Annotated in this window: 51 protein-coding genes (2 of these 51 running past the window's edge); 24 read left to right on the top strand and 27 right to left on the bottom strand. The window is 72.5% G+C overall.

The window, feature by feature from the left end; all coding sequences use genetic code 11:
• From LG395_RS17760 to LG395_RS17745, 4 genes are all read right to left on the bottom strand, one after another.
• Window positions 1-64, bottom strand: the 5' portion of a protein-coding gene (locus LG395_RS17760; protein ID WP_225810397.1) for a DUF5949 family protein. 449 nt of this gene lie to the left of the window's left edge; 64 of the gene's 513 nt are visible here — the first part of the coding sequence; the start codon lies at window positions 62-64; its stop codon lies beyond the left edge, outside the window.
• Between the two features lie 159 nt (window positions 65-223).
• Complete coding sequence (locus LG395_RS17755) at window positions 224-511, bottom strand: hypothetical protein (RefSeq protein WP_171156141.1); 288 nt, start codon at window positions 509-511, stop codon at window positions 224-226.
• 133 nt (window positions 512-644) lie between these two features.
• Window positions 645-1,583, bottom strand: a complete 939-nt coding sequence (locus tag LG395_RS17750) for a hypothetical protein (RefSeq protein WP_225810396.1) — start codon at window positions 1,581-1,583, stop codon at window positions 645-647.
• Window positions 1,584-1,755: 172 nt separating this feature from the next.
• On the bottom strand, window positions 1,756-1,995 hold the full coding sequence (locus tag LG395_RS17745) for a chaplin (RefSeq protein WP_171156139.1): 240 nt from the start codon (window positions 1,993-1,995) through the stop codon (window positions 1,756-1,758).
• A gap of 213 nt (window positions 1,996-2,208) precedes the next feature.
• On the opposite strand from LG395_RS17745, the gene LG395_RS17740 reads away from it, so the two are divergent.
• The 9 genes from LG395_RS17740 to LG395_RS17700 all read left to right on the top strand — a co-directional run bounded on the left by LG395_RS17740 (window position 2,209) and on the right by LG395_RS17700 (window position 13,138).
• A complete protein-coding gene (locus LG395_RS17740; protein ID WP_225810395.1) occupies window positions 2,209-3,303 on the top strand; it encodes a DUF3344 domain-containing protein in 1,095 nt (364 codons plus the stop codon).
• A 54-nt stretch (window positions 3,304-3,357) separates the two neighbouring features.
• Entirely contained in the window at window positions 3,358-4,626 is a 1,269-nt protein-coding gene (locus LG395_RS17735; protein ID WP_225810394.1) for a glycosyltransferase, read from the top strand.
• Complete coding sequence (locus LG395_RS17730; RefSeq protein WP_225810393.1) at window positions 4,623-6,044, top strand: exopolysaccharide biosynthesis polyprenyl glycosylphosphotransferase; 1,422 nt, start codon at window positions 4,623-4,625, stop codon at window positions 6,042-6,044. The genes LG395_RS17735 and LG395_RS17730 overlap by 4 nt, the downstream gene beginning before the upstream one ends.
• Before the next feature lie 3 nt (window positions 6,045-6,047).
• Window positions 6,048-7,409, top strand: a complete 1,362-nt coding sequence (locus LG395_RS17725; RefSeq protein WP_225810392.1) for an O-antigen ligase family protein — start codon at window positions 6,048-6,050, stop codon at window positions 7,407-7,409.
• Window positions 7,410-7,749: 340 nt separating this feature from the next.
• Complete coding sequence (gene murJ, locus LG395_RS17720) at window positions 7,750-9,459, top strand: murein biosynthesis integral membrane protein MurJ (RefSeq protein ID WP_225810434.1); 1,710 nt, start codon at window positions 7,750-7,752, stop codon at window positions 9,457-9,459.
• Window positions 9,443-10,204 carry a polysaccharide deacetylase family protein gene (locus tag LG395_RS17715; RefSeq protein ID WP_225810391.1) on the top strand — a complete coding sequence of 254 codons (762 nt, stop codon included), beginning with the start codon at window positions 9,443-9,445 and terminating at the stop codon, window positions 10,202-10,204. The genes murJ and LG395_RS17715 overlap by 17 nt, the downstream gene beginning before the upstream one ends.
• Entirely contained in the window at window positions 10,201-11,358 is a 1,158-nt protein-coding gene (locus LG395_RS17710; RefSeq protein ID WP_171156123.1) for a glycosyltransferase, read from the top strand. Before LG395_RS17715 ends, LG395_RS17710 begins: the two co-directional genes overlap by 4 nt.
• Entirely contained in the window at window positions 11,355-12,002 is a 648-nt protein-coding gene (locus tag LG395_RS17705; protein ID WP_171156121.1) for a YveK family protein, read from the top strand. The genes LG395_RS17710 and LG395_RS17705 overlap by 4 nt, the downstream gene beginning before the upstream one ends.
• On the top strand, window positions 11,999-13,138 hold the full coding sequence (locus LG395_RS17700; protein ID WP_225810390.1) for a GNAT family N-acetyltransferase: 1,140 nt from the start codon (window positions 11,999-12,001) through the stop codon (window positions 13,136-13,138). The genes LG395_RS17705 and LG395_RS17700 overlap by 4 nt, the downstream gene beginning before the upstream one ends.
• A gap of 14 nt (window positions 13,139-13,152) precedes the next feature.
• Here the strand turns inward: LG395_RS17700 and LG395_RS17695 are convergent, their stop codons facing one another.
• The 3 genes from LG395_RS17695 to LG395_RS17685 all read right to left on the bottom strand — a co-directional run bounded on the left by LG395_RS17695 (window position 13,153) and on the right by LG395_RS17685 (window position 16,104).
• Window positions 13,153-14,430, bottom strand: a complete 1,278-nt coding sequence (locus tag LG395_RS17695; protein ID WP_225810389.1) for a glycoside hydrolase family 26 protein — start codon at window positions 14,428-14,430, stop codon at window positions 13,153-13,155.
• Between the two features lie 797 nt (window positions 14,431-15,227).
• Window positions 15,228-15,470, bottom strand: coding sequence for a chaplin (locus LG395_RS17690; RefSeq protein ID WP_225810388.1), 243 nt, complete (start codon window positions 15,468-15,470; stop codon window positions 15,228-15,230).
• Between the two features lie 235 nt (window positions 15,471-15,705).
• Window positions 15,706-16,104: a rodlin gene (locus LG395_RS17685; RefSeq protein ID WP_171156114.1), complete on the bottom strand. Its 399-nt coding sequence runs from the start codon at window positions 16,102-16,104 to the stop codon at window positions 15,706-15,708.
• Window positions 16,105-16,349: 245 nt separating this feature from the next.
• On the opposite strand from LG395_RS17685, the gene LG395_RS17680 reads away from it, so the two are divergent.
• Window positions 16,350-16,748 carry a rodlin gene (locus LG395_RS17680; RefSeq protein ID WP_171156112.1) on the top strand — a complete coding sequence of 133 codons (399 nt, stop codon included), beginning with the start codon at window positions 16,350-16,352 and terminating at the stop codon, window positions 16,746-16,748.
• A 72-nt stretch (window positions 16,749-16,820) separates the two neighbouring features.
• On the opposite strand, the gene LG395_RS17675 is transcribed toward LG395_RS17680, so the two are convergent.
• The 5 genes from LG395_RS17675 to LG395_RS17655 form a co-directional block, all read right to left on the bottom strand.
• Entirely contained in the window at window positions 16,821-18,743 is a 1,923-nt protein-coding gene (locus LG395_RS17675; protein WP_225810387.1) for an AMP-dependent synthetase/ligase, read from the bottom strand.
• Window positions 18,744-18,849: 106 nt separating this feature from the next.
• On the bottom strand, window positions 18,850-20,340 hold the full coding sequence (locus tag LG395_RS17670; protein WP_225810386.1) for a vWA domain-containing protein: 1,491 nt from the start codon (window positions 20,338-20,340) through the stop codon (window positions 18,850-18,852).
• A gap of 158 nt (window positions 20,341-20,498) precedes the next feature.
• Window positions 20,499-21,353 (bottom strand): ABC transporter permease, encoded by an 855-nt coding sequence (locus LG395_RS17665; RefSeq protein ID WP_225810385.1) that lies wholly within the window; start codon window positions 21,351-21,353, stop codon window positions 20,499-20,501.
• Window positions 21,350-24,001 (bottom strand): CocE/NonD family hydrolase, encoded by a 2,652-nt coding sequence (locus LG395_RS17660; protein WP_225810384.1) that lies wholly within the window; start codon window positions 23,999-24,001, stop codon window positions 21,350-21,352. The genes LG395_RS17665 and LG395_RS17660 overlap by 4 nt, the downstream gene beginning before the upstream one ends.
• A 146-nt stretch (window positions 24,002-24,147) precedes the next feature.
• Window positions 24,148-25,539, bottom strand: coding sequence for an APC family permease (locus tag LG395_RS17655; RefSeq protein ID WP_225810383.1), 1,392 nt, complete (start codon window positions 25,537-25,539; stop codon window positions 24,148-24,150).
• Window positions 25,540-25,969: 430 nt separating this feature from the next.
• Here LG395_RS17655 and LG395_RS17650 point away from each other — a divergent pair, with 430 nt between their 5' ends.
• Complete coding sequence (locus LG395_RS17650; RefSeq protein ID WP_225810382.1) at window positions 25,970-26,800, top strand: SCO4651 family lipoprotein; 831 nt, start codon at window positions 25,970-25,972, stop codon at window positions 26,798-26,800.
• A 52-nt stretch (window positions 26,801-26,852) separates the two neighbouring features.
• On the opposite strand, the gene mmsA is transcribed toward LG395_RS17650, so the two are convergent.
• From mmsA to iolC, 5 genes are all read right to left on the bottom strand, one after another.
• The gene (mmsA, locus tag LG395_RS17645; protein ID WP_225810381.1) at window positions 26,853-28,355 is read right to left on the bottom strand and encodes a CoA-acylating methylmalonate-semialdehyde dehydrogenase; all 1,503 of its coding nucleotides are present in this window, start codon (window positions 28,353-28,355) and stop codon (window positions 26,853-26,855) included.
• A 16-nt stretch (window positions 28,356-28,371) separates the two neighbouring features.
• Window positions 28,372-30,249 carry a 3D-(3,5/4)-trihydroxycyclohexane-1,2-dione acylhydrolase (decyclizing) gene (iolD, locus tag LG395_RS17640; protein ID WP_225810380.1) on the bottom strand — a complete coding sequence of 626 codons (1,878 nt, stop codon included), beginning with the start codon at window positions 30,247-30,249 and terminating at the stop codon, window positions 28,372-28,374.
• Complete coding sequence (iolB, locus tag LG395_RS17635; protein WP_171156096.1) at window positions 30,246-31,070, bottom strand: 5-deoxy-glucuronate isomerase; 825 nt, start codon at window positions 31,068-31,070, stop codon at window positions 30,246-30,248. Before iolB ends, iolD begins: the two co-directional genes overlap by 4 nt.
• A gap of 7 nt (window positions 31,071-31,077) precedes the next feature.
• Window positions 31,078-31,956: a Cgl0159 family (beta/alpha)8-fold protein gene (locus tag LG395_RS17630; RefSeq protein WP_171156095.1), complete on the bottom strand. Its 879-nt coding sequence runs from the start codon at window positions 31,954-31,956 to the stop codon at window positions 31,078-31,080.
• Between the two features lie 149 nt (window positions 31,957-32,105).
• A complete protein-coding gene (gene iolC, locus LG395_RS17625; protein ID WP_225810379.1) occupies window positions 32,106-33,056 on the bottom strand; it encodes a 5-dehydro-2-deoxygluconokinase in 951 nt (316 codons plus the stop codon).
• A gap of 321 nt (window positions 33,057-33,377) precedes the next feature.
• On the opposite strand from iolC, the gene LG395_RS17620 reads away from it, so the two are divergent.
• Window positions 33,378-33,578, top strand: a complete 201-nt coding sequence (locus tag LG395_RS17620; RefSeq protein ID WP_171156091.1) for a helix-turn-helix transcriptional regulator — start codon at window positions 33,378-33,380, stop codon at window positions 33,576-33,578.
• A gap of 69 nt (window positions 33,579-33,647) precedes the next feature.
• Here the strand turns inward: LG395_RS17620 and LG395_RS17615 are convergent, their stop codons facing one another.
• Window positions 33,648-34,691, bottom strand: a complete 1,044-nt coding sequence (locus tag LG395_RS17615; protein WP_225810378.1) for a zinc-dependent alcohol dehydrogenase family protein — start codon at window positions 34,689-34,691, stop codon at window positions 33,648-33,650.
• A gap of 295 nt (window positions 34,692-34,986) precedes the next feature.
• Here LG395_RS17615 and LG395_RS17610 point away from each other — a divergent pair, with 295 nt between their 5' ends.
• From LG395_RS17610 to LG395_RS17590, 5 genes are all read left to right on the top strand, one after another.
• A complete protein-coding gene (locus tag LG395_RS17610) occupies window positions 34,987-36,399 on the top strand; it encodes a condensation domain-containing protein (protein WP_225810377.1) in 1,413 nt (470 codons plus the stop codon).
• Between the two features lie 255 nt (window positions 36,400-36,654).
• Window positions 36,655-36,897 (top strand): hypothetical protein, encoded by a 243-nt coding sequence (locus tag LG395_RS17605; RefSeq protein WP_171156085.1) that lies wholly within the window; start codon window positions 36,655-36,657, stop codon window positions 36,895-36,897.
• Window positions 36,898-37,001: 104 nt separating this feature from the next.
• On the top strand, window positions 37,002-37,343 hold the full coding sequence (locus tag LG395_RS17600) for a hypothetical protein (RefSeq protein ID WP_171156083.1): 342 nt from the start codon (window positions 37,002-37,004) through the stop codon (window positions 37,341-37,343).
• A 208-nt stretch (window positions 37,344-37,551) separates the two neighbouring features.
• On the top strand, window positions 37,552-37,767 hold the full coding sequence (locus LG395_RS17595; RefSeq protein WP_171156081.1) for a hypothetical protein: 216 nt from the start codon (window positions 37,552-37,554) through the stop codon (window positions 37,765-37,767).
• A 320-nt stretch (window positions 37,768-38,087) separates the two neighbouring features.
• Complete coding sequence (locus LG395_RS17590) at window positions 38,088-38,432, top strand: hypothetical protein (protein ID WP_225810376.1); 345 nt, start codon at window positions 38,088-38,090, stop codon at window positions 38,430-38,432.
• Window positions 38,433-38,590: 158 nt separating this feature from the next.
• Here LG395_RS17590 and LG395_RS17585 read toward each other — a convergent pair whose 3' ends face one another.
• The 3 genes from LG395_RS17585 to LG395_RS17575 all read right to left on the bottom strand — a co-directional run bounded on the left by LG395_RS17585 (window position 38,591) and on the right by LG395_RS17575 (window position 39,966).
• A complete protein-coding gene (locus tag LG395_RS17585) occupies window positions 38,591-38,878 on the bottom strand; it encodes a hypothetical protein (RefSeq protein WP_171156077.1) in 288 nt (95 codons plus the stop codon).
• Between the two features lie 155 nt (window positions 38,879-39,033).
• Window positions 39,034-39,327, bottom strand: a complete 294-nt coding sequence (locus LG395_RS17580) for a hypothetical protein (RefSeq protein ID WP_225810375.1) — start codon at window positions 39,325-39,327, stop codon at window positions 39,034-39,036.
• Window positions 39,328-39,480: 153 nt separating this feature from the next.
• Entirely contained in the window at window positions 39,481-39,966 is a 486-nt protein-coding gene (locus LG395_RS17575) for a hypothetical protein (protein ID WP_225810374.1), read from the bottom strand.
• 451 nt (window positions 39,967-40,417) lie between these two features.
• On the opposite strand from LG395_RS17575, the gene LG395_RS17570 reads away from it, so the two are divergent.
• The gene (locus tag LG395_RS17570) at window positions 40,418-41,266 is read left to right on the top strand and encodes a hypothetical protein (RefSeq protein WP_225810373.1); all 849 of its coding nucleotides are present in this window, start codon (window positions 40,418-40,420) and stop codon (window positions 41,264-41,266) included.
• A 64-nt stretch (window positions 41,267-41,330) separates the two neighbouring features.
• A complete protein-coding gene (locus tag LG395_RS17565; protein ID WP_171156070.1) occupies window positions 41,331-41,606 on the top strand; it encodes a hypothetical protein in 276 nt (91 codons plus the stop codon).
• Between the two features lie 435 nt (window positions 41,607-42,041).
• Here LG395_RS17565 and LG395_RS41460 read toward each other — a convergent pair whose 3' ends face one another.
• A complete protein-coding gene (locus LG395_RS41460) occupies window positions 42,042-42,791 on the bottom strand; it encodes a chaplin (RefSeq protein ID WP_171156068.1) in 750 nt (249 codons plus the stop codon).
• 236 nt (window positions 42,792-43,027) lie between these two features.
• Here LG395_RS41460 and LG395_RS17555 point away from each other — a divergent pair, with 236 nt between their 5' ends.
• Together LG395_RS17555 and LG395_RS17550 are read left to right on the top strand one after the other, a co-directional pair.
• The gene (locus LG395_RS17555) at window positions 43,028-43,267 is read left to right on the top strand and encodes a heavy-metal-associated domain-containing protein (RefSeq protein ID WP_171156066.1); all 240 of its coding nucleotides are present in this window, start codon (window positions 43,028-43,030) and stop codon (window positions 43,265-43,267) included.
• Between the two features lie 87 nt (window positions 43,268-43,354).
• Complete coding sequence (locus LG395_RS17550; protein WP_225810372.1) at window positions 43,355-45,646, top strand: heavy metal translocating P-type ATPase; 2,292 nt, start codon at window positions 43,355-43,357, stop codon at window positions 45,644-45,646.
• Between the two features lie 743 nt (window positions 45,647-46,389).
• On the opposite strand, the gene LG395_RS17545 is transcribed toward LG395_RS17550, so the two are convergent.
• The 5 genes from LG395_RS17545 to LG395_RS17525 form a co-directional block, all read right to left on the bottom strand.
• On the bottom strand, window positions 46,390-47,679 hold the full coding sequence (locus tag LG395_RS17545; RefSeq protein ID WP_171156062.1) for a citrate synthase: 1,290 nt from the start codon (window positions 47,677-47,679) through the stop codon (window positions 46,390-46,392).
• 282 nt (window positions 47,680-47,961) lie between these two features.
• A complete protein-coding gene (gene recD2 / locus LG395_RS17540; protein WP_225810371.1) occupies window positions 47,962-50,217 on the bottom strand; it encodes an SF1B family DNA helicase RecD2 in 2,256 nt (751 codons plus the stop codon).
• Window positions 50,218-50,308: 91 nt separating this feature from the next.
• Window positions 50,309-50,689 (bottom strand): VOC family protein, encoded by a 381-nt coding sequence (locus LG395_RS17535; protein WP_171156058.1) that lies wholly within the window; start codon window positions 50,687-50,689, stop codon window positions 50,309-50,311.
• A 509-nt stretch (window positions 50,690-51,198) separates the two neighbouring features.
• Window positions 51,199-51,906: a DUF2637 domain-containing protein gene (locus tag LG395_RS17530; protein ID WP_171156057.1), complete on the bottom strand. Its 708-nt coding sequence runs from the start codon at window positions 51,904-51,906 to the stop codon at window positions 51,199-51,201.
• 84 nt (window positions 51,907-51,990) lie between these two features.
• The gene (locus tag LG395_RS17525) at window positions 51,991-52,203 is read right to left on the bottom strand and encodes a hypothetical protein (RefSeq protein WP_171156055.1); all 213 of its coding nucleotides are present in this window, start codon (window positions 52,201-52,203) and stop codon (window positions 51,991-51,993) included.
• 411 nt (window positions 52,204-52,614) lie between these two features.
• Here LG395_RS17525 and LG395_RS17520 point away from each other — a divergent pair, with 411 nt between their 5' ends.
• The 3 genes in view from LG395_RS17520 to LG395_RS17510 are tightly spaced (each overlapping or abutting the next) and all read left to right on the top strand, a layout consistent with a single transcriptional unit that may run on beyond the window.
• Window positions 52,615-53,673, top strand: coding sequence for a LacI family DNA-binding transcriptional regulator (locus LG395_RS17520; protein ID WP_225810370.1), 1,059 nt, complete (start codon window positions 52,615-52,617; stop codon window positions 53,671-53,673).
• A complete protein-coding gene (locus tag LG395_RS17515) occupies window positions 53,670-55,226 on the top strand; it encodes a sugar ABC transporter ATP-binding protein (RefSeq protein WP_171156051.1) in 1,557 nt (518 codons plus the stop codon). The genes LG395_RS17520 and LG395_RS17515 overlap by 4 nt, the downstream gene beginning before the upstream one ends.
• Window positions 55,216-56,113 carry the 5' portion of an ABC transporter permease/substrate-binding protein gene (locus LG395_RS17510; RefSeq protein ID WP_171156049.1) on the top strand. It continues 1,052 nt past the right edge of the window, so only the first 898 of its 1,950 coding nucleotides appear in the window; the start codon lies at window positions 55,216-55,218; its stop codon lies off the right edge, out of view. The genes LG395_RS17515 and LG395_RS17510 overlap by 11 nt, the downstream gene beginning before the upstream one ends.

The raw sequence follows: 56,113 nt of genomic DNA, 5'->3' as shown, positions 1-56,113 counted from the left end.
GCGTACCGAGGTCGGTGGCGCGCAAGGGGCGGAAGGGGAGGATTCCGCTGGGTGCTGAGGTCACCGCGCGACCCTATCGACGGGCCGTCGCGTGCCTGGCGGTTCGTCACCCTTCCGGAGCAGCGTCCCGGGCCACTCCACTCGATGGGGGGATGCGGACCCGTCACACACCGAGGGCCGGCTCCGCGTGGCTGCGGGACCGGCCCGGACGGGACGGACGGCGTCAGCGCTTCAGGGGCAGGCCACCGAGCAGCGGACGGTGGTTGACGGTTGTGGTGACGTCCTTCAGCCGGCTCAGCACGGACCCCTTCTTCTCCGTGTCGAGCGCGTTCGACTGGTGCTGTAGCGGCATCAGGTCCTGCACGGTGGGCGGCTGCTGCGTGAGCTGGTCGAGCGCGCCGTTGACGCTCATGGGCGGCAGGTGGTGGGCGTCGTAGGCGAACGCGGGTGCGGCGACGCCGGCAAGGGCCACGGAACCCGCGACTACGGCGGCGGCCTTCAGGGATTTCATCGTGTTCCTTTCTTCGGCAACTCACGTCACCCAGGGGTCTTTGACGCCGTGCCTAACGATGCCCGGCCGGGCCGGAAACTCCATGTGGAGAAGACATATGAAATTGCCGTGCGGCCGCCCGGGATCACCCGCCTCAGCCGGTCGCCGACGGGCTCGGCTCCGCGGGGAGGCTGGGCAGCGAGGGCAGCGATTCGATGCTGGGAGCGGCCGTGTCCTCGTCGAGGAGGGCCGGCCCCACCAGGTCGGTCAGAGAGGTCACCACGTCGGTGGCGGACGACAGGAGCTGGTCCAGCTGCCCGGTGACCGCCTTCACCAGGTTGTCGATCGCGGTCTCCAGCTCGGCCAGCGCGTCATCGGTCAGGTCACGGGACGAGGGCGGGTTGACGAAGTTCACGTGCCGCTCGGCCGCCCGCGCGGTGAGGGCCGCCGGGGCGGCGGAGGCCGCGGGGGCGGACGCTGACGCGGCGGCGGTGGGGCGCGCGGACTCGGCGGAGGCCGTCGGGGACGCCGGAGCGGTCGGCGTGGCGGAGGCGGTCGGAGACGAGGGGGCCGTGGCCGTCGCGGGCTTCGCGGAGGCCGTGGCCGTCGCGGGCGCCGTGGCCGTCGCGGGCGCCGAAGGAGCCCCGGGCTTCGCGGTGGTCGCCGAAGAGGCGGGGGCCGTAGGCTTCGCCGCGGCCGCCGGCTTCGCCGATGCGGCGGGGGCCGAGGATGCCGTCGGCGTCGCCTGGGCGGGCGCCGTCGGGGCGGCGGGCTTCGGGTCGGTGGCGGCCTTGAGGACGGCTTGCTTCGCCGCCTCCCCCAGCCGTCCGGCCTCGGCGGCGGGAAGGCTGCCCTTCTCCAGCGACCGGCTGAGGAGGTCGACGACCGGGGCGAGTTCGGGACGGGCGGCGCCGAGGGCCCTCGCCCGCGCGAGCAGCTTCTCCTTCTGCGCTGCCTGGACAGGCGCCCGGGAGGCGGCACGGTCGTGCCCCCGGGACGGGTCGGCGGCGAGTGCGGCCGGGCCGGTGATGCCGACCAGGACGGACGCGCACAGGGCGGCGGACGCGAGACGCCGGACGGGCAGATCACGCATGGGTGTTCCTCTCGGTGAACGGTGGGGACCTATGACCACCGTCAGTTCACCGATCAACCTGCGCAACCGCTCGCGCACGCCTCGTGATCCATTCGGAGGAGCACGAAACCGGCCGGCCGCCCCGCGACGTGCACGCGAGGCGGACGGCCGGCCGAAGGGCTGCGTCCCGACGTCAGTCGTTGACGCAGGCGTTGCCGAACGCGGGGTTCAGCAGGGCGATGACGTCGACGGTGTTGCCGCACACATTGACCGGGACGTGGATCGGAACCTGGACGACGTTGCCCGACAGCACGCCCGGCGACTTGGCGGCGACGGCGCCCGCGCCGGCGTCGGCGGAGGCAGCGCCGGCACCGCCGGCGACGGCCGCGACGGCGGCGGAGGTCAGGACCAGGCCCTTCGCGATACGCGACATGGAGAGGTGCTCCTTGGGATCGACACAACATCCGAGCGGATGCCCGGCGCAGTGTCAACGCGCGGCGCTGCCAGGGGTTGTGCCGCCAATGGGGTGACATGAGGACGGAATGCCTTCACCTTTCCAACACACTTGCCTGTCTTGTCCTTATTTGTACGTATATCGACTAGAGTTGCGGATCTCCTCAGTCCGTGCGAAAGGGCACCGCCGGCCATGCGCAATCTCCTCGGTCCGCTGCTGCGTACAACGGCGGGCGCCCTCGCCTGCACCACTCTCGGCGTCCTGCCGGTCCTGGCGGCCCCCGCCGCGGCCCGGGCCGGCGCGCGGCCCTCCCCCGAGGCCGCACCGGTCTTCGCCCTGCGCCATCACGCCGTGCAGCGCGGCGGCTTCGTCCGCGCGGCCAACGCCTCCGTCGGCTGCCGCGCGCCCAAGGCATCCGCATGCCGGGCCGTGCGGACGGGAGGCACCGGGGCGAACGCCGACGCCGACATGGTCTACGTCGACGTCGACGACGACCCCCGCACCTACGACTCCTCCCGGGCCGAGGTCCGTGTCCCCGAGGGCGGCCGGGTGACGTACGCCCGGCTGTACTGGGGCGGCAATCCGCGCGCGGGCGAGCGGAAGCCACCGCACGACAACGGGCGGGTACTCGTCGCCGGACCGGGCGGCACGTACAAGGAGGTCCTCGCCGACACGGTCGAGGGCCACCGGGTGGCAGACGGCGCGAACGCCTTCCAGGCCTCCGCCGACGTCACCCGGCTGGTACGGCAGAGCGGCTCGGGACTGTACACCGTCGCGCAGGTCAACATCGCCACGGGCAGGCCGGCGGCCGGGGCGTGGGGCGGCTGGACCCTGGTGGTGGCGTACGAGAACCCGGCGGAGCCGCTGCGCGAGCTGGCTCTCTGGGACGGGCTCGAGTCGCTGGACACCCCGGTCGAGGTCCGGCTGGCCGGGACGCGCGTACCGGCCGGGGCGGGTGGACGCGTCGGTCTGGTGGCGTACGCCGGCGACCGGGGCAGTGTGGGCGAGACGTTCACGCTCTCCGTGGGGCCCCGGCGTACGCCCGTCGCACTGCACGACTCCGTCAATCCCCAGGACGACGTACTCAACTCCACGATCAGCGAACCGGGTGACGTACCCGTCCGGCGGATCCCGGACTACGCCGACACGCTCGGCTACGACTCCGACATGTTCGATCTGGGCCGGGCTCTGCGGCGCGGCGGTGACCAGCCCGGCTTCCGGCTCGTTTCCCACGCGGACGCGGCATGGGCCGGCGCGCTCTTCGCCGCCGTGGACGCCCGTAAGTAGCAGGCGCGTTCACGACCGCCGTCCCAAGCGCCCCACGAGCGAGGTAACCCGCGAATGCACCATCCAGCACCCGACCTTCCGCCCCGGGTCCTGCACCTCGCGCAACCCGTCGACGGCGGTGTCGCCCGAGTCGTGCTCGACCTCGCGCGGGCCCAGCTCGCGGCGGGCCTGCACGTCACGGCCGCCTGCCCGGGCGGCGCACTCGCCGCGGGCCTGCGCGAACTGGGCGCCGACGTCCGGCAGTGGCAGGCGGGCCGGTCCCCGGGTCCCGCTCTGCCGGGCGAGGTACGCCGGCTCGCACGCCTGATCGACGAGGTGCGGCCCGACCTGGTGCACGCGCACAGCGCCAAGGCGGGACTGGCCGCGCGGCTCGCCGTCCGCGGGCGCGTCCCGACCGTGTTCCAGCCGCACGCCTGGTCCTTCGAGGCCGTCGGCGGCATCACCGCCGCGCTCGCCCTGCACTGGGAGCGGTGGGGGGCGCGCTGGGCGCACCGGGTGGTGTGCGTGAGCGAGGCGGAGCGTGCGACAGGTCTGCGCGCCGGGGTGCGCGCGGCGTACACGGTCATCCCCAACGGCGTCGACACCACCCGCTTCTCACCGGCCCCTGCCTGCGGCACCGTGCCCGACCGCCCGGCGACCACCTCCCCCGCATCGCCGGCCGCCTCCGACGAGGAGCCCCCACAGGGGCCACCCGCCCCCGGCGACGAGAGCCGTCCCCTCGTGGTGTGCGTGGGCCGCCTCTGTCACCAGAAGGGTCAGGACGTACTGCTGCGGGCCTGGAAAGAGGTCCTCGGTGTGCTGCCCCGGGCGAGACTCGTGCTCGTCGGTGACGGCCCCGACCGCGAGGCCCTGCGGTGCCAGGCACCCCCCTCCGTGCGCTTCGCCGGTGCCGTCGACGACCCCGTGCCCTGGTACCGGGCCGCCGACCTGGTGGTGCTGCCCTCACGCTGGGAGGGCATGGCACTCGCCCCGCTGGAGGCACTGGGCTGCGGAACACCCGTCGTACTCACCGACGTCGACGGCGCGCGCGAGAGCCTGCCGCCCACGTTCGCCGGGCGCTGCGTGGTACCGCCGGAGGACCCCACGGCGCTGGCCGCAGCGGTCACCGCGCTGCTGTCCGATCCACCGCTGCGCGCGGCGCTCGGCGACCAGGGCCGTCGGCACGTCCTGTCCACGCACGACGTGCGGCGCACCGCCGAACGGTTCGCGGCCCTCTACCGCACCCTCCTCGACCCCGCCGACACCGGCTGCGACGCCCCGGCGGCGGCCGGCGCAGCAGCCGAGCTCGTACCCTCCGAGTACAGGAAGTCCATCCACTCGTGACTGCGGAAAGCACCGTACCCTCCCCCGGCGCGCAACCATGGGACCACGGATTCTCGCCCGTCTCCGTCCTGCCGGCCCGCCCGGAAGGCGGCTTCCGGTTCGCGCTGCGGCGCCCGCCCGAACGGCCCGCCTCGCCGGTGCCGCTGCTCGCCGCGGACGTGTTCGCCGCGCTGGTGGGCGGCATCGCGCTGGACGAGGCCACCCGCCGGCCGCTGCCGGTCGCCGTGCTGGTGTCCGGCACGCTGCTGCTGCGCCCGCACTCCGCACGGCCGGTGCACGGCGTGCTCGACGAACTGCCCGTGGTGTGCGGGCGGATCGCGGTGGTCTGGCTGGGCCTGGCCGCCCTGCTCGCCGCGTACGCCCCGGGGCGCGTCCTCACCGTCTCCACGCTGCTGCTGGGCTGCGCGCTGCACGCGGCGGCGGCAGGCGCGGGCCGGGGCGCGGTGCACTGGCGTCGCCGGGTCGCGCTGCGCCGCCGCCCGCGTCCCGCGCTGGTGATCGGGCCCGTGGGGACCGCCCGGCGGGTGGCCGCGGCGCTGCTCAGGCAGCCGGGCTGCGGGGTGCGCCCGGTGGGCGTCGTCGCGGAACACCCGGACGACGCCGGCGGGCTGCCGGTGCTCACCACCGGCGAGGAGGTGAAGCGGGCACTCATCCAGAACGGGGTGCGGGTCGCCCTCACCGTCCACCCGGCCGTGCGCACCGAGAGGAGGCCGCTGCTGCGGGCGCTGGCCGAGTCCGGCTGCACGCTGTGGGAGGTGGACGCGGACGGCCCGGCGTACGGGACGCGCGATCAGCTCTCCGGGTTCGCCGTGCGCCGCCTGGACCTCGGCGCGCGGCGGCGGACGAGCGTGGCCAAGCGGCTGCTGGACATCGCGGTGTCCGGGGCGCTGCTGGTGCTGGTCAGCCCGCTGCTGCTGGTGTGCGCGGTGGTGCTGCGGCTCACCGACGGACCCGGGGTCGTGTTCCGGCAGGAGCGCATCGGCAAGGACGGACGGCCCTTCACCCTGCTGAAGTTCCGCACCCACCGCCCGGCCGACGAGCACGAGGCGGCCACCCGGTGGAGCGTGGCCGGTGAACGGGAGATGAGCCCTTTCTGCCGGTTCCTGCGGCAGACCTCGTTGGACGAGCTGCTCCAGCTGTGGAACGTCCTGCGGGGGGACATGAGCCTGGTCGGCCCGCGCCCCGAGCGCCCCTATTTCGTCGCGGAGTTCAGCCAGAGCTACCCCGGATACGCCTCGCGCCACCGCATGCAGACCGGGATCACCGGACTCGCCCAGGTCAACGGGTTGCGGGGCGACACCTCGATCGAGGACCGGGCCCGCTTCGACAACGCCTACATCGACAACTGGTCGCTGTGGCAGGACGTCTGCATCCTGCTGCGCACCGCCGCCGCGCTCGTACGGCCGACGGGAAGCTGACCGATGACCCTCACCCCGCCCATCCACCGCCTCGCGCGGCCTTCCCCGGTCCTGCCGGTGCTGGCCGTGGTCGCGCTGCTCGCGCTGCCGGTCGCCCCCGGCGACGAGGGCGGTGCGGGCCCCGCCGACGCGTTGTCCGCGCTGGTCGTCCTCTTCTGCGCGGTACGGCTGCTGCGGGCACGCCGCCGCCCGCTCACCCGCGACGCCGCGCTGGTCCTCGGGCTGCCGGTGGCCGGCCTGGCACTGGCCGCGCTGCACGCGGTCGCGCCGGGCGCCGGGATCACCGGGCTCGGCCGGTACCTCCAGGTCTTCGTCCTGGTTCCGGCCGCCGTCGTGCTCCTCGTCCGCGGCCGGGCCGACTTCCGGCTGCTGGCCTGGTCGGTGGTGGCCCTCGCGGGGTGGCAGGGGACGGTGGGCGTGCACCAGTACGTCACCGGCACCGGTGCTTCCTACCAGGGCCAGGACATCCGCGCGGTCGGCACCTTCGGGGCGACGGACGTGATGGGCATGGCGACGGTGGTGTCGTTCGGGCTGGTGTGCGCTGTGGGCCTGGCGCTCGGCCGGCCCACGGAGCGGGGGCGGGCGTTCGCCGCATGCTGCGCGCTCGCCCTCGCGGTTCCGCTCGCCCTGTCCTTCAGCCGGGGCGCCTGGATCGCGACCGCGGTCACCGTCATCGTCCAGCTGGTCCTGGCCGGGCTGCGGCGGGCGCTGAAGGCGGGGGCGGCCGTGCTGGCCGCGGGTGTGGTGCTGGTGGGCGGCTTCGGGGTGGGCACGGCGATGCTCCAGGAGCGGTTCGACAGCATCACCCAGGTCACCGACGCGCCCGACCAGTCGGTCACCGACCGGTACACGATGTGGGCCGCGGCCGTCGACATGTGGCGTGAACGCCCGCTGACCGGCGTCGGTCTGAAGGGCTTCCCCGAGCACCGCGACGGGCACGCCTCACTCGCGCTGTCCTCGGGCAGCGACATCGCGGGCGCGGGTGCCTCCTTCCGCCGGCAGCCGCTGCTGTCACCGCACAACATGTACCTGCTGGTCCTCGCCGAACAGGGTGTGACGGGACTGCTGTGCCTCGCGGGCTCCTGGCTCGCCCTGCTGGTGTGCGCGCTGCGCGGCCTGTGGCGGGCCCGCGCAACCGGCGGCCGGGGCCTGGACTGCGCGCTGGTCGCCTGCGGGCTCCTGGTGTGGCAGCTCGTGGACTTCGCGTACGCCGACATCGGCGGCCCGTCGACCGTGCTGACCGCGGTGTGCTTCGGTCTGGTCGCCTGGTGGGCGCTGGTGGGCGCGGAGCGGTCCGCTCGCGGTGACGTCACCGCCGTACCCGCCGCGCGGGAGAGGGTGACGGGGGAGGCGGCCCTGCGATGACGGTCACCCGCCCGGGCCGGAGGCGACGGCTGACACCCCGCCGGAGGCCCCCGCTGCCCCGCCTGACCCGAAGGCCGACGAGATGACGCGCCCCGGAACCGGTGACGCGCCGGGGCCGCGGCCCGGTACGGCGTACGGGCCGGCGGTGGACGCGAGAATCCGCTCCGGTACGGCAGCACACCGGCCGGCGGTGGACGCCGGAACCGGCGCCGGCGGCGTCGCTCTGCCGGTGGCCCGGTCGGCCGAACCCCCTGCGGTGCGGCCCGCCGGCACCGCGGCGGGCCAGTCCGGCCCGCCGGCGTGCCCCGCCCCCACCGAGACGGGCATCGCCCCGGCCCCGATGCCACCGCTCCCCGACCCCACCCCCGCCTCGCCACCGCCCGGCCCCGCCCCGGCCCGGACGCCCCTCGCTCCCGCCTCCACCGCACCGTGCCTCGCCGGCCTCCCCGATGCGGCCCCCGCGCCCGCGGCCCGGGGACAGGCCCCGCCCACCGGGCGTTTCCTCGCTCACGCCACCCTCGTCACCGCCTCCCTCTCCATCGCGGCGGCGCTGCTCGGGCTGGTGCGGGACCAGTCGCTGGCCCGGCTGTTCGGGGCCGGGCGGGACACGGACGCCTTCCTGGTCGCCTGGACGGTGCCGGAGTTCGCGGCCACGCTCCTCATCGAGGACGGGCTGGCCTTCGCGCTGATCCCGGCGTTCAGCATGGCGCTGGCCCGCCGCGCGCGCGGCGCCCCGGGGGATCCGGTGCGGGCGCTGGTGGCCGGCACCCTGCCCCGGCTGGCCCTGGCGTTCACGGCGGTCGGGGCGCTGCTCGCGGTGGCCGCGCCGCAGTTCGTCGCCGTGCTCGCGCCGGGCCTGCCCGACCCCGCCCTCGCCGTGGACTGCACCCGCCTCACCGCGACGTGCGTGCTGAGCTTCGGCCTCGCCGGGTACGCCAGCGCGGCCCTCAGGGCCCACCGCCGCTTCCTGGCACCGGCCGCGATCTACCTCGCGTACAACGTCGGCATCGTCACGGCGATGTACGCGCTCGGCGGCCGGTGGGGCGTGCGGTCCGCGGCGTTCGGGGTGGCGGTGGGCGGCTGTCTGATGGTGGCGGTCCAGCTGCCCTCCCTGGTGGGGCAGTTGCGCCGGCGCCGGATCAGCGGGACGCAGGCCGGGGCCGCCGCCGCGGCACAGCCGTTGGACGTGCCGCTGCTGGCCACCGTGCTGCTGTTCGCGCTGTGCCGGCAGTCGCAGGTGCTGATCGAGCGGTTCCTCGCCTCCGAGCTGCCCGCCGGGGCCATCTCGCACCTGAACTACGCGCAGAAGGTCGCGCAGATCCCGATGACGCTGTCGATGATGCTGTGCACGGTCACCTTCCCGCTGGTGGCGCGGGCGCTGGCCGACGGTGACACCGAGCGGGCCCGGGACCGGGTGGAGCAGGACGTGGCGCTGGCCGGCTGCCTGGTGCTGCTCGGCACGGCCGCCGTCGTGGCCTGCGCCCCGCAACTGATCGGACTGCTGTTCCAGCGCGGCGCGTTCACGGCCCAGGACACCGCGACGACCGCCGCCGTGATGCGGGTCTACGCGCTCGGCCTGCTCGGCCAGACCCTGACCGGCGTCCTGGTCCGCTCCTACTTCTCGGCGGGGCGCGCCACCTGGTACCCGGTGGCCGCGATGACCGCGGGCATCGTCGCCACGTCCTGGGTCGGCGCCTGGACGCTCGGGTCCTGGGGGGTCACCGGGATCGCCGCCGCCAACGCCGCCGGCATCACCCTCACCGCCGTCCTGCTCCTCGCCGGGATGCGACGCCGCAGCGTGCCCATCCGGACCGGGCCGGTGCTGCACGAGCTGAGCCGGCCGCTGCGGGCGGCTGTGGTGGCCACCGTGGCCGGCGGGTTCGTGGCGAGCCTGCCGTCGGCGCCGCTCGCCGGGCTGGCCGCCGGCACGGCCACGGTGACCGTCGTGTTCGTCCTGCTCGGCCGGGCGCTGGGCGCCCAGGGCTTCGCCCCCGCACTCCGTTCCGTACGCACCCTCACCCGAAAGCTCGCCCATGCCGTCCTCCGTTGAGTCCCCGGCCCCCGCCCGGCACGTCGCCCCCGGCCCGGTCCCGTGGATCGCCATGTACCACTCGGTCGGCGACTGCTCCGACGACCCGTACCACCTCACGGTCAGCCCGGACCGGCTGGAGCGGCAGCTGCGCTGGCTGCGCCGGCGGGGGCTGCGCGGGGTGTCGGTCACCGAACTCCTCGCCGCCCGGGCACGGGGCGAGGGACAGCACCTGGTGGCGCTGACCTTCGACGACGGGTACGCCGACTTCCTCGCCAACGCCCTGCCGCCGCTCACCCGCTGGGGATGCACGGCGACGCTGTTCGTGCTGCCCGGCCGGCTCGGCGGCGACAACGCCTGGGACCGCCTCGGTCCGCGCAAGCCGCTGCTGACCGCCGACGGCATCCGGCGGGCCGCCGACGCGGGCATGGAGATCGGCTCGCACGGCCTCACCCACGTCGACCTGACGCGGGCCGACGACGGCCTGCTCAAGGCCGAGACCGCCGAGAGCCGGGCGGTCCTGGAGGAGCTGACGGGTGCCCCGGTCACCGGTTTCTGCTACCCGTACGGCACGGCCGACCGGCGTGCCGTTCAGGCCGTACGGGAGGCCGGTTACGCCTACGCCTGCGCCATCGACCCCGGTGAGCTGACCGGCCCGCACGCCCTGCCACGCGTGTACATCGGGCAGAACGACACCGCCGTACGCCTGTTCCTGAAGTACCGGCTGCACCGGCTGCGCCGGCGGCCCGTCGAGGAGCTGCGGTGAAGGCCCTGCACATCATCACCGGGCTCGGCGTGGGCGGTGCCGAACAGCAATTGCGGCTGCTGCTGCGGCACCTGCCGGTGGCGTGCGAGGTGGTGACCCTGACCAACCCCGGTCCGGTGGCCGACGGCCTGGCCGCCGACGGGGTCCCGGTGACCCACCTCGGCATGACCGGGAACCGGGACCTTGCCGCGCTGCCCCGGCTGGCCCGGCACATCCGGCGCGGCCGGTACGACCTCGTGCACACCCATCTGTACCGGGCCTGCCTGTACGGCCGGATCGCCGCCCGGCTGGCCGGGGTCCGCGCGGTCGTCGCCACCGAACACTCCCTCGGCGACTCGCAGCTGGAGGGCCGGCCGCTGACCGCCGGGGTGCGCGCGCTGTACCTGCTGGGCGAGCGGCTGGGCCGGTCCACCGTCGCCGTCTCCCCCACGGTCGCCGCCCGGCTCGCCCGCTGGGGGGTGCCCGAGCCGCGCGTCGAGGTCGTGCCCAACGGCATCGACCTGGCGCGGTTCGCCTTCGACCCGGACGCCCGCCGGCGCACCCGCGACCGGCTCGGGCTGCCCGCCGACGCGTTCGTCATCGGCGGCATCGGCCGGCTCGTCCCCGGCAAACGCTTCGACGTGCTGATCCACGCCCTCACCCGGCTGCCCGCCGACTGCCGGCTGCTGCTGGTCGGCGGCGGGCCGCAGGAGAGCGCGCTGCGGCGGGCCGCGCGGGAGGCGGGCGTCGCCGGGCGGGTGCTGTTCACCGGGGAGCGGCCGTACCTGCCGGACGGCTCGGCCGGGCCCGGCCTGCCCGCGCTGGCCTCGGCGATGGACGTGCTCGCCGCGCCCTCCCCCGAGGAGGCGTTCGGCCTCGCGGTCGTGGAGGCGCTGGCGGCCGGCCTTCCGGTGCGCTACGGCTCCTGCCCCGCCCTGGAGGACCTGCCGCCCGGGGCCGCCCCGGACGCGGTGCGGGTCCCGTGCGACGCCGGCGCCTACGCCCGCGCGCTCGCCGAGGTGCGCGCCGCCGGGCCCGGTCCGCGCACCGCCCCCGAGGCGGCCCGCCACTACTGCATCACCCGCAGCGCCGCCCGGCTCATGGACGTCTACGCGGCGGCGCTCGCCCGCACGGTCCCCCCGTCCCGATCCCCCGAGGGAGTCATCCCGTCATGACCGAGAACCACGTCCCGCACCGCCGGACCTCCCGTCTCCGCGCGCTCCCGCCCTGGTCGCTCGTGGCGGCCGGTGTCCTGGCGGGCGGCCTGCTGGGCGGCGGCTACGGCGTGCTGAAGGCTCCGGAGTACACGGCGACCAGCTACGTGGTCGCCGTTCCCGGCGAGCGGACCGACACCGCCACCGCGCTCGGTTTCGCACAGGCCTACGGCCGGGTCGCCACCCAGGTGGCGGTGCTCGGCGACGCCCAGGTGTGGGCCGGGGTCCCGGTGCGCACCCTGCGCGACAGCGTGCGCACCGCGACCTCGCCGGACGCCCCCATGGTCGCCGTCTCCGCCACCTCCGTCCGCCCGGACCAGGCCGCCGACATGGCCAACGCCGTCGCCCGCGCGCTCATCCGGCACGCCGACGCCGTCAAGGCCGACACCCACGTCGGACTACTGCAGTTCTCCCGCGCCGGCAAGCCCAGCGCGCCCGCCTCGCCGTCCGCCGCGGTGACCGGACTGGTCGGCGCGAGCGCGGGCGGGCTGCTCGGCGCCCTCGCGCTGCTGGTACGGCCCAGGCGGCGTGCCGCGGAGGAGATCACGCCGTCGCCTACGGTGCCCGGTCCGGCCGTCGCCGCCGACGCACACGGCCAGCTGTGATCGCCACGTACCCGGCGGGCACCGCGCGCCCCGCCCGCGCCACGGGACTGATCAGCGAACTCGTCACCGACGAGGACAGATTCACCGCGCTGGCCCCCGCCTGGGGGCGGCTCTTCGCACGCTGCTCCGCCGCGACCCCGTTCCAGAGCCATGCCTGGCTGCACTCGTGGTGGCTGTCGTACGGCCCGCCCGGGCGGCTTCGGCTGCTGGTGGTGCACGCAGGACGGGAACTGGTGGCCGCCGCGCCGCTGATGCTGGTCCACCGGCCGCTGCCCGCGCTGGTGCCGCTCGGCGGGACGATCTCCGACTACGCCGACGTGCTGCTGGACGACGGCGACAGCGGCCGGGCGGCCGGCGCGCTCACCGATGCGCTCGCGGACGCGGCGGGCACGGCGCTGATCGACTTCCGCGAGGTACGCCCGGGTGGCGCGGTGGAGCGGATCTACGACCGCTGGCGCGGGCCTCGCCGCACGGTGAGCGACTCGATGTGCCTGGAGCTGCCCGCCGTACCCATGGACGAGCTGATCGCCAGGCTGCCCTCGGGCAAGGCCGGCCAGCGGGTGCGGGCGAAGCTGCGCAGGCTGACCACGCTGGGTGTCCAACGGCGGGCGGTGGGCCCGGACGAGGTGGACGCGGCGATCGGCCGACTGCTGGAGCTGCACCGGTTGCAGTGGCAGGACCGGAAGGTGACGGAGGAGCACCTCAGACCCCGGTTCCGCCGGCATCTGGTGCGCGCGGTGGGCTCGATGGTGCGCTCGGGCAACGCGGTGGTCACCGAGTTCCGCATCGGCGACGACGTGGTGGCCGTCGACGTGACCCTCGTCTCGGGCAGCCTGGCCGGCGGCTACCTGTACGGCGCCCACCCTGACCTGCGCCGGCAGAAGGTGGACGTGGCGGTGATGCTGCTGGACGCCTGCGCCGAGTACACCGGCGGCGGCGAAGCCCGCACGCTGAGCCTGCTGCGCGGAGACGAACCGTACAAACGGCACTGGCGGCCCGAACAGGTCGTCAACAGACGGCTGCTCATGGCCCGGCGGCGCACCGCCCCGCTGCTGATGGCCGCGCTGTGCGACGCGAACGCCCGGCAGCGGGGCAGGGAGGTGCTGCTCCGGTGGCAGGAGCGCACCCGGCGCTGACGGCTGCGCGACCCTCAGTCGAAGGGGGCGCAGGGTGACTCGCCGAGCCAGTACGCGACCCAGCCGGCCAGGGCCGGCGGCGAGCAGTCCTTCGCGGGCTTGGTGGTGAGCGTCGGCTCGGGTGCGGGCGCCGGAGGCGGCGTGGGCACCTGGGCCGACTGCTCGCCGCGGCCGTACAGGGCGGCCCGGTAGATCCGGGACGAGCGGGGGTTGGCCGAGCACTGCCACACGCCGTGCGGGCAGTAGTCGGTCAGCGTGTTGTACAGCGGTCGGTGCTCGTCGATCCAGTCGAGCATGCGCCGCATGTACTCCGGGTTGTCACCGTTGCGGAAGAGTCCCCATTCCGGATAGGAGACGGCCTTGCCGTGGGCTTTCGCGAAGTCGACGTGCTGCTGGAGGCCGTAGGGCTCGGTGACCTGTTCGTCGAACGACAGCCCGCTGGGCTGGTCGTAGGCGTCCATGCCGATGACGTCGACCGTGGCGTCACCGGGATAACACTCCGTCCACGGTACGGCGTCCCGGCCCCGGCTCGGCGTGAAGTCGAACCGGAACCTCTGCCCGGGCACCGAGCGCATGGTGGCGACGATCCTGTTCCAGTACGTCTTCCAGGCGGCAGGGTCCGGCCCGCAGCGGTGGGTGTAGGTGATGCCGTTCATCTCCCAGCCCAGCACGATCACCGTGTCCGGCACCCGCAGTTCCACCAGCCGCTCGGCGAGGGTCTTGAAGTGGTGGTCGAACGCGCCGCCCGCGGCCTGCCGCAGCAGCCACCGCACCTGGGCGTCCGAGAGGTTCTCCTCGTTGCGCTCCTGCATCGGCACGTTCAGCACGAGCATCCGGTCCGCCTTCTCACGCCGCCACTGCGCCCAGGCGTCCAGGAAGCCGGGCGCCCCCTCGATGTCCTGCCAGCGGCCCCCGGGCAGATAGGTGTGGGCGACCTTCAACTCGGTCCCGCCGAGCCAGTGACTCAACTCGGCCATGCGAGCGACACCGCGGGGACCGGAGTCGAGGAACGCCCCGAAGGCCGCGACAGGGCGGCCGGAGCCGGGCGGCACGGGGGTCCGCGACGGCGGGGGGATCGGCACCGGAGGCGTGGCCGGGGGGAGGAGCGAGGGGGAGGGCGCCGTCGTCGTCGGAGTCGTCGGGACGGGAGTGGCCGGGACGGCGGCCCCCGTCGGTCCCGGGCGGTCCACGGCGAGCCCTGGGCCGGCCGCCAGGGCGGCCGACGCGAAGAGCGCCGCCGCGATGACGGTGGCCGGTCGCCCGGCCCGGGCCCTGCGCTGTTGCGGAGCCATGCCCGCTCCTTTCTGCACCCGCCACTCGATGTCGCGGCGGCGCGTCATCCGGCGACCGGCGCGCAGTCATATCAATACGACTGATGCCGGTGCGGATATCGCTTTCGGCCCGCCGAACCCCCACACGAGTGAATGGCGCGCGCTGCACGGGCAAGCGGACCGCGGCCGGCATACGCGATGGTTCCGGAAGTGGGGAGGCGCAGAGTACGGGACTTGCCGCCGCTACGGGGCGCGGGTGCGGAAGCGGGTGAGTGCGGCATCCGGGCGCCGACGGCGTAAGGCGCGACGGCCTCGCCGGTACAGGGTCGGCCCGACGGCGAACAGGGCAGCGCCGACGGCCGGCGTCGCGATCAGCGCCGGGCGGGCACCACCGGTGAGCGGCGGCATGGGCGGCTGTCCGGCGAACTCGCCGTCCCCACCGCCGGGCGGTGGGGTGTGACCGGTGAACGGGGGCGCGGTCTCGCCGGCGCCCGGTGCTGTGATGTGCCCGCCACCGGGAAGCGTGCCGTGGCCGTCGCCGGGGGCGTCCCGTCGGCTCCACCGTGGGGACGCGGGGCGGTCTCCTCTCCGCCGTACGGCGGAGGGCTCGTCCTGCCGCCGGAAGGAGGCCTGGACGGCGTCACCGGACAGCGGCCGCGACCGCGACCGCGGCCGCGGCCTTGCCGGACTCCGTCGCATCCTCGTGGTCTGTCCTGCTCGAGGAAGGGGGGGAGGCCGGCCCCGGAACGCGGAATCGACGGATCAGCGGTCCGGGGCCGGTCAGTCCGCGGCCGGGGCTGGTGCCTCGTGCCGCGTCGTCACTTCTTGTGGATGTCCCCGTTGATGCAGGTGTTGCCGGCCGCCGGGTTCAGCGCACCGATGACGTTGACCGTGTTGCCGCAGATGTTGATCGGAATGTGGATCGGAATCTGGACGACGTTCCCGGACAGGAGGCCCGGGGAGTGCGCGGCGGCGCCGTTGGCCTCGGAGTCGGCGAAGGCGGGCCCGGCCAGGCTCAGGGCCAGGATGGCGCCCGCAACGGCAGCAGCTGTCTTCTTCATGGATGTTCCCTTCTTTGGGGTCATGCCCCAATGACGGCCAGAACCGAGTGAGCACGACGTGAACGGTCGGGGCACGGAACGAGGGATAGACACATCGGAAGGCCGCAGAACGCGGAGAGCTCGACAATCACTCGATCGCACCCCTTCCTCAGCGCTGTTCTCCGCCCGAATTCGACGAAAAAGCCCGGGCGGTCCGCAGACGACACAGCGGACGGCCCGGGCCGAACAGACCGGCTCAGCTCTCGCCGTTGGCCGAGAGGACCGACACGTCCTCCAGGACATGGGAGAGCGCGCCGTCGCGCTTGGCGTTCGTCGAGTTGTCGGAGCACTGCTGCTGCAGGTGGTCCGAGAGGACCGGGATGTCCTGGACCGTGCCACCGATGGCGGCGTCGACGGCGACGTCGACGTCCTGGACACCGAGGCACGGCTTGTTGAGCGAGCCCTGCACCAGGGAGAGCTGCGGGCTCATGTTGCCCTTCGTCGCCGAATTGCCGAACGACGACACGGCGCCGTTGCCATTCGCGACGGTCGGTCCGTCGTCGTTGCCGATGGCAAGCGCCTGCGGCGCGGCCGCCACCGCCATTCCCACGACAGAAGCGGCGGTCGCGGCGGAGACCATTGCCTTCTTGAACACTTCGCGTTCCTTTCCTCATAACAACGCATGCCCTACGGCCTCATCAACCCGGCGCCTCGGAAATGGTTCCGCCGATTCACCCGGTTGGAGCGCACACCTCCGGGCGATGACAGGAGGTCGCCGATCCGAAAACCACACCACCAGTCCATCTCGTCGGCCGACAGGGTGAACGGGAGAAACCCCGGGCAGGCCGCGGAGTTGACCACAGCGCTCCGCTACGGGGTTTCCTCTGAAAGGACTGGCCAGTGATCAAGAAGATTGTTGCCACTGCGGCCGTCGCCGCTTCCGCCCTGGGTGCCTCCGCCGCCGCGGCGCCGCAGGCGCTGGCGCTCGGAAACGACGACGGGCCGGCCGTCGCGAACGGCAACGCGGGATGGCAGGCCTACGGCAACTCGGCCACGTACGGGAAGATGAGCCCGCAGATCGCCCTGATCCAGGGTTCTTTCAACAAGCCGTGCATCGCGGTGAACGACCTTCCGGTCGGCGTCGGCGCCCTCGCGGGTGTCAACGTCCAGGACATCCCGATCCTGTCGGACCACATGCAGCAGCAGTGCACCGAGAACTCCTCGAACGTCAAGCGCGACGGCGCGCTGGCGCACCTGTTGGAGGACGTGTCGGTCCTGTCCCAGAACAGCGAGCACTGACCCGGCGATCGGAGCGGGTCGCCGGGTGATGCGGCGGCCCGCTTCGGCGTGCCGGCGGTGGCCCGCTCGCCGTCAGCGCCGGTACAGCTCCTCGATCTGCTCCGCGTACGCGGCCGTCACCGCGTGCCGCTTGACCTTCAGCGACGGGGTCAGCAGCCCGTTCTCCTCGGTGAACTCGCCCTCGACCAGCGTGAACGCGCGGATCGACTCGGCGCGGGAGACCGCCTCGTTGGCGTGGTCGACCGCCTTCTGCACCTCGGCGCGCAGTCGCTCGTCGCGCACCAGCGCGGACAGCGGGGTGTCGGGTGGCAGCTTCCGTACGGACAGCCAGTGGGCGACCGCTGCCGCGTCGAGGGTGATCAGGGCGGCGACGAAGGGCCGGTTGTCGCCGACGACCAGGCACTGGCCGACGGGTGGGCGGCTGCGCAGCCGGTCCTCCAGGACGGACGGCGAGACGTTCTTGCCGCCGGAGGTGACGAGGATGTCCTTCTTGCGGCCGGTGATGCTGAGGTAGCCGTCGTCGTCGAACGCGCCGAGGTCACCGGTCGCGAACCAGCCGTCGTGCAGTACGGCGTCCGTGGCGGCCGGGTCGTTCCAGTACGACGTGAAGACCACCCCGCCCCTGATCAGTACCTCCCCGTCGTCGGCGAGGCGCACGCGGACGCCCGGCACCGGCCGGCCGACCGTGCCGGGGCGGGGGCTGAGCGGGGGCACGATCGTGGCGGCGGCGCTGGTCTCGGTCAGTCCGTAGCCCTCGTAGACGGCGATGCCGGCCGCGAGGAAGAACAGGTTGAGGTCGCGGTCCAGTGGGGAGCCGCCGCTGATGGCGTACCGCGTCCGGCCGCCCAGTTCCTTGCGGATGCGGCGGTAGACCAGCAGGTCGTACAGCGCCCGGGCGGCGTACAGGCCGGGTCCCGGGCCCTTGCCGGTGCCGAGGAACTTCCGCAGGTGGGCCTCGCCGAAGCGGACGGCGACGCGTTCGGCGCGGTCGAAGGAGGCGGCCCGGCCGAGTTTCTCCGCGGTGGCCCGCCCGGTCTCGTGGATCTTCTCGAACAGGTACGGCACCCCGACCAGGAAGGTGGGCCGGAACTCCTTGAGCGCGGGCCGCAGTTCGTCGGGGCGCACGCTCGGGAAGTGGCCGGTCTCGATGCGGGCCAGCAGGCAGGCGAGCTGGAGGGTGCGGCCCAGGATGTGGGCGAGCGGCAGGAAGAGCAGCGTGGACGCGGCCTGACCGGTGACCGCCTGGAAGACGGGGTGCAGCAGCTCGACGGTGTTGGCCGCCTCGGCGTGCAGGTTGGCGTGGGTGAGGACGCAGCCCTTGGGGCGGCCGGTGGTGCCGGAGGTGTAGCACAGGGTCGCGATGGTGCCGGGGCCGAGCGCCCCGCGCCGCTTGGCGAGTTCGTCGTCGGGGAGGTCCCGGCCGAGGACGGTGAGGTCGCCGAGGGCGCCGGCGTCGAGCTGCCACAGGCGCGGGGGGTGCGGGTGGCCGGCCGTGCCGGTGGTGACGGTGGCCGCGTTCGCCATGGTCTCGGTGACGACGAACCGGGCCCCGGAGTCGCGGACGATCCACTCGACCTGCTCGGCGGAGGAGGTCGGGTAGACCGGCACGGACTGGCCGCCGGCCGCCCAGATCGCGAAGTCCAGGACGGTCCACTCGTAGCGGGTGCGGGACATCACCGCGACCCGGTCGCCGGGTCCGAGCCCGGCGGCGACGAGCCCCTTGGCGACGGCGGCGACCTCGGCGGCGAAGGCGGACGCCGTCACCGGGTGCCAGGCGCCGCCGCGGTCGCGGCGGCGCAGCAGCACGGCGTCGGGGGTCTCGGCCGCGTGCGTGAACGGCAGGTCGGCCAGGGTGCCCGTGGTGAGCGGGGGAGCCAGGGGCGCGGCGCGTACCTCGCGGACCGCGCCCGTGGCGTCCCGGACGACCTCCACCGCGGCGCGGTCCGCGAGATCGGCGCGCCGCCGTGCCCGTCCCAGATCCCTGCGTACGCCCATGACGGCTCCCGGTGACGGTCGTGGCCTGCCCAAGGTCATTGCCGGAAGGCCAACTTACTCATAAGTAAGAAAAGGTCAACGGGGCCCGCGGGACTCGCTCGGCGTTTCACTCCGCGGGCTCGGTGCCGCCGGCCTGGCGGATGGCGTCGGCGAGGCCGCGCACGTCGGCGTCCTCGGTGGTGGCGGCCAGCCCGGCGGCCCTGCGGGCGAGGCCGGCCAGACCGGGGGCGCCGGGGAGGGCGGGGCGGTCCGCGGAGCCGGTGCGCAGGGCGTCGGCGAAGTACGCCGCGACCGCGGTGACCTGGAAGCGCGGGCTCGCCCGCCAGACCGAGCCGGCCAGGGCCCCGGTCTCCAGGCCGCCCGACGCCTCGTGCGGGTCGCGGGTCCCCGGGTCGAGCCAGCGGACGGTGGCGGTGGCGAGGTGACCGCGGGCGCCGTGCCGGGTGTGGACGGCGTACAGGGCGGTGACGGTGTGTCCGGGGCCGACCTCGCCGCCGTCGACCCGGTCGTCGCGGAAGTCCCGGTCGGCGACCCTGCGGTCGTCGTAGCCGATGAGGCGGAAGGCGGTGACGGTGTGCGGGTCGAAGGCGACCTGGGCCTTGGCGTCCCGGGCGGTCAGCTCGATGTTCCTCGGGAGCTGACCGGCGAAGACCTTGTCGGCCTCGCCGGGGTCGGAGACGTACACGGTGTGGCCGTCGCCCCGGTCGGCGAGGCGTTCCATGAGGGAGTCGCCGTAGGTGCTGCCGACACCGACCCCGAAGAGGGTGATGCCGTGTTCGCGGCGGGCGTCGCCGATCCGGCGGAGGATCGCGTCCGCGTCGGTCTCGCCGGTGTTGGCGAGGGCGTCGGAGACGAGCACGACCCGGTTGGTGGCTTTCTCGCGGGCGCCCTCCACGGCGGTGGCGTAGCCCTCCTCGACGCCCGCGCCGAGGTTGGTGGAGTTCCGCGGCTCCAGGCTGTCGATGGCGTCTCGTACCGTGCCGCGGTGGCCGCCGAGCCGGGTCATCGGCAGCACGGTCTCGGCGTCCTCGCTGAAGGTGACGAGGGCGACGGAGTCGTCGTCGCGCAGCCGGTCCGCCAGGGTGGTCAGGGCGTGCCGGGCAAGGTCCAGGCGGCCGGGTTCGCCCATGGAGCCGGAGGTGTCGATGACGAAGGTGAGCGCGGCGGGCGGGCGGTGCGCGTCCGGCGCGGCGGGCCGGGTGGCGAGGCCGACGCGGACCAGGGACCAGTCCGGTTCGCCGGTGCGGGCGCCGTCGACGGTGACCGTGAAGCCGTTGCCGTCGGGCCGCCGGTAGTCCTGGCGGAAGCTGTTGACGAACTCCTCGGGCCGCACGGTCCGCGGATCGGGCCTGCGGCCTTCGGCGAGGGCGCGGCGGGCGTAGGTGTAGGAGGCGGTGTCGACGTCCAGCGCGAACGTGGACAGCCGGCCGCCCGCGTCCTGGCGGACCAGGCCGGACCCGCCGGCGCGGGCCTTGTCGTCGCCCGTCCGCGCGGCGCCGCCCGCGCTGCACGCCGTCAGCAGCAGTCCGCCCGCGGCCGTGAGCGCGAGCAGCGCCCGCCGTGCCCGCCATCCCCGTCGGTCCCCGTACCGGTCCATCGCGTCCTCCCCGTCGGCCTGTCGGCACCGGACGTGTGCGTCCGCTGCCGACTGTGACGGGGCGGGGGCCCGGAACGTGCGTACCGGGGAGTTGCGGATGGATCTCGAACCGGCCACGACGGCGGCCCGCCGTGACCGGTGGGTGACGTGCCGGTGACCTAGGAGACGACGTCCTTGCGGGCGAAACCCCGGAAGGCCAGCGCGAACAGCACCAGGGCGTACGTTACGGACAGGGCGGTGCCCTGGATCATGCCGGACCACTCGGGGCGGGGCTGGACGGCGTCGGCCCACGCGAACTGCCAGTGCGCGGGCAGGAAGTCACGCCAGTGGCCGAGGGCCGTGACGGCGTCCAGGACGTTGCCCACGATGGTCAGGCCGACCGCGCCGCCGACGGCGCCGAGCGGGGCGTCCGTCCTGGTGGACAGCCAGAACGCCAGCCCGGCGGTGACCAGCTGGGACACGAAGACGTACGCCACGGCCACCAGGAGCCGCTGGACCGCCGTACCCGCCTCCAGCGCGCCGCCGGTCGGTATCTGAAGCGGCCCCCAGCCGTAGGCGGCCGTGCCGGCGGCGAGCGCCACGAGCGGCAGCAGCACCATCGCGGCGAGGCTCATGCCGAGCGCGACCACGAGCTTGGACCACAGCAGCCGGGCCCGGGGCACCGGCGCGGCGAGCAGGTAGCGCAGCGAGGACCAGCTCGCCTCCGAGGCGACGGTGTCCCCGCAGAACAGGGCGACCGGGATCACCAGCAGGAAGCCCGCCGAGACGAACAGGTTCACGGCGGCGAAGTTGGCGCCGGAGGCGGTGGCCGTGTCCATCAGGGTGACCTGGTTGTTGCGGCCGCCCGGGTCGCCGCCGATCGCGAAGGCGATCAGCAGCACGAACGGCAGTACGGCCAGGACGGCGCCCATGGCCAGCGTGCGGCGCCGCTTGAGCTGGCGGACCAGCTCGACCCGCAGCGGCAGGGTGCGCCCCGCCTGATAGCCGGAGGCGACCTCGGTGAGCGTGCTCATGCGGAACCTCCGATCAGGGTGAGGAAGGCGTCTTCCAGGCGCCGGTGCGGGCCCACGGAGGCGACCGGCACCTCCAGCCGCACCAGCTCCACGACGAGCCGCTCGGCGGTGCCGCCGGGTTCCAGCCGGATCAGCAGCCCGTCGTCGGTGCGCACGGCGGAGGCGACGCCGTCCAGCGCGCCGACCTTCTCCACCACCGGCTCCGGCACCGGTACGGCGGTGCCGACCAGCAGCGTGTCGCCGGAGCCGACGATGTCCCGGACCGGGCCCGCCTGCACCAGCCGGCCGCGGTCCATCACCACCAGGTGGGTGCAGGACTGCTCCACCTCGGCGAGGAGGTGGCTGGAGACGATCACCGTACGGCCGCCGGCCGCGTAGCGGATCATCACCTCGCGCATCTCGCGGATCTGGGGCGGGTCGAGGCCGTTGGTGGGCTCGTCGAGGATGAGCAGGTCGGGCAGGCCCAGCATGGCCTGCGCGATGGCGAGGCGCTGCCGCATGCCCTGCGAGTACGTGCGGACCGCGCGGGCGAGCGCGTCGCCGAGCCCGGCGATCTCCAGGGCCTCGTCCAGGTGGGCGTCCTCGGGCGGACGGCCGGTGGCCCGCCAGTACAGCTCCAGGTTCTCCCGGCCGGACAGGTGGGGCAGGAAACCGGCGCCCTCGACGAACGCGCCGACGCGGGAGAGCACGGACGCGCCGGGCCGGATGGTGTGGCCGAAGACGCGGATCTCGCCGGCGTCCGGCCGGATGAGGCCCATCAGCATGCGCAGGGTGGTGGTCTTGCCCGCGCCGTTCGGTCCGAGCAGGCCGAGGACCTGGCCCTTCTCCACGCGGAAGGAGAGGTCACGGACGGCGTACCGGTCGGTGGAACCGGCGTACCGCTTGCTCAGGCCGGTGATCACCAGCGGGACTTCGGCCAGCCCGGGGTCGGGCGCGGGGGCGGACGTCCGGCGGCGGGTGGTGAGCAGCAGGGCGAGGGCGGCGGCCGCGCCGGCCGCGGGCAGCCACCAGACCCAGGCCGGCAGGGGCGCGGCCGCGGTGGTGACGGAGGGTGCCGTCGGCACGCTCAGGTCCCCCTTCAGGGAGACGGTGTAGGTGGCCGAGGCGGCCGGGGAGGCGTAGCCGAGGTCGGTGGAGGCGAGGACGAGGCGGAGCCGGTGGCCCTTCTGCACCTCGTGGTCGATCGCCGGGAGCGTGACGGTGACGTCCTTGCCCGCCTTGGCGCCGGTCACCCGGAAGGGGGCGACGAGCCGGGCGGGCAGCACCTGCCGCTTTCCGTCGGGGCCGACGTCGTAGACCTTGCCGAACAGGACGGCGTCGTCGCGGGTGGAGGTGATGTGCACGGTGGCGGTCGGGGTGCCGGTGACGCGCAGGTCGCGGGTGAGGGGCGCGGAGTCGAACCGGGCGTACTGGCCGGGGAAGTCCAGGGAGACGCCGACGCCGAGCGCGGAGAGCTCGGCGAGGCCGCCGGAGCCGCCGAGGCCGGGCAGCGCGGAGACGGCCGGCGGGCTGGCCCCGGCCGGGCTCGCGACGCGCTGCGTGCCGCCGGTGAGGGGCATGGGGCGCGGATGGTCGCGCAGCCCCGGATAGGCGGCGGCGCTCGCGCCGCGCAGCTGGGCGGTGCCGTCGGTGGAGTCGACGCCGCCGGTGCGGGTGATCCGGAAGGCCGGGCCGGTGTCGACGCCCTTGTCGCCCTTGAGGTACCGGTCGAACCAGGCACGCACGCGTGTCTCGACCCGGCTCGTCTCCATGTCGCCGCCGTCGTGCCCGCCGGCGATCCAGTCGACGTCCACGGGGGCGCCGTTCGCGCGGATCGCCTTGGCGGCGGCGTCGGCCTGGCCGAGGGGAAACAGGGAGTCCGTCTGCCCCTGGACCAGCAGCGTGGGCACCTTGACGCGGTCGCCGACGGCGGACGGTGAGCGTTCCTCCAGCAGCTTCCGGGCGGCCGGGTCCGGGGTGCCGGACTCGGCGACCCGCTCGTACATCCGGCACAGCGCGGGCTGGAACCTCGCGCAGCCCCCGCCGGTGTTGACGAAGACGCCGGCCCACAGCTTCTTGAACACGTCGTTCGGGAACAGGGCGTCCGCGAGGTTCCAGTAGGTGATGGCCGGGGCGATGGCGTCGACCCGGTGGTCGTACCCGGCGGCGAGCAGGGAGACCGCGCCGCCGTAGGAGCCGCCGGCCACGCCGACGCGCGGGTCGCCCGGCTTGTCGAGCCGCACCTGGGGCTGCCGGGCGAGCCAGTCGACGAGCCGGGAGACGTCGGCGACCTCGCCCTTGGGGTCGTTGAGGCCGATCTTCCCGGTCGAGCCGCCGAAACCGCGCGCGGACCAGGTCAGCACCGCGTACCCGTCGCGGGCGAGGTCCTCGGCCTGCCGGCGCATGCCGTCCTTGCTGCCGCCGAAGCCGTGCGCGAGCAGGACGGCGGGGTGCCGGCCGGAACCGGCCGGGGTGAAGTACGAGGTGTCCAGGCGCACCCCGTCGACCGCCATGACCCGGTCGCTGCGGCGCACGGCCCGCGGGTCGTCGGAGGCGACGGCCGCCGTCCAGGTCCCGGCGCCGGCGAGCACCACGACGGCGGCCCCGGCGGCCAGGAGCCGGCGGGGCCGTCGCGGCAGGCCGCGCAGGGCGGACAGTCGAAGATCCATGCGTCAACGGTACGGGGCGGTCCCGGCGATCGCTGCCGACCTGGGGTTGAGGGGCGGCCCCTCCCCGGGGAGTACGGGTCCGCCGTCTCCTACCGCGACCGTGGTACGCGCGGCGGCCGGGCCGCCGCGGTCTTCGGTGCGTGCGGTCAGGCCTGCGCGTCCTCCGGGATCGACACCAGCCAGTGGGTGTCGCGGCGCGGGCGCAGGTACAGGGCCCAGTAGAGGGTGGCCGCGGCGGTGATGCCGCCGGTCCACAGGAGGTAGCCCGTCTCCTGCTGGGTCAGGATGTAGGCCAGGACGGCGATGAGCAGGACCGGCATCGCGGGCCACAGCGGCATCCGCCAGGCGGGGGTGTGCTTGTGGGAGCCGCGGCGGGCGAGCAGGGCGGCGATCGCGACGAGCAGGTACATGCCGGTCACCGAGACGCCGGTGACGCCGTACAGGGTGTCGAGGTTGACGAAGCAGAGCACCGCGCCGGGGACGCCGACCGCGAGGGTGGCGACCCAGGGGGAGCCGAAGCGGCCGAGCTTGGAGAAGACGGTGTTGACCGGGCCGGGCCAGGCCTTGTCGCGGGCCGAGGCGAACAGGACGCGGGAGTTCTGGATGACCATGACGATGCCCGCGTTGATGATCGCGAGGGCCACGCACAGGCTGACGAAGGTGCCGACCGCGGAGTTGGACCAGGCGGTGACCATGGAGCTGATGTCTCCGCCGGTCAGCTGCTGGAGGTCGGAGGCGCCCATGGTGATGGCGGCGACCGGCACCAGGATGACCACGGTGGAGATGGCGAGGGTGGCCAGGACCGTCCGGGCGACGTTGCGGCGCGGGTTCTCCAGTTCCTCGGAGAGGTAGACGGCGGTGGAGAAGCCCTGGGTGACGAAGAGGGCGATGGCGAGGCCGGAGACCACCAGCATGGCCGTCACGGTGTCGGTGTGGCCGTGCGCGCCGGCCACCTGCATCGAGACCAGGCTGCCCACCCCGCGGTGGCTGTGCGAGAAGCCCAGCAGGGCGACGACCCCGGCGGCGATGACCTCAAGGACGAGGAAGATGCCGGTGATCCAGGCGTTGGCGCGCAGGTCCAGCAGGCCGGCGAGGGTGGCCAGCAGCATCACTCCGGCGCCCGTCATGGACGGGTCGAGGTGGACGATGGGGGCGAGGTAGTCCGCGGTGCCCATGGCGATCACCGGGGGCACGATCATCACGACCAGCAGGGAGAGCACGAAGACGAGCCAGCCCGCGAGCCGTCCGGCCATCGTGGAGACCATGGCGTACTCGCCGCCGGCGCTGGGGATCAGGGTGCCCAGTTCGGAGTAGCAGAACGCCACGGCGATACAGAGGAGCGAGCCGATGGCGATCGTCAGAGCGGTGGCGGTGCCGAGGGAACCGAACAGGTCGGGGACGACGACGAAGAGCGTGGAGGCGGGCGTGACGCACGACAGCGTCAGCAGCGTGCCGCCGACGACACCGATCGAACGCTTCAGCCCGGGTGCGGGGGCCGTCGCGGTGTCTACCACGGACTTCTGGAGCGTGTCGGTCATACGGCGGTTCCGTTCGACGTGAGCGGCTGGGTGGGGGTCGGGAGCGCTATCGCCTCCGGCGGATCGTCGTACGTTCGTCTCGTCCGCTCCCGGCGCTGCATAGCGAACCCCGACGAAAACCACCACGTCAATGGCCGTTTACCTTCGGAATCCGCACCCCCGGACGACTGTGCGCCGCATCACTTTCCCAGGCTGGGACGCCCTATAGATGCATCCATCAAGCCTGTAGTCAATGTGACCTTGCTTTCGAAGGTCATCTAGGCGTAACCCCTTCGCCACCCGTTTCGTCCGGGCTGAACGGGAACCGCAGCCAAGGTTTCAAAAAAATGTCAGCCGTCCGGTATCCGGACCGCGAAACCGGTCGCGTTCATGTCAGAGGCGGCGGATAGAGTGCGCCCCGCACGACAGACACACGGTTTGGGGTGGGGACATGAGGAAGAGGCACACCGCCGCCTGGCTGGCGTTCACGGCGGCGGCGCTGGTGGCGGCCTCCGGGTGCGGCACGGAGAGCGCCAGGACGGCCGTCAAGGCGGTCGACGAGGCCGACCAGGCGATGGCCGCGCTGACCAGGGCGACGGACCGGACGGAACGGCTGGGTTCGGCCGAGGTCCGGATGACGACCGACACCGGCACCGGCGGACCGATCGCCATGAAGGGCACCTACTCCTGGGGCGGCGGGTACGCCTTCGACGTGGAGATGGACACCAAGGCCGCGAACATGCAGGCCATGAACCACTCCCCCACGACGCACGTCCTGTTCGTCGACGGCGTCTACTACTACGACGTCGACCGCTTCCCCTCCGGCCCGTACGAGGGCAAGGACTGGATCAGGATCGACGGCTCGGTCCTCTTCGGGAAGAAGGGCGCCCAGGCCCTCAGCGGGGACAACGGCAGCCCCTCCGCCTCCATGAAGGGCCTGAAGTACGCCAAGGACGTCCAGAACCTCGGCACGCAGACCGTGAACGGCAAGCGCACCACGCACTACCGCGGCGTCATCGACAGCGCGCACATGGGCAAGCTCAAGGACGTCTACGGCGAGGGCAGCCCCATGAGCAAGGTGACCGGCGCGACGTCGATCCCCATGGACGTGTGGGTCGGCTCCGACGACCTGCCGGTGCGGCTGAGGGAGAAGATCGGCGCCATGACCATCAGCATGGACTTCGACAAGTTCGGCAGGACGGCCACCGTGAAGGCCCCGCCCGCCGGGCGCGTCGCCGACCTCACCGACGTGATCGAGAAGCAGCAGAGCCGGCAGGGCTGAACGCACCGGTGCCCCGCCCTCCCGCACGGGGGGCGGGGCACCGTGCCGTGGCTCAGTGGTTGCGCGGGAAGCCCAGGTCCACGCCCGCCGGGGCGTCGGCCGGGTCGGGCCAGCGCGTGGTGACGACCTTGCCGCGGGTGTAGAAGTGCGTGCCGTCGTTGCCGTAGATGTGGTGGTCGCCGAAGAGCGAGTCCTTCCAGCCGCCGAAGGAGTGGTAGCCCACCGGGACGGGGATCGGCACGTTCACGCCGACCATGCCGGCCTCGATCTCCAGCTGGAAGCGACGGGCGGCGCCGCCGTCCCGGGTGAAGATCGCGGTGCCGTTGCCGAACGGCGAGGCGTTGATGAGCGCCACGCCCTCCTCGTAGGTCTCGGCGCGCAGCACGCACAGCACCGGGCCGAAGATCTCGTCCTGGTACGCCTTCGCGCTGGTCGGCACCTTGTCCAGCAGCGAGATGCCGATCCAGTGGCCGTCCTCGAAGCCCTCGACGGTGTAGCCGGTGCCGTCGAGCACCACCTCGGCGCCCTCGGCGGCGGCGCCCTGCACGTACGAGGCCACCTTGTCGCGGTGCGCCCTGGTGATCAGCGGGCCCATCTCGGACGCCGGGTCGTTGCCCGGACCGATCTTGATCTTCTCGGCGCGCTCGCGGATCTTGTCCACCAGCGTGTCGCCGATGGCGCCCACCGCCACGACCGCCGAGATGGCCATGCAGCGCTCGCCCGCGGAGCCGTAGGCGGCGCTGACCGCCGCGTCGGCCGCCGCGTCCAGGTCGGCGTCCGGCAGGACCAGCATGTGGTTCTTGGCGCCGCCGAGTGCCTGCACGCGCTTGCCGTTGGCGGAGGCGGTGGTGTGGATGTAGCGGGCGATGGGGGTCGAGCCGACGAAGGAGACGGCCTTGACGTCCGGATGCTCCAGCAGGCGGTCGACGGCCACCTTGTCGCCGTGCACGACGTTGAAGACACCGTCGGGCAGCCCGGCCTCGGCCAGCAGTTCGGCGAGGCGGACGGACGCCGACGGGTCCTTCTCGCTCGGCTTGAGCACGAAGGTGTTGCCGCACGCGATGGCGATCGGGAACATCCACATCGGGACCATCGCCGGGAAGTTGAACGGCGTGATGCCGGCGACGACACCGAGCGGCTGGCGGATCGCGGCCACGTCCACCCGGCTCGCGACCTGCGTGGACAGCTCGCCCTTCAGCTGGACGTTGATCCCGCAGGCCAGGTCCACGATCTCCAGGCCGCGCGCGACCTCGCCGAGCGCGTCCGAGTGCACCTTGCCGTGCTCGGCGGTGATCAGCTCGGCGATCTCGTCCCGGTGCGCGTCGAGCAGCGCCCGGAACCTGAACAGGATGGACGTTCGCTGCGCCAGCGAGGACTGGCCCCAGGTCAGGTAGGCGTCCTTGGCCGCCGCGACGGCCGCGTCCACCTCCTCCACCGACGCGAACGCGACCTTCGTGGTGACCGCGCCGGTCGCCGGGTCGGTGACCGGCCCGAACTCGCCCGACGCGCCTTCGACGGTCTTCCCGCCGATCCAGTGGTTGACGATCTTCGTCATGTCCGGGGACTCCTTCTCACAGATGGCGGCGTCGGGTCGAGACGTGCCGTTCGTACAGCTCGCGTGCCTTGACCGCGGAAGGTCGGGTCGCGGTCTCGGCCACAGGAACATCCCACCAGGCCTGCGCCGGAGGCGCCCCCGACACAGTGTCGGACGTTTCCGTCTCCACGTAGACACATGTGGGTGTGTCGGCCGCGCGCGCCTCCGCGAGCGCCGCGCGCAGATCCCGTACGGTCTTCGCGCGCAGCACCCGCATGCCGAGGCTGGCCGCGTTGGCGGCGAGGTCCACGGGGAGCGGGGCGCCGGTGAAGGTGCCGTCCTCGGCGGTGTAGCGGTAGGCCGTGCCGAACCGCTCGCCGCCCACCGAGTCGGAGAGCCCGCCGATCGAGGCGTACCCGTGGTTCTGCACCAGCAGGATCTTGATCGCGATGCCCTCCTGCACCGCGGTCACGATCTCCGTCGGCATCATCAGGTAGGTGCCGTCGCCGACCAGCGCCCACACGTTCCGCTCGGGCGCGGCGAGCTTCACCCCGAGGGCGGCCGGGATCTCGTAGCCCATGCAGGAGTAGCCGTACTCCAGGTGGTACTGGTCGTACGACCGCGCCCGCCACAGCTTGTGCAGGTCGCCCGGGAGCGAGCCGGCCGCGTTGATGACGATGTCCGACTCGTCCACCAGCGCGTCCAGGGCGCCGATGACCTGGGTCTGGCTCGGCCGTGCGTCGGTCTCGCCGGCCTCGAAGCAGGCGTCGACGCGCTGCTCCCAGCGCTCCTTGTCCTCGGTGTACTCGCGGACGTAGGAGTCGGCGACGCCGTGGCCGTGCATGGCCAGTGCCTGGGTCAGCTCGCCCAGACCGCTGCGGGCGTCGGCGACCAGCGGCAGCCCGGCCAGCTTGTGACCGTCGAAGGGCGCGATGTTGAGGTTCAGGAAGCGGACGGCCGGATGGGCGAAGAGGGTGCCGGAGGCGGTGGTGAAGTCGGTGTACCGGGTGCCGACACCGATGACGAGGTCGGCGGTGCGGGCCAGCTCGTCGGCGGTCGCGGTGCCGGTGTGGCCGACCCCGCCGACGTCCTGCGGATGGTCGTACCGCAGTGAGCCCTTCCCGGCCTGGGTGGAGGCGACCGGGATGCGTGTCGCCGCCGCGAACTCGGCGAGGGCCTCCTCCGCGCGGCTGTGGTGGACCCCGCCGCCCGCGATGACGAGGGGCCGTGCGGCGGAGCGGATCGCCCGGACCGCCTCCGCCAGCTCGGTGGGGTCCGCGCCCGGCCGCCGTACCGTCCACACCCGCGTCGAGAAGAACTCCTCCGGCCAGTCGAAGGCCTCCGCCTGTACGTCCTGCGGCAGGGCGAGCGTGACCGCGCCGGTCTCGACGGGGTCGGTGAGGACCCGCACGGCCTGGAGGGCGCTCGGGATCAGGGCCTCCGGGCGGGTGACGCGGTCGAAGTACTTCGACACCGGGCGCAGGGTGTCGTTGACCGACACATCGCCCGCGTACGGCAGCTCCAGCTGCTGGAGGACCGGGTCGGCGGGGCGGGTGGCGAAGACGTCGCCGGGCAGGAGCAGGACCGGCAGGTGGTTGATGGTCGCGAGGGCGGCGCCGGTGACGAGGTTCGTGGCACCGGGGCCGATCGACGTCGTGACCGCGTGCGTGGACAGGCGGTTCGACTGGCGGGCGTAGCCGACCGCCGCGTGCACCATGGACTGCTCGTTGCGGCCCTGGTGATACGGCATCACGTCCGCGTACTCGACCAGGGCCTGTCCGATGCCGGCGACGTTGCCGTGCCCGAAGATGCCCCAGGTGGCGCCGATCAGCCGCTGCCGCCGGCCGTCCCGCTCGGTGTACTGGGCGGCGAGGAAGCGGACGAGCGCCTGGGCGACGGTCAGCCGGATCGTCATCGGTAGCCCCCTGTGCTTTCTACGTGGTCGGGGTGGAAACAGATCCGCCATTCCCGGGTCTCGCCCGGGCCCGCCATGACGTTCAGGTAGTACATGTCGTGCCCGGGCTGGGCGATGGACGGGCCGTGCCAGCCGTCGGGGACGAGGACGGCGTCGCCGGAGCGCACCTCGGCGAGGACGTCCGAGCCGCCCTCCCGCGAGGGGAACACCCGCTGGTAGCCGAGTCCGTTCGGGCCGTCGATCTCGAAGTAGTAGATCTCCTCCAGCTCGGACTCCTCGCCCGGCCGGTGCTCGTCGTGCTTGTGCGGCGGGTACGAGGACCAGTGGCCGCCCGGCGTGATCACCTCCACGGCGATCAGCTTGTCGCAGGCGAAGGAGTCGGCGGAGGCGAAGTTGCGCACCCGGCGGGCACAGGTGCCGCTGCCGCGCTCCTCGACGGGGACCTCCGGCGCGGGGCCGTAGCGGGCGGGGAGTCGTCGCTCGCACTTCGCTCCTGCCAGGGCGAAGCGGCCTCCCGCGCCGGAGGCGATCAGGACCTGGGCGTCCCGGGGCACGTACGCGAAGTCGGAGACGTCCGCGAACACGCTTTCCCGGCCCAGGAGTTGGAACTCGTTGTGCTCCATATGTACGGTACATCCGCCTTCCAGCGGAAGCACGATCCACTCGCTGTCCCCGGTGCCGAACGTATGGCTGTCACCGGGACCCAGCTCGACGACACGCAGGCTGCTGTGCGTCCAGCCGGCCGACTCGGGACCGATGTCGACGGCGTAGTCGGCACTCGCGGCGGCGCCCCGGGGAAGATGCAGATCGGTGCTGGTCATGCGGCCCTCACAGCAGTCCTACGGCGGTGTCCACGGCGGCGGCCACGTCGCCGTCCGCCGGGTACAGCAGCGAGCGGCCTACCACCAGGCCGCGCACGGTGGGCAGTCGGAGCGCGCCGCGCCACTTCTCGTACGCGGCGACCTGGTCCTCGGGCGAGTCGCCGATGTCCCCGCCGAGCAGCACGGCGGGCAGGGTGGAGGTCTCCATGACCCGGGCCATGTCGTCGGGGTTCTCGGTGACCGGCACCTTCAGCCAGGTGTAGGCGGAGGAGCCGCCGAGGCCGGAGGCGATGGCGATGGACCGGGTGACCGCTTCGGCGGACAGGTCGTTCCTCACCTTGCCTTCGGGGGTGCGGCGGCTGATGAACGGCTCCACGAACACCGGCAGCCGGCGCTCGGCCATCGCGTCGATGGCGCGGGCCGTGGACTCCAGGGTGCTCAGGGAGCCGGGGTCGCTGTAGTCGACGCGCAGCAGCAGCTTGCCCGCGTCGAAGCCGAGGCGCTCGATGTCCTGCGGGCGGTGGCCGGTGAACCGGTCGTCCAGCTCGAAGCTGGCCCCCTGCAGACCTCCGCGGTTCATGGAGCCCATGACGACCTTGTGGTCCAGGGCGCCGAGGAGCAGCAGGTCGTCCAGGATGTCGGCGGTGGCGAGGACGCCGTCGACGCCGGGCCGGGACAGCGCGAGGCAGAGGCGTTCGAGCAGGTCGGCACGGTTGGCCATGGCGAGCTTGCGGTCGCCGACGCCGAGCGCGCCACGGGCCGGGTGGTCGGCGGCGACGATCATCAGCCGCCCGTTCTCGTTCAGCAACGGCCTGCGGACCCGCCGGGCGGCGGCCTCCGCGATGGCCTCGGGGTGCCGGGTGCGGACGCGGACGAGTTCACCCACGTCGACACGCCGGCGGGGGGTGCCCGCGGCGCCTTGGCGGGCAGGGGGCGCGGGGTTTTCGCCGGGGGCGTCCGCGGTGTCCCGGCGGGAGGCGCTCGCGGGGGTGCCGGAGCCGTCCTCGGGGTGCGTGCCTGTGACGCGGCCGGCCCTCACAGCACCGCTCCGGCGTCGAGCGCGGCGGCCACCTCGTCCGGTGTCGGCATCGCGGAGGAGCACTCCAGCCGGGAGGCGACGATGGCGCCGGCCGCGTTGGCGTGCCGCATGATCGTCTCCAGGTCCCAGCCGGCCAGCAGGCCGTGGCAGAGGGAGCCGCCGAAGGCGTCCCCGGCGCCGAGTCCGTTCAGCACGGTGACGGGCAGGGGCGGGACCTCGGCCGACTCACCCTTCCGGTTGACGGCCAGGACACCCTTGGGTCCTTGTTTCACGACGGCCAGTTCGACCCCGGCGTCCAGCAGGGCGCGAGCGGCGGCGTGCGGCTCGCGCACCCCGGTGGCGACCTCCACCTCGTCCAGGTTGCCGACGGCGACGGTGGCGTGGCGCAGGGCCTCGGCGTAGAAGGGGCGGGCGGCGCCGGGGTCCGACCAGAACATGGGGCGCCAGTCGAGGTCGAAGACGGTGCTGCCCGCCTTGGCGCGGTGGGCGAGGGCCGCCAGGGTCGCCGTCCGGCTCGGCTCCTCGCTCAGGCCGGTGCCGGTGACCCAGAAGATCCGGGCCTCGCGGATGGCGTCCAGGTCCAGCTCGTGGGCGTCGATCTGAAGGTCGGGGGCCTTGGGCTGCCGGTAGAAGTAGAGCGGGAAGTCGTCCGGCGGGAAGACCTCGCAGAAGGTGACGGGAGTCGGCAGACCGGGGACGGGGGTGACCCAGCGGTCGTCGACGCCGAAGCCGCGCAGCGCCTCGTGCAGGTAGGTGCCGAACGGGTCGTCGCCGGTGCGGGTGAGCACGGCGGTGCGCCGGCCGAGGCGGGCCGCGGCGACCGCCACATTCGTCGCCGACCCGCCGAGGAACTTGCCGAAGGACGACACCTGGGCGAGCGGGACACCGGTCTGCAGCGGGTAGAGGTCCACCCCGATCCGCCCCATGGTGATCAGGTCGTAGGCCATCGGCTTCCCTTCGTCATGGCTCTCCCCGGCTTTCTAGTCCCGCATGCCGAGCCATGTCAATGTTTTGTCCAGACATTCGGACCAGTCTCCGTCCGGGGGCGGCGGCACAGCACGCCTTGTGTGGCCGCTGTGTCACAAAGACCGCTCTCCTGTCACGCATGTCACGTGCACGCGGGTTCTCCGTCACACCCGGTCGACAGGGAGGCCCCGTCGGTCACCGAGCGTCGTTCACCAGGCGCAGGTTTGTGATCAGCGCAGCGCCCGGTCCCCCCGGTGGCCCTTCCCGGTCGCCGCCGTGGTGCGCGCGGGGAGGTGCAACGCATGGCCGACCGAAGGCTCTGGTCCTACAAGGAGATCGCGGCGCACATCCGGGTGCAGCCGGACACCGTACGGTCCTACCGCAAGCACGGGCTGCTGCCCCCGCCCGACCACGTCGAGCGCGGCAAGCCCTACTGGTACGCCGACACCGTCCGCGCCTGGGTCGCCTCCCGTCCCGGCAACCGCGGCCGCAGAGAGGACTGACGCGCTCTCGCGGACACGGCGCCGGGCGGCGGGGAGGCCGGGAGGGGAGCGGTGACGGGCGCTGGGCTGTCAGCTCCAGGGTTCGATGACCGTGACGCCCGCGCCCGGCGCCGTGCCCATCGCCGCGAGCGCCGCCGGGGCGGCGTCGAGAGTGATGGTCCGGGTCACCAGGAGGTCCGGGCGCAGCACGCCGGCGCGGACCAGGCGCAGCATGCCGGGATAGGCGTGGGCGGCCATGCCGTGGCTGCCGAGGAGTTCCAGCTCCAGGGCTGTCGCGCGGGCCAGCGGGACCGGGGTGGTGCCGTCGGGCGAGGGCAGCAGGCCGACCTGGACGTGCCGGCCGCGGCGGCGCAGACCGTTCACGGAGGCGGCGCAGGTGGCCGGCGAGCCGAGGGCGTCGAGGGAGAGGTGGGCGCCGCCGCCGGTCAGCTCCCGGACGACGGCGGCCGGGTCGGACACCCCGGTCGCGTCCAGACACTCGGCGGCGCCGAACCTCCGGGCCAGCTCCAGCGCCCGGGGAGAGACGTCGACCGCGACGACCCGGGCCCCCGAGGCCGCCGCGATCATCACCGCCGACAGGCCGACCCCGCCGCAGCCGTGCACCGCGACCCACTCCCCCGCCGCCACCCGGCCCCGCTGCACCACGGCCCGGAACGCGGTGGCGAAGCGGCAGCCGAGGGCCGCGGCGGTGGCGTACGCCATGTCGTCCGGCAGCGCGACGAGATTGACGTCGGCGTGGTCGAGCGCGACGTACTCGGCGAAGGAGCCCCAGTGGTGGAACCCGGGCTGGGTCTGCCGCTCACACACCTGCTGGTCGCCCGCCGCGCAGGACGGGCAGCCGCCGCAGGCGCAGACGAACGGCACGGTGACCCGGTCGCCGGGCCGCCGGCCGGTCACCCGGGCGCCCACCGCCTCGACCACGCCGGCGAGTTCGTGCCCCGGCACGTGCGGCAGCGTGATGTCCGGATCGTGCCCCTTCCAGCCGTGCCAGTCGCTGCGGCAGAGGCCGGTGGCCTCGACACGGACGACCACCCCGTGCTCCGCGGGCTCCGGGTCGGGCACCTCCCGCACCTCGGCCGGCTTTCCGAACTCCTCGAACACCACCGCGCGCATGCATGCTCCTTCCTGGAACCTGTGCGAAGGCTAGGGCCTTTCGGCCCGAGGCGACGGTCTGCGGTCGTCGCCGCCGAACGTCGCTTGGCGGACGGCGAGTTCGCGCGACCACGGTCACACGTCACGTTTCCGACGGCGAACACCGGTCGCGCGGTGTGGTCCCCCGCCGGGCAGAGAGTCGCTTCACCGTTCGAGGCGTCACACATCCCGCTGAAAAGCCGACGACACAGCGGCCACCGCTCGCGCGCGGCTCCCCCTTGATCAAGCTGGTGTCCTCTGCGAAGGAGACGCCCCTGTGCGAATTTCTGACATTCAGCGCTGCGAGGTCCGGCCCGGACGGCTCGTCGAGTGGACGTTCAGCCCGGCGACCATCACGGCGGCGTCGGCACTGCCCTCGGACCCGCGGCCGCCGGCGTACATCCAGGAGTCACACGTCAGAACGGCACGGTCGGTGCGCGCGGACGGACTGTTCGTACCGACGTGGCTGGGCACGGCGTTCGACCTGCCGGGCAGGGCCGACCTCGACGCACTGGAACAGGCATTGCGTCACTGGACGGTGCGGCACGAGACACTGCGCAGCGGCTTCCGGTGGGCCGGCGACGAACTGCGCCGGTTCACGCTCCCCGAGCAGGACGTGTCCCTGCACCGCGAGGTGATCGGCGACTTCACCGACGCGAACGCGCTGGTCCGGTACATGCAGGACCGGTTCGATGTCGCCGCGGACGCGCTCGGCTGGCCGAACCTCATCTACGCGGCCGTCGTCCGCGACGACGCCACCAGCGTGTACGCGGTCTTCGACCACACCAATGTCGACGCCTACTCCCTCCAGCGCATCCCGGAAGAGATCCACGAACTGTACACAGCGGGCGTCACGGGCCGGCCCATCGCCGGTGCGGCCGTGGGGAGTTACGTGGACTTCTGCGAACAGGAGCGGGCGAACGCGGACGGGATCGACGACACGCACGCGATCGTCGCGCGCTGGCGAGCGTTCATCAGCCGGTGCGACGGACGGCTGCCGCAGTTCCCCGTCGACCTCGGCCTGCGACCCGGCACCGCGCTGCCCGCGCAGAAGCTGATGTGCGAGCCGCTCCTCGACGCGGACGGGGCCGCCGCCTTCGAGAAGCGCAGCCGGCCCCACGGCGGCAGTCTGGTGGGCCTGTTGGCCGCGACCAGTCTGATCGTCCACGAGCTCGGCGGGCACCCCTATTACCGCACGGTCGTCCCGTTCCACACCCGTCTGAAGCCCGCATGGTCGGACTCCGTGGGCTGGTACGTCGGCGGTGCGCCGATCGAGGTGCCCGCCGCACGGGACTTCGACGGCGCGCTCACCGCCGTCCGCGCCGAGTTGCGGGCGAACCGGGCGCTCGCGCGCATCCCGCTGGCCCGCGTACTGCGCCTGCTCGGCGCGGACTTCCGCCCCACGTCACCCGACCTGTACTCGATCGTCTCGTACGTGGACGCCCGCCCGACTCCCGGCTCGGCCCGCTGGACGGAGAGGAAGGCGTACGGGCTGATCCGGGTGTCGTACGGGGACCAGGTGTGCGTCTGGGTCAACAGGCTGCACGAAGGACTGTGGCTCGCCTGCCGTTACCCGGACACCGACGTCGCCTACAAGAACGTACGACGGTATGTCGAGGGGTTGCGGGACCTGATCTCCTCCGTGTCCGCGCGCGACGACCTGCGGGTCGCGGAGCCGGCGCTCTCCTGACGCAACCGTCCGTCCTTTCGCGCGTGTTGACACTCGCACCGCATCCCACCCGCACGACCGCACGCGGCATGGCGTCTCGCACCGCACGCCAACACGCCTACCGACTTGGGCAGTTGGCGACACGTCGCCGTTCGGGCCGTTGCCCCCTCGGGACACAGCCGTCCAGCGCGGAACAACCCGCTTGTTACTGCTAGTATCTAGACGATCACGCTAGGCAACTTAGCCTCACCGAACAAGCAAAGAACCGAGGGTTCCATGCGCAAGCTTCAGCAGGTCGTGTTCGCAGCAGTGGCGGCCGGCGGCCTGTCGGCCATCGGCGCCGGCACCGCCATTGCCGACTCCCCCGGCGGAGGGCTGCAGGTCAACGACCTCTACCGCCCCTACCAGGAGTGCAGCCCGCAGACGGTGTCCGAGAACGACATCCCGGTCGCCGTCCTCGGTCTCGCCGACACCATGGACACCACCTGCGGCCAGTACAACAACGCTTTCACCGGCTGAGCCGGGAGCCATCCGAGCGTCGAAGACAGAACCCGGCGCGGCCGGTGCCCGGGGCCCACGGTGCCCGGCCACCCGGGCACCCTTACAGAGGGAAAACGCATCACATGTTCAGCACGAAGAAGATCGTGGCCGTCTCGGGGCTGCTCGGGGGCCTCGCCCTGACCCTCACCGGCGCCGCCCAGGCGTACGCCGGGACCGGCCCGGGGACCTGCACACGGGACCTCCTGGGGACCCTCACCTGCACCCAGCGGATCACGGGGGAGGTCCCCGAGGACGGCGACATCCCCCACCAGGAGAACTGCCAGAAGGTGGAGCCCCTGACCCTGCCCGCCGCCGTGGGCAACGGCCACACGCGGCTCGGACCCGAGGTGACCTGCGACCCCAGGACACGGGGAGTACCCGAAAAGACCGACGACCGGCCGGAGTCGCCCGACTTGTGGGGCTGACCCCGGGACCCGCCGCCTTCCTGCCGACGGCTCACGGCGCCTCTACGGCATAAGAGGGACTACCGCGACATGTGGAGCGTAGATCCTGAATTACTACTCATCGTGCGCATAAGCTCACCGCGAGTAGTCAAGCCGGGCGTCACGCCTGGGTCAGAAAGGGGCAAACATGCGTACGTTTCAGCGCGCTGCGATCGTAGCGGCGGCGGTTATGGGACTGTCCACCCTCGGCGCCGGGGTCGGCTTCGCCTACGGCGGCGACGACTCGGCTCCCGAGGTCACCGCCGTGGCCAACTCGTCGGCGAACGCCGTGGCCGTCGGAGGCGGTTACACCGTGCAGCCGCAGGAGAAGCACGAGGGCCAGCCGGACGAGCAGGGCTACGGGGAGCACGAGGGCGACCACGAGGGCGAGCACGAGGGCGAGTAAAGACGTAACGGGGCCCATCGTCTCGGCGCCACGGCAACGGGCGCATCGACCTTCTCCGGAAGCCTGATGCACAGCTCACGAACTCGACGGTCCGGTCCCGCACCGGCTCGATCCGTTCGACGGTGGGCCGAGTGACACCCCAGCACCAACTCAGCCCGGACGCGCGGCGAAGCGCGCGTCCGGGCTGCCGCCATCCCGCCCGCGCGTCCGGTTCGCGACGCACCGGGCACGGGGATGGTCCGTTCCGACCTTCTCGGGCCCGGGCGCACGCCGGTGAACGGCACAGGCGCCCGGGCCTTCGTCGTAAAGGAGAACAACACATGTTCAGTCTGCAGAAGATCGCCACCGTCTCCGGGCTCGTCGGCGGTCTCGCCCTGGTGTGCGTCGGCACCGGACACGCGTACGCGGACGCGCGGCCAGGTGGCTGCGAGACCACCGCGCACGGGGGCACCGTCTGCGTCCGCAAGAACGAGACCCGGACCGACAAGGACGGCACACACTCCCTCAACCAGGAGCAGAACTGCTCGACGGCCGACCGGCCGCGCGTGGTGTTCCAGGAGGACGAACTGACGAACAGTGGGTCCGCCAACTTCGGACAGGTGGTGGACTGCTCCAACAGGGCCGAGCTGCCCAAGGGTTTCAAGAAGCCGAACCTCGAGTTCTGAGGAATGCCGGCGCATGCCGGGCCGGGAGCGACCCCGGCCCGGCATTTCGTTTCCGCGGACGCGCAGGGTCCGCCCCTACGGCCGCATACGCGCCGGACAAAGCAGATTCCCGGTGCCCCGGCCGATGGCCGGGGCACCGGGAACCGGTGTCCGCTGTACTAGCCGCCGAAGCTGTTGTTGCAGCCCATCGTCGAGCCGAGGTGGCTGGCCTGCGCTCCCGGGTTGCCCTCGCCGTTCGCCAGGTTGCCGCCCAGGCCGTTGCCGATGCCGACCTCGCCGAGGATGTCGAGGTTCAGGTCGTGCGACCTACAGGTGCTGCTCTGCTTGACGTCGAACTTGTCGCCGCCCTTGCCCCAGCCCTGGCCCGCGTGGGCAGCGCCGGCGCCCAGGAGCCCGACGCTTCCGATTGCGGCGACGAGGACGGCAGCCATGCGGATCTTGTGCATGTCATCTCCCGTGAAGTGAGGGTGGATCGCGATCTGTGAAAGACCGGCTTTCATGCGTTCGTGAAGCCTGGTACGTCGATGGTCCCGGCACCCTGCATGACGCTCGGTTGCCGGGACCATTGATCGTCCGGCGCCTGCCGCGCCGGACGGGGCTCTTAGAAGGCGCTGTTGTTGCAGCCCATCGTCGAGCCGAGGTTGGTGGCCTGGGCGCCCGGGTTGCCCTCACCGTTCAGCGCGTTGCCCAGGACGCCGTCGAGCAGGCCGACCTCGCCGAGGACGTCGAGGTTCAGGTCGTGCGACTTGCACTGCGAGCTCTGCGAGATCTTGAACTTGTCGCCGCCGTGGTCACCGCCCTTGCCGCCACCCTCGCCCGCGTGGGCGGTGCCGCTCATGAGTCCGATGGTCCCGAGCGCGGCGACCAGGACGGCAACGTTGCGAAGCTTGCGCATGTCATCTCCGAGTGGATGTGGGTGAGTGCGATCTGCGTTCGATCGACTCGTCTCAGTTACCGGAGGCTAATACGAAGTATCCCAAAACGGACATCGACGCGCCGAATTCGCGATCTCGCAACAGCAATGACCCAAAAGGCCGTACGGGTAGCGCTACTGCCGCATCGCGGTCGCGCTGGCAAGGGAGTTCGCCTGGCTGTTGGCCTGCGTGCAGTCGACGCCGCGCGTCTCGGACGCCGCGAGCAGGGCGACCGGGACGTTCGCGTCGAGCAACGACTGCGGGCTGCACTCCTGGTACGGACGGAACAGGTTGTTCTGGTGTACCGGGGCGCCCTGTTGCGACTGCGGGGCCTGCGGGGTGACTTGGGGACTGATCTGCGGGTTCAGCTGCGGGTTGATCTGCGGGGCGATTTCGGTGCCCCGCTGAGGGGGCGCCTGCCGCACGGCCGGTGAGCCGTACGTCTGCGCGGTCGCCTGGGACGAGGTCGCCGCGGCGGCCTGGGCGTCCGGCTGCGAGACGGGTGGCGGCGCGGCCCCGTTGTAGGCGGCGGGAGTTGCGGCGGAGCTGGGGCCGGCGCCGACGGCGGACAGACCACCGGCTGCTGCGACGACGAGCGCGACTTGCTGAAGCTTGCGCATGGAATCCTCGGCCCTTCATTGACCTGTGCACGGAACCTGGTGAAATGCCGATACGGCAGCCCAGTTGTCGCTGTTCTTGCTGCCCTCTGTGCGGCGGCGATGGAGCATCCCGCTCGGCGTCTGAGGAACGAGGCGGGAGCGGGCTCAGATACGGCGCCCCTTCGGGGGTCACCCATTTGACCCAAGGCGCGCGGCACTCGGCGCCGCCCGTCGGCGGGCAAACGGGTGACGGCTCCCAGGGCCCGTGACCACAGCGGGGAGTGGTCGTTCCAACGGGGAGAGGGGCAGCGGCCGTCAGCCCGTAGAGGGACGCGGGGATTCGCTGTCGGCTCCGACGCGAAGTCCGCGTGCTGATCAGCATCACCGGCTGACCGTGCAGTGCGAATGCCGCACCCGCCGCACGCGACCGCGCTGAATGCAATGTTTCAGGTATCGAAGGGCCGAGGGTTTCATGCGCAAGCTTCACAAGGCCGCGCTCGTTGTAGCGGCGGCCGGCGGTCTGTCCGCCATCGGCGTCGGCGTCGGCCACGCCGACACGCTCGCCGCGCCTGGCAGTCCGTCTCCGGCGCCGGCTCCCGAGTATCCGGCGTACCAGGCCCCGCCACCGCAGTACGCACAGCCGGTGCCGGCACCGCAGCAGGCCCCGCCTCCCCAGTACGCACAGCCCGCGCCGCAGTACGCACAGCCCGCACCCGCGCCACAGCAGGCCCCGCCACCGCAGTACGCACAGCCGGCGCCGGCACCCCAGTACGCACCCCCGGCACCGCAGTACGCACAGCCCGCACCGGCACCGCAGCAGGCCCCGCCTCCCCAGTACGCACAGCCCGCGCCGCAGTACGCACAGCCCGCACCCGCGCCGCAGCAGGCCCCGCCTCCCCAGTACGCACCGCCGGCGCCGGCACCCCAGTACGCACCTCCGGCACCGCAGCAGCCGACCGGTTACGCCACGGCCTCGGCCACCTCGCTCGGAACGGCCCAGGCCTCCTCCACGCCCTACCCGCAGCAGGCCGCTCCCCCGCAGCCGGTCCAGGCCGCTCCGCCGCAGCGGGCGCAGGTGGTGCCCCAGGTCATGCCCCAGGTCATGCCGCAGGTCGCCCCGCAGGTGGCGGTGCCCCAGACGTTCGCCCCGGAGCCTCCGGCGCACGTCGCCCCGCAGGTGAACCCCCAGGTGAACCCTCAGGTCAATCCGCTCCTCAACCCGCAGATCACGCCGGGGAGCGTGCCGGAACTGGCTCCGGTCGGCCTCGGGCAGGTCGCGGCGCCACCCGTCGGCCAGCTGGGGCTTCCCCGGCTCGGCTGACAGCCTCACCGAAATCCCGACCCGGTCTGGTGCAGATCGCGTCCCCTCAACCAACGGAGAACCAATGCGCACGTTTCACAAGGCGGTCCTCGTGGGCGCCGTCCTCGGCACTGTCGGCTCCTTCGGCGGCAACGTCGCCTTCGCACACGGTGAGCCGGGCCACGACCTGGACGTCACGCAGGGCATCGAGTGCCGCTCGCACGACATGAACATCGAGGTGATCGGCAGCATCGGCGCGATCACCGGCCTGGCGGGCAACCTGCTGAACGGTGAAGGAAACCCGGGCGCGCAGCAGAGCCACCTCGGCTCGGACATGGGCTGCAGCAACCAGGCGTTCTGACGCCGTCCTCGGCCTCGGGCACGCACAGACCACTTCCGTCGAGACCACGTCCATGCCCTCGCGTGTGGCGGGTCTCGTGGTCTGTGCGTGCCCTTTCCCGTTCCTGCGGTTCCCCGGAAACGCGTCACGGGCCCCGGAAGTCCTTCGCATGACTTCCGGGGCCCGTGACCGAAGGGAACGCACTCCTTCAACGACACGGCGCGCCCGGAGTCACGCGCCGGTCTCCCCCGGCCCGCGGCGATCACGCCACGGGCCGGGTGGGCACACGCGGCCCTCGCTCCCGCGGGACGGGGGCCGGCACCCGTCGGTGACGCGGGCACCGGCCCCGGGCCCGGTGCGTCGCCGGTCCAGCGCTGCGGGTCCGAAGGAGGACCCGGTGGGCCCGCAGCGCCTGTCCGCGCCGGGGGACACCCGGCGGCCGACGCGGCAGCCGCCTCAGCGGGCGTGGGCCCCACCGAAGCGGCGGTACAGGATGCCGCCCGTGACGATGAGCGCCATGCTGCCCGCGAGGGCGGGGGCCGTGAGGTCCGCTCCGGTGTGGGCCAGCGAGGACGCCACGGGACGCGGGGCGTGGTGGTACGGGACGGAAGCCGGAGGCCTGGGAGCCCGCGGCTTGGGGACAGGGGAGTGCGGGGTCTGGATGGGGTGATCGCCGGATTCGTTGACCGAGTGGTTGCCGAAGACGGGGTTGCCCACACCGACCACGTTGACGCTGTTCCCGGAGACGTTCACCGGCAGGTCCACCGGGAGCTGCAGGCCGTTGCCCGACAGCAGCCCCGGCGAGTCCGCGGTGCTGCCGTGGGCCGACGCCCCGCCGGACGCGACCGATGCGCCGGTGTCGCCCGCCCTGCCGGCTTTCGCCGCGCCACCGGTCCGGGCGACGCCGGCCTTCGCCGTGCCGCTCTTCCCGGCACCGGCGCTCTTCGCCGCGCCGCCGTTCACACAAGTGTTCCCCGCGGCCGGATTGAGCAGCCCCACTACGTCAACGGTGTTGCCGCAGATGTTCACCGGCACGTGCACCGGGATCTGGACGTTGTTGCCGGAGAGCACCCCGGGCGAGCCGGCCGCCGTTGCCTCGGCACCGGCCCCGTCGGCCGCGAAGGCGGCGGACACCGGGAACGCCACGACCATCGCGCCGGACGCGGCGGCGACGGCGAACACACCGTTTCGGGTAGTCCGTCTCATTGGTTTCCTGCCTTCCTGACATCATCGCGGGCACTTACCCGCACCCACATAAAACGGACGTGCCCCATCCGGAGTTATGGCGTGCCGCCCGCGAGTTGCTCCGGCCGGGCCCGCGGCCCTCCCACGCGAAGCGGATGTCACGCTGGCTCCATACCCCCTAGGGGTATAGTATGGCCATGCCGGGGAACCCCCCAAGTACCCCACTGGCCCCGAACACCTCGACGAGGAGTAACGACATGACCGCTCAGACCGACACCACGGGCTCCGTCACCACCGTCTACAAGGTGACCGGCATGAGCTGCGGCCACTGCGAGGGCTCCGTGTCCGGCGAGATCTCCCAGATCCCGGGCGTCAGCTCGGTGAAGGCCGTCGCGTCGACCGGCGAGGTGACCGTCGTCTCCGAGGCCCCGCTGGACGAGGAGGCCGTGCGCGCCGCCGTGGACGAGGCCGGTTTCGAGCTGGCCGGCCAGGCCTGAGGAAGACCTTCCCATTCCCCGACCCGGGCCGCGCCGACCAGCTGATACTGGATCCGTACGGCCCGGTCCGATGTCTGGAGTCCGGACATGACCAGCACCACCGCAGAAGCGGCTCGCACAGCCGCGGCCACGGGCACCACCTCCGAGGTCGAGCTGCTCATCGGCGGGATGACCTGCGCCTCCTGCGCCGCCCGGGTGGAGAAGAAGCTCAACCGGATGGACGGCGTCAGCGCCACCGTCAACTTCGCCACCGAGAAGGCCAAGGTCGCCTTCGCCGACGGCGTCCAGGTCGCCGACCTGATCGCCACCGTGGAGAAGACCGGCTACACCGCCGAGGAGCCCCCGCCGCCCCGGCCCGCGCCCGCGACGGAACCGCAGGCCCCCGCACCGGACACGGAACCGGACGCCCTGCGCCACCGCCTGCTCGTCTCCGCGCTGCTCGCCGCCCCCGTGGTCCTGCTCTCCATGATCCCGGCGCTCCAGTTCGACAACTGGCAGTGGCTCTCGCTCACCCTGGCCGCGCCGGTCGTCGTCTGGGGCGGCGCCCCCTTCCACCGGGCCGCCTGGACCAACCTCCGGCACGGCGCCGCGACCATGGACACCCTCGTCTCGGTCGGCACGCTGGCCGCGTTCGGCTGGTCGCTGTGGGCGCTGTTCTTCGGCGACGCCGGCATGCCCGGCATGCACGACGAGTTCCGCCTCACCGTCTCCCGCGTGGACGGCGCCTCCACGATCTACCTGGAGGTGGCCGCCGGGGTCGTCGCGCTGATCCTGCTCGGCCGCTATCTGGAGGCCCGCTCCAAGCGCCGCGCCGGCGCCGCCCTGAAGGCCCTGCTGGAACTGGGCGCCAAGGACGTGGCCGTGCTGCGCGAGGGCCGCGAGGTACGGATACCGGTGTCGTCGCTGGCCGTCGGCGACCGGTTCGTCGTCCGCCCCGGCGAGAAGATCGCCACCGACGGCACGGTCGTGGAGGGCGTCTCCGCGGTGGACGCCGCGATGCTCACCGGTGAGTCGGTGCCGGTGGACGTCGGCCCCGGCGACCAGGTCACCGGCGCCACGGTCAACGCGGGCGGCCGGCTGGTCGTGGAGGCCACCCGGGTCGGCGCGGACACCCAGCTCGCGCGGATGGCGAAGCTGGTCGAGGACGCGCAGAACGGCAAGGCCGAGGTGCAGCGGCTCGCCGACCGGATCTCCGCCGTCTTCGTGCCCGTGGTCATCCTCATCGCGCTCGGCACCTTCGGTGCCTGGCTGGGCGTCACCGGCGACACCGCGGCCGCGTTCACCGCCGCCGTCGCCGTGCTGATCATCGCCTGCCCCTGCGCCCTGGGCCTCGCCACGCCGACCGCGCTGATGGTCGGCACCGGGCGCGGAGCCCAGCTCGGCATCCTCATCAAGGGCCCCGAGGTGCTGGAGTCCACCCGCCGCGTGGACACGGTCGTCCTGGACAAGACCGGCACGGTCACCACCGGCCGGATGACCCTCCAGGCGGTGTACGTCGCCGAGGGCGAGGACGAGAAGGAGCTGCTGCGGCTCGCGGGCGCCCTGGAGCACGCCTCCGAGCACCCCGTGGCCCGTGCCATCGCCGCCGGCGCCGAGACGGCACTCCGCCCGCTCGAGCGGGGCCGGGAGAGCGCGGGGGCGCTGCCGCCGGTCGAACACTTCGAGAACGTGCCCGGCCGGGGTGTGCGCGGGCGCGTGGACGGCCGTGAGGTGGCCGTGGGGCGCCTCTACGACGACCTCCCGCAGGAGCTGGCCCGCGCGGCACGGGAGGCCGAGCAGGAGGGTCGTACGGCCGTCGTGGCGGGCTGGGACGGACGGGCCCGCGGGGTCCTCGCCGTCGCCGACGCGGTCAAGGAGACCAGCGCCGAGGCGATCCGCGGGCTGCGGGCGCTGGGGCTGACGCCGGTGCTGCTCACCGGGGACAACCGGACCGTCGCCGAGGCGGTCGCGCGCACGGTCGGCATCGACCCGGCGCACGTCCACGCCGAGGTGCTGCCCGAGGACAAGGTGGACGTCGTACGACGGCTCCAGCGCGAGGGGCGCGCCGTGGCCATGGTCGGCGACGGCGTGAACGACGCCGCCGCGCTCGCCACGGCGGACCTGGGCCTGGCCATGGGCACCGGCACGGACGCGGCGATCGAGGCCGGCGACCTGACACTGGTGCGCGGGGACCTCCGGGTGGCAGCGGACGCGATCCGGCTGTCGAGGCGGACGCTGGCCACCATCAAGGGCAACCTGGTGTGGGCCTTCGGCTACAACGTCGCCGCGCTGCCGCTGGCCGCCGCGGGGCTGCTCAACCCGATGATCGCGGGGGCGGCGATGGCCTTCTCCTCGGTGTTCGTGGTGACCAACAGCCTGCGGCTGCGGACCTTCCGGTAGGGCCGCGGCAATTGCCGGGGCGGATGTCCCGGCCCCCCTGGAGTCCGGCGCGAGCCTCACATAAGCTCTTCACAAGGCTCGCGCATCATCCTTACGCTTGAGCCCCGATCGCCGTATCGGGGCTCTTGCGCACCTAAAGGACATATGCAAGAGACGCAGATCACAGTGATGCGAACGTAACCCTCGAAGGGGTTCGAGGGTCTAAGTTGGCGGTGTCAGACCAGCGTCTTGGGGGGCGCTGACTGGCATCTGGGGATGTCTTGGGGGACTTCCTCAGAGATGCGTTGCCGGGGCACGTACACCGGGAAGCTTTGAGCGGCCCTTCCGGCGTGCGTTGTCCCGGCAGATCGCACCGCATCACTGGAGCAGGGCGGGTTTTGCTCGTTCTGCTCACCGACAGCGATTCAGGCGCTGTCCTCTCCGAGCGCCCGGCCGGATCCCGTGGGGGGAATCCGCACCGGGACATGGGAAGGCGCCCTGGTCGTCGGCCCGTGGGGGGACCGGCGTCTCAGGGCGCCTTCCGCTTTCGCGTCATCGCGTCATCGCGACTTCGTGCCGACGGCCTCTAGGTATGCCCGGCTCGTCACGCCGGCCACGGGGCGCGCGCGACCGCGCGGCCGGCCACCGACCGGCCCGCGGCCACGAGCAGCCCCGCCCGCTTCCGGGCCCTGACCGCGCCCGGCATGCCGCCACCAGGGCCGACAGCGGGACGCCACCACAGCGGCGCCCCTCACCGGCAGGTGTCAGCGCTCCTCGACCGGAACGAAGTCCCGCTCCACCACGCCCGTGTAGATCTGGCGCGGGCGGCCGATGCGGGAGCCCGGCTCCTTGATCATCTCGGTCCACTGGGCGATCCAGCCCGGCAGCCGGCCGAGGGCGAACAGGACCGTGAACATCTCGGTCGGGAAGCCCATGGCGCGGTAGATCAGACCGGTGTAGAAGTCCACGTTCGGGTACAGCTTGCGCTCGACGAAGTAGTCGTCGGACAGCGCGTGCTCCTCCAGCTTGAGGGCGATGTCGAGGAGCTCGTCCTCCTTGCCCAGCGCGGAGAGCACGTCGTGCGCGGCGGCCTTGATGATCTTGGCGCGCGGGTCGAAGTTCTTGTAGACCCGGTGGCCGAAGCCCATCAGGCGGACGCCGTCCTCCTTGTTCTTCACCTTGCGGATGAAGGTGTCGACGTCGGAGCCCGAGTCGCGGATGCCCTCCAGCATCTCCAGCACGGACTGGTTGGCACCGCCGTGCAGCGGGCCCCACAGGGCGCTGATGCCGGCCGAGATCGACGCGAACATGTTGGCCTGCGAGGAACCGACCAGGCGGACCGTGGAGGTCGAACAGTTCTGCTCGTGGTCGGCGTGCAGGATCAGCAGCTTGTCCAGCGCGGCGACGACGACCGGGTCCAGCTCGAACTCCTGCGCCGGCACCGAGAAGGTCATGCGCAGGAAGTTCTCGACGTAACCGAGGTCGTTGCGCGGGTAGACGAACGGGTGGCCGATCGACTTCTTGTACGCGTACGCCGCGATCGTCGGGAGCTTGGCGAGCAGCCGGATCGTGGAGAGGTCGCGCTGCGTCTCGTCGAACGGGTTGTGGCTGTCCTGGTAGAACGTGGACAGCGCCGAGACCACCGACGACAGCATGGCCATCGGGTGCGCGTCGCGCGGGAAGCCCCTGTAGAAGTTCTTGACGTCCTCGTGCAGCAGCGTGTGCCGCGTGATGTCGTTCTGGAACGCCGTCAGCTGGTCGACGGTGGGCAGCTCGCCGTTGATCAGCAGGTACGCCACCTCAAGGAAGGTGGAGCGCTCGGCCAGCTGCTCGATGGGGTAGCCGCGGTAGCGCAGGATGCCCGCCTCGCCGTCGAGGTAGGTGATCGCGGATTTGTAGGCGGCGGTGTTGCCGTAACCGCTGTCCAGAGTCACCAGACCGGTCTGGGCGCGGAGCTTCCCGATGTCGAAGCCCTTGTCACCGACGGTGCTGTCGACCACCGGGTAGGTGTACTCGCCGTCGCCGTACCGCAGTACTACAGAGTTGTCGCTCACGTCTTCCCTCACCGACGTAGTGCCTCATCTTCGAGGTGCCCTGACTGTCTCTACCATCCCCCATTTGGCTCAGGAGAGTGCACTCGGGGTCGACCATTGGGCCTATTGGCGGCACTCAGTGCCGTCAACCTGCTCATCCTGCCCCCTCGGAGGGGTTACCGGAAGTGCTCTGTGACCTTCACGACTCGTTTGATCGATCATTTTGGCCGCGGGGCCGGATTCCGTGCCGCCACGGTGACTTCGGGGCCACCGCCCGTGACTTCGGGACCCGCTGCCGGGAGGTCAGGAGCCCAGTCTGAAGTCCAGGGCCGTGCAGCGCCGCCCGGCCGACACCGTGCGCACCGCCTGCCCGATCGCCTTGCGTGAACCGACGAGAACGACCAGCTGACGGGCCCGGGTGACCGCCGTGTAGAGCAGGTTCCGCTGGAGCATCATCCATGCTCCCGTGGTGACGGGAATCACCACGGCAGGATATTCACTGCCCTGTGAGCGGTGGATGGTCACCGCGTACGCGTGGGCCAGTTCGTCCAGTTCGTCGAATTCGTACGGAACCTCCTCATCCTCGTCCGTCAGCACGGTCAGGCGCTGGTCGACCGGGTCGAGCGAGGTGACGACACCCACGGTGCCGTTGAATACGCCGTTTTTCCCTTTCTCGTAATTGTTACGAATCTGGGTGACCTTGTCGCCGACGCGGAAGACCCGGCCGCCGAACCGCTTCTCGGGCAGATCGGGCCGCCCGGGGGTGATGGCCTGCTGGAGCAGCCCGTTGAGCGTGCCCGCGCCGGCCGGCCCCCGGTGCATCGGCGCGAGCACCTGCACGTCCCGGCGCGGGTCCAGCCCGAACCTGGCCGGGATCCGCCGCGCGGCCACGTCCACGGTGAGCCGGCCGGCGGCCTCCGTGTCGTCCTCCACGAAGAGGAAGAAGTCCTTCAGCCCGTCGGTGAGCGGATGCCGCCCCGCGTTGATGCGGTGCGCGTTGGTGACGACACCGGACTGCTGGGCCTGCCGGAAGACCCGGGTGAGCCGGACGGCCGGGACGGGGCTGCCGTCGGCGAGCAGATCGCGCAGGACCTCCCCCGCGCCCACGCTGGGCAGCTGGTCCACGTCTCCCACGAAGAGCAGATGGGCCCCCGGCGGTACGGCCTTCACGAGCTTGTTGGCGAGCAGCAGGTCCAGCATGGATGCCTCGTCCACGACCACCAGGTCGGCGTCGAGCGGGCGGTCCCGGTCGTAGGCGGCGTCCCCTCCGGGCTTCAGTTCCAGCAGCCGGTGCACGGTGGAGGCCTCGGCCCCGGTCAGCTCGGCCAGCCGCTTGGCGGCCCGGCCGGTCGGGGCGGCGAGCAGCACCTTGGCACGCCGGGCCCGGGCCAGCTCGACGATCGAGCGCACGGTGAAGGACTTGCCGCAACCGGGCCCGCCGGTGAGGACGGCGACCTTCTCGGTCAGCGCGAGCTTCACGGCCGCCTCCTGCTCGGGCGCGAGGTCGGCGCCGGTGCGGGATCCCAGCCACCCGAGCGCCTTGCCCCAGTCGACGTCCCGGAACCCGGGCATCCGGTCCTGGTCCGTGCGCAGGAGCCGCAGCAGCTGGGCGGAGAGGGAGAGTTCGGCGCGGTGGAAGGGGACGAGGTACACGGCGCTGACGGGCTCGTCGCCGCCGCCGTCGGGTCCGGGCACCTTCTCCCGGACGACCCCCGGATCGCCGCCGTCCTCCGGTACCCGGCCCAGCTCGCCCAGACACTCGATGACCAGCCCGGTGTCCACCTGGAGCAGCTTCACGGCATCGGCGATCAGCCGTTCCTCCGGCAGGAAGCAGTGCCCCTGGTCGGCGGACTGCGACAGTGCGTACTGCAGGCCGGCCTTCACGCGCTCGGGACTGTCGTGCGGGATCCCGACCGACTGCGCGATCTTGTCGGCGGTGAGGAAACCGATGCCCCAGACGTCGGCGGCGAGCTGGTAGGGGCGTTCCCTGACGACGGAGATCGATTCGTCGCCGTACTTCTTGTAGATCCGCACGGCGATGGAGGTGGACACCTCGACGGTCTGCAGGAAGAGCATGACCTCCTTGATCGCCTTCTGTTCCTCCCAGGCGTCGGCGATCTTCCTGGTGCGTTTGGGGCCGAGGCCGGGGACCTCGACGAGGCGCTTGGGCTCCTCCTCGATGATCCTCAGGGTGTCGACGCCGAAGTGCTGGGTGATGCGGTCGGCGAAGACCGGTCCGATGCCCTTGACCAGCCCGGACCCCAGATAGCGCCGGATGCCCTGGACGGTGGCCGGCAGTACGGTCGTGTAGTTCTCGACGTGGAACTGCTTGCCGTACTGCGGGTGCGACCCCCAGCGGCCCTCCATCCGCAGGGACTCACCGACCTGGGCACCGAGGAGCGCGCCGACCACCGTGAGGAGGTCCCCGGCACCTCTGCCGGTGTCGACCCGGGCGACCGTGTACCCGTTCTCCTCGTTGGCGTACGTGATCCGCTCCAGCACACCTTCGACCACGGCAAGACGCCGCTCGCCGGTCTGGGTCCCCGCCTGTTGAGCCATGATCCGACGGTACCGGGGGGGTATGACAGCGGCCCACCGGTGTTTGCCCGGCCATGGGCAACGCCGGACGCGATTCGCCCCGGGGCCGGGGTCAGAGGGGGTTGAGGCGAGCCTTGAGCAGGCAGAACTCGTTGCCCTCGGGGTCGGCGAGAACGTGCCAGGACTCGTCGCCGCTCTGACCGATGTCGGCCGGGCGTGCCCCGAGCTTCAACAGGCGTTCCAGCTCGGCGTCCTGGTCGCGGTCCGTGGCGTTGACGTCGATGTGCAGCCGCGACTTCCCCGGCTCCGGCTCGTCCCTGCGGCTGAGGAAGAGCGTCGGCTGCGCCCCGCCGAAGCCTTCTCGTGGGCCGATCTCGATGCTGCCGTCGTCTTCGCGTCCGAGCACCACGAAGTCCAGGACCTCGCACCAGAACCGCGCCAGCACCTCGGGTTCGCGGCAACCGAGCACGAGTTCACTGATACGACATGCCATGGACGGAACCTGCTCTCAGCGTGGGTCGGCCGGTACGACCGCGCGGAGCGGGTGGGCCCCGCACGGTGGGAACACGCCCGAGACCGTACCGGGCGGGGGGAGCGGGTGCGAAGGGTTTTGGGTTCCGGGGGCTGGTGGGTGAGGGCGGGATGAGGTGACGGCGGGGTGGGGGCGGCACGGGGTTCGTCGGTGCGGTTGGGCGCCTGGGTCCTGCGAGCCGTGCACGCTCGGCGATGGGCCTCCGGCCCACCTTTGACGGTGGTGGGGGCGCGGTCGTACCTCGCCGGCGCCGGGCTCGCTCGGCGGCCGACGGCCGGTGGGTGGGGGGCCGCCGTCACACCTCGCCCGCGCGCCAGGCCGGCTCGGCGGCCGGCCGTCGCCGTGCCGGGTGGGGGCGGCGGGGGTGATCGGCGGAACCGGGCCGGGGGCGTGGGGGGAGGGCCCGGGTGAGGCGGGACGGAGGTGGAACGGGTCTGCCTGTTGGGTCTGCGAGGGCCGCGACGCTTTGGTTACCGGCGGTGGCGGGGCTTGTCCTGGCGTGGGGGGAGCGTCAGCGTGATCTGGCGGACCAGTTGCTGGAAACATGCCAGGGACGCGCATGCCGGGAGGGCGGCGCCGGCGATTCCCGTGATCGTTCGGTCGGCCTGGACCACGCACAGCATCATCGCCACGGACGAGAACAGCAGGACGATGAACCACGAGTGCAGGGCTCGGCGCTGGTGCAAGGCGCTTCGCAGGATGGAGAGGGAAGCCACCATCCAGGGGCCGTACACCAGAATGGGCCACCAGGCGAACATCTCGCCGTTCGTGCCCGACGTGATGTGGCGCAGTGGCCCGTAGGCCGCCATTCCGCCGAATACGCTGACCATCGCCACGATGACGGCGACAAATGCGGCGATCACGAAGCTGCTGGTCTGCATCCATTTGACGCGGATTTTGCGAACCCGGCTCTTGCGGTGTCCGGCCCCGGCGGAGGGGCGTCGGATGGGTGGCAGTTGCGAGGTGATCCGGGCCAGGTTCTCCATCGGGTCGGCGTAGTCGACAGGCGGTGACGGCTCGTTGCGCGGGGGCGGAACCACGGCCGGCTGCTCGGCCGGGATGGCCTCCTGCAGCAGGTAGGCGAGTTCCTCGGCCGGGTCCCAGCCCGAGTCGGGTGGCACCAGGAGGGCCTCCGTGTCGAGGGCGTCGACGGGGCTGCCGTGCCAGACGGTACCCACCGTGTAAGGAGGTGTGTCCGCATACCGTTCACGCCGGGCGAAGGAGGAACCCGCATAGTCGTGATTCATGGAGATCCGCCCCCGTCACACGCGATCCGCGCGACAGTCAGAGTTCGCCTGGTCGGTCCACCGTTGATTAAGTTCCTCCTGCACCGCTTCCAGCAGCGTGAGGAACTCGCGGAGCAGCGATTCGGTGGCCTGGGGCTCGACGCGCACGCCGTCCCCGCGCAAGATGCCACGCGCCTCCAGCGAGCGTGCAACACCGGGTGTGTAAATATACTTTGCCACCGTCGCCATACGACTCGCAGACAGACTGTCTTTCCTCGCGTCGCGGTGAGGCAAGCCATGGAACCGTGCTGTCGTCATATTCGAGCTAACGCCGCCCCCTCTCCTCCAGATGCGCGGCAAATGAGTGAACATCGGCGCAGAGGAAACGTTGGAAGTGCGTTTTTTCATTTGTGTCATTCGCTTTTCAGCAGCCAGTTCGCGGGCCGAGTGGTTTGTATTCTGAGAACCCTCCCGGTCTGATCGTCCGTCCCGTGCCGGGTGGCTCGTCCGGACCGGGGGCGAGTGCGCCGCGTCACTCCGGTCACGATTGGGTCTCGGCCGTCCGTCGCCCCTTGCCTCCCGCCCGTGTAATCGATTCCAATCCTCCCTACGGCATCGATGTAATCGATTCCACGAGTCCACGAGGAGGTGGGACCGGCGATGGCGAGCATCAAGGACGTGGCCGCTGCGGCGGGTGTGTCCGTGGCCACCGTGTCGCGCGTGCTGAACGGGCATCCGTCCGTCAGTGCCGACGCGCGGACGCGGGTGATGGGGGCCGTGGACACCCTGGGGTACCGGCCCAACGCCGTCGCCCGGTCCCTGCGGACGGACCAGACCCATACGCTCGGACTGGTCATCAGCGACGTGCTGAACCCCTACTTCACCGAGCTGGCCCGTTCCGTCGAGGAAGAGGCCCGCGCGCTCGGCTACAGCGTGATCATCGGCAATGCCGACGAACGGCCCGAACTCCAGGACCACCACGTACGGAACCTGCTCGACCGGCGGATCGACGGGCTGCTCGTCTCCCCCACCGACGGCGGTTCGCCCCTGATGCTCGACGCCGCCCGGGCGGGGACGCCCATGGTGTTCGTCGACCGGTGGATCCCCGGCGTCGCCGTGCCGGTCGTACGGGCCGACGGTCAGGCGGCCGTGCGCGATCTCGTCGCCCACCTCCACCGGCTCGGACACCGGCGCCTCGCCATCATCGCGGGGCCCGCCGCCACCACGACCGGCAGTGAGCGCGTGGAGGCGTTCCGGGCCGCGCTCGCCGAGTACGGGCTGCCGCTCCCGGACACCTACATCGGGCAGGGCGACTTCCAGGCCGAGAGCGGACGGCGGGTCACCGAGGGGTTCCTCGACCTGCCGCGGCCGCCCGAGGTCGTCTTCGCCGCCGACAACCTGATGGCGCTCGGCGCGCTGGACGCCGTACGCGCGCGCGGGCTGCGCGTGCCCGACGACATCGCGCTGGCCGCGTTCGACGACATCCCGTGGTTCGTGCACACCGATCCGCCGGTCACCGCCATCGCCCAGCCGACCGGTGAGCTCGGGCGGGCCGCCGTACGGGCCCTGGTCGACCGGATCGAGGGGCGCACCCCGCGCTCCGTCACCCTGCCCGCGCGGCTCGTCGTACGCCGCTCCTGCGGAGAGGCGCACGTGCCCTCCCAGACCCCCGCACCCCCCACGCAGTCCCCCTCCCCAGTGCAAAGGAGCACGTCGTGAGCAACCCGGACGAGTTGCTGCGCATCGAGGGCATACGCAAGACCTTCCCCGGCGTGGTCGCGCTCGACGGCGTCGACTTCGACCTGCGCCGGGGCGAGGTCCATGTACTGCTCGGTGAGAACGGCGCCGGCAAGAGCACCCTCATCAAGATGCTCTCCGGTGCCTACACCCCCGATGCCGGCCGGATTCTCGCAGGAGGTGAGGAGGTGCGCATCCACGGTGCGCAGGACTCCGAACGCCTCGGGATCGCCACCATCTACCAGGAGTTCAACCTGGTTCCCGATCTGACCGTCGCCGAGAACATCTTCCTGGGGCGGCAGCCGCGCCGGCTGGGGATGATCGACCGGAAGCGGATGGAGGCGCAGGCCGCGACGCTGCTGGAGCGTGTCGGGGTCGACGTGTCGCCACGCGCGCGGGTGCGGGAACTCGGCATCGCGCGGCTGCAGATGGTCGAGATCGCCAAGGCGCTCAGCCTGGACGCGCGCGTGCTCATCATGGACGAGCCGACCGCCGTGCTCACCTCGGAGGAGGTGGAGAAGCTCTTCGCCATCGTGCGGTCGCTGCGCGAGGACGGCGTGGGGATCGTCTTCATCACCCACCACCTGGAGGAGATCGCCGCCCTGGGGGACCGGGTGACCGTCATCCGGGACGGGCGGAGCGTCGGGCAGGTGCCCGCCTCGACGCCCGAGGACGAGCTCGTACGGCTGATGGTGGGGCGCTCCATCGAGCAGCAGTACCCGCGTCAGCGGCCGGAGAAGGGTGCCGCGCTGCTGTCCGTCGAGGGGCTGGGCCGTGACGGCGTGTTCCACGACGTGAGCTTCGAGGTGCACGCCGGCGAGGTCGTCGGTATCGCGGGGCTCGTCGGGGCCGGCCGTACGGAGGTCGTCCGGGCGGTGTTCGGCGCCGATCCGTACGACCACGGGGTCGTGCGGGTCTCTGGTGCCGAGCTCAAGCGGCACGACGTGAACGCGGCGATGGCGGCCGGCATCGGGCTGGTGCCGGAGGACCGCAAGGGCCAGGGCCTGGTGCTGGACGCCTCCGTCGCGGAGAACCTGGGGCTGGTGACCCTCCGGTCGGCCACCCGGGCCGGGCTGGTGGACCGCAAGGCGCAGTACTCGGCCGCCGAGCGGATCGCCGGGCAGCTGGGCGTGCGCATGGCGGGCCTCGGGCAGCACGTGCGGACCCTGTCCGGCGGCAACCAGCAGAAGGTCGTCATCGGCAAGTGGCTGCTGGCCGACACCAAGGTGCTGATCCTGGACGAGCCGACGCGCGGTATCGACGTCGGCGCCAAGGTCGAGATCTACCAGCTGATCAACGAGCTGACGGCCGCCGGTGCCGCCGTGCTGATGATCTCCAGCGATCTGCCGGAGGTGCTCGGCATGAGCGACCGGGTGCTGGTGATGGCCCAGGGCCGGATCGCCGGTGAACTCCCGGCCGACGAGGCCACCCAGGACGCCGTCATGGCGCTCGCCGTCTCCACCCCGACCGCCGGCCCGGACTCCGCCGCCGGCTCCACCCCCACCACCGACAAGGAGGCCCCCCGTGGCCACTGACACGCTCAAGAGGCCGGCGGGCGCGAGTGGCGCCCCGGGCGGCCTGCGCCGGCTGCTCCTCGACAACGGCGCGCTCACCGCGCTGATCGTCCTGGTCATCGCCCTGTCGGCGCTGTCCGGCGACTTCCTGACGACGGACAACCTGCTGAACATCGGCGTCCAGGCGGCCGTGACGGCGATCCTCGCCTTCGGTGTCACCTTCGTGATCGTCTCGGCGGGCATCGACCTGTCGGTCGGCTCGGTGGCCGCGCTGTCGGCGACCGTGCTGGCCTGGAGCGCCACCTCCCACGGGGTGCCGGTCGTGCTGGCGGTGCTGATGGCGGTCGCCACCGGCATCGTCGCCGGTCTGGTGAACGGTTTCCTCATCGCCTACGGCAAGCTGCCGCCGTTCATCGCGACGCTGGCCATGCTGTCGGTGGGCCGCGGTCTGGCCCTGGTGATCTCGCAGGGCTCGCCCATCGCCTTCCCGGACTCGGTCTCCCACCTCGGGGACACCCTCGGCGGCTGGCTGCCGGTGCCGGTGCTGGTCATGGTGGTGATGGGGCTGATCGCCGCGTTCGTGCTGGGACGCACGTACATCGGCCGCTCCATGTACGCGATCGGCGGCAACGAGGAGGCCGCGCGGCTGTCCGGTCTCCGGGTGCAGCGGCAGAAGCTCGCGATCTACGCCCTGTCCGGGCTGTTCGCCGCGGCGGCGGGCATCGTGCTCGCGTCCCGGCTGTCCTCGGCGCAGCCGCAGGCCGCCGACGGTTACGAGCTGGACGCCATCGCGGCGGTCGTCATCGGCGGCGCCTCGCTGGCGGGCGGCACCGGCAAGGCGTCCGGCACGCTGATCGGCGCGCTGATCCTGGCGGTGCTCCGCAACGGCCTCAACCTGCTGTCGGTGT

The sequence above is a fragment of the Streptomyces spinosus genome (assembly GCF_020400655.1).
GTDB classification, from domain to species: domain Bacteria; phylum Actinomycetota; class Actinomycetes; order Streptomycetales; family Streptomycetaceae; genus Streptomyces; species Streptomyces argyrophylli.
Note: the sequence above shows the minus strand (reverse complement) of the source record. Positions and strands in the feature narration are given on the sequence as shown.

Bases quoted from the DNA above. Each gene is read 5' to 3' on its own strand.
- LG395_RS17535 (WP_171156058.1), bottom strand. From the start codon at position 50,689: ATGGCATGTCGTATCAGTGAACTCGTGCTCGGTTGCCGCGAACCCGAG.
- mmsA (WP_225810381.1), bottom strand. From the start codon at position 28,355: ATGACGAAGATCGTCAACCACTGGATCGGCGGGAAGACCGTCGAAGGC.
- LG395_RS17575 (WP_225810374.1), bottom strand. From the start codon at position 39,966: ATGCGCAAGCTTCAGCAAGTCGCGCTCGTCGTCGCAGCAGCCGGTGGT.
- LG395_RS17705 (WP_171156121.1), top strand. From the start codon at position 11,355: ATGACCGAGAACCACGTCCCGCACCGCCGGACCTCCCGTCTCCGCGCG.
- LG395_RS41460 (WP_171156068.1), bottom strand. From the start codon at position 42,791: ATGAGACGGACTACCCGAAACGGTGTGTTCGCCGTCGCCGCCGCGTCC.
- recD2 (WP_225810371.1), bottom strand. From the start codon at position 50,217: ATGGCTCAACAGGCGGGGACCCAGACCGGCGAGCGGCGTCTTGCCGTG.
- LG395_RS17715 (WP_225810391.1), top strand. From the start codon at position 9,443: ATGCCGTCCTCCGTTGAGTCCCCGGCCCCCGCCCGGCACGTCGCCCCC.
- LG395_RS17555 (WP_171156066.1), top strand. From the start codon at position 43,028: ATGACCGCTCAGACCGACACCACGGGCTCCGTCACCACCGTCTACAAG.
- LG395_RS17600 (WP_171156083.1), top strand. From the start codon at position 37,002: ATGTTCAGCACGAAGAAGATCGTGGCCGTCTCGGGGCTGCTCGGGGGC.
- LG395_RS17755 (WP_171156141.1), bottom strand. From the start codon at position 511: ATGAAATCCCTGAAGGCCGCCGCCGTAGTCGCGGGTTCCGTGGCCCTT.
- LG395_RS17660 (WP_225810384.1), bottom strand. From the start codon at position 24,001: ATGGATCTTCGACTGTCCGCCCTGCGCGGCCTGCCGCGACGGCCCCGC.
- LG395_RS17615 (WP_225810378.1), bottom strand. From the start codon at position 34,691: ATGCGCGCGGTGGTGTTCGAGGAGTTCGGAAAGCCGGCCGAGGTGCGG.
- LG395_RS17745 (WP_171156139.1), bottom strand. From the start codon at position 1,995: ATGTCGCGTATCGCGAAGGGCCTGGTCCTGACCTCCGCCGCCGTCGCG.
- LG395_RS17605 (WP_171156085.1), top strand. From the start codon at position 36,655: ATGCGCAAGCTTCAGCAGGTCGTGTTCGCAGCAGTGGCGGCCGGCGGC.
- LG395_RS17590 (WP_225810376.1), top strand. From the start codon at position 38,088: ATGTTCAGTCTGCAGAAGATCGCCACCGTCTCCGGGCTCGTCGGCGGT.
- iolC (WP_225810379.1), bottom strand. From the start codon at position 33,056: ATGGCCTACGACCTGATCACCATGGGGCGGATCGGGGTGGACCTCTAC.
- LG395_RS17550 (WP_225810372.1), top strand. From the start codon at position 43,355: ATGACCAGCACCACCGCAGAAGCGGCTCGCACAGCCGCGGCCACGGGC.
- LG395_RS17650 (WP_225810382.1), top strand. From the start codon at position 25,970: ATGAGGAAGAGGCACACCGCCGCCTGGCTGGCGTTCACGGCGGCGGCG.
- LG395_RS17565 (WP_171156070.1), top strand. From the start codon at position 41,331: ATGCGCACGTTTCACAAGGCGGTCCTCGTGGGCGCCGTCCTCGGCACT.
- LG395_RS17725 (WP_225810392.1), top strand. From the start codon at position 6,048: ATGACCCTCACCCCGCCCATCCACCGCCTCGCGCGGCCTTCCCCGGTC.
- murJ (WP_225810434.1), top strand. From the start codon at position 7,750: ATGCCACCGCTCCCCGACCCCACCCCCGCCTCGCCACCGCCCGGCCCC.
- LG395_RS17665 (WP_225810385.1), bottom strand. From the start codon at position 21,353: ATGAGCACGCTCACCGAGGTCGCCTCCGGCTATCAGGCGGGGCGCACC.
- LG395_RS17740 (WP_225810395.1), top strand. From the start codon at position 2,209: ATGCGCAATCTCCTCGGTCCGCTGCTGCGTACAACGGCGGGCGCCCTC.
- LG395_RS17580 (WP_225810375.1), bottom strand. From the start codon at position 39,327: ATGCGCAAGCTTCGCAACGTTGCCGTCCTGGTCGCCGCGCTCGGGACC.
- LG395_RS17585 (WP_171156077.1), bottom strand. From the start codon at position 38,878: ATGCACAAGATCCGCATGGCTGCCGTCCTCGTCGCCGCAATCGGAAGC.
- LG395_RS17525 (WP_171156055.1), bottom strand. From the start codon at position 52,203: ATGGCGACGGTGGCAAAGTATATTTACACACCCGGTGTTGCACGCTCG.
- LG395_RS17690 (WP_225810388.1), bottom strand. From the start codon at position 15,470: ATGAAGAAGACAGCTGCTGCCGTTGCGGGCGCCATCCTGGCCCTGAGC.
- LG395_RS17520 (WP_225810370.1), top strand. From the start codon at position 52,615: ATGGCGAGCATCAAGGACGTGGCCGCTGCGGCGGGTGTGTCCGTGGCC.
- iolD (WP_225810380.1), bottom strand. From the start codon at position 30,249: ATGACGATCCGGCTGACCGTCGCCCAGGCGCTCGTCCGCTTCCTCGCC.
- LG395_RS17695 (WP_225810389.1), bottom strand. From the start codon at position 14,430: ATGGCTCCGCAACAGCGCAGGGCCCGGGCCGGGCGACCGGCCACCGTC.
- LG395_RS17675 (WP_225810387.1), bottom strand. From the start codon at position 18,743: ATGGGCGTACGCAGGGATCTGGGACGGGCACGGCGGCGCGCCGATCTC.
- LG395_RS17570 (WP_225810373.1), top strand. From the start codon at position 40,418: ATGCGCAAGCTTCACAAGGCCGCGCTCGTTGTAGCGGCGGCCGGCGGT.
- iolB (WP_171156096.1), bottom strand. From the start codon at position 31,070: ATGACCAGCACCGATCTGCATCTTCCCCGGGGCGCCGCCGCGAGTGCC.
- LG395_RS17620 (WP_171156091.1), top strand. From the start codon at position 33,378: ATGGCCGACCGAAGGCTCTGGTCCTACAAGGAGATCGCGGCGCACATC.
- LG395_RS17655 (WP_225810383.1), bottom strand. From the start codon at position 25,539: ATGACCGACACGCTCCAGAAGTCCGTGGTAGACACCGCGACGGCCCCC.
- LG395_RS17735 (WP_225810394.1), top strand. From the start codon at position 3,358: ATGCACCATCCAGCACCCGACCTTCCGCCCCGGGTCCTGCACCTCGCG.
- LG395_RS17595 (WP_171156081.1), top strand. From the start codon at position 37,552: ATGGGACTGTCCACCCTCGGCGCCGGGGTCGGCTTCGCCTACGGCGGC.
- LG395_RS17670 (WP_225810386.1), bottom strand. From the start codon at position 20,340: ATGGACCGGTACGGGGACCGACGGGGATGGCGGGCACGGCGGGCGCTG.
- LG395_RS17750 (WP_225810396.1), bottom strand. From the start codon at position 1,583: ATGCGTGATCTGCCCGTCCGGCGTCTCGCGTCCGCCGCCCTGTGCGCG.